Source organism: Paenibacillus sp. FSL R7-0198 (genome assembly GCF_038000415.1).
Taxonomy (GTDB): Bacteria; Bacillota; Bacilli; order Paenibacillales; family Paenibacillaceae; genus Paenibacillus.
The window spans coordinates 3,171,929-3,229,599 of sequence record NZ_JBBOCB010000001.1 but is presented as its reverse complement, the minus strand read 5'-3'; the positions used below and the strand labels follow the sequence as shown (position 1 = coordinate 3,229,599).

Annotated in this window: 52 protein-coding genes (2 of these 52 running past the window's edge); 28 read left to right on the top strand and 24 right to left on the bottom strand. The window is 47.0% G+C overall.

The features are described 5' to 3' along the window. Positions 1 to 1,449, top strand: partial view of an ABC transporter ATP-binding protein gene (locus tag MKY87_RS13875; RefSeq protein ID WP_340912110.1) — the 3' portion only. It extends 279 nt beyond the left edge of the window; the window shows 1,449 of its 1,728 coding nt (coding positions 280-1,728); its start codon lies off the left edge, out of view; the stop codon is at positions 1,447 to 1,449. Further along, positions 1,446 to 3,323, top strand: coding sequence for an ABC transporter ATP-binding protein (locus MKY87_RS13870; protein ID WP_339788167.1), 1,878 nt, complete (start codon positions 1,446 to 1,448; stop codon positions 3,321 to 3,323). The genes MKY87_RS13875 and MKY87_RS13870 overlap by 4 nt, the downstream gene beginning before the upstream one ends. Before the next feature lie 101 nt (positions 3,324 to 3,424). Here the strand turns inward: MKY87_RS13870 and MKY87_RS13865 are convergent, their stop codons facing one another. Further along, positions 3,425 to 4,018, bottom strand: a complete 594-nt coding sequence (locus MKY87_RS13865) for a hypothetical protein (protein WP_091035960.1) — start codon at positions 4,016 to 4,018, stop codon at positions 3,425 to 3,427. A gap of 549 nt (positions 4,019 to 4,567) precedes the next feature. Between MKY87_RS13865 and MKY87_RS13860 the strand changes: the two genes are divergently transcribed. Further along, the gene (locus MKY87_RS13860; protein WP_340964945.1) at positions 4,568 to 5,464 is read left to right on the top strand and encodes a diacylglycerol/lipid kinase family protein; all 897 of its coding nucleotides are present in this window, start codon (positions 4,568 to 4,570) and stop codon (positions 5,462 to 5,464) included. 40 nt (positions 5,465 to 5,504) lie between these two features. Here the strand turns inward: MKY87_RS13860 and MKY87_RS13855 are convergent, their stop codons facing one another. Beyond that, entirely contained in the window at positions 5,505 to 6,095 is a 591-nt protein-coding gene (locus MKY87_RS13855) for a GNAT family N-acetyltransferase (protein ID WP_340964943.1), read from the bottom strand. 329 nt (positions 6,096 to 6,424) lie between these two features. Here MKY87_RS13855 and MKY87_RS13850 point away from each other — a divergent pair, with 329 nt between their 5' ends. Continuing rightward, entirely contained in the window at positions 6,425 to 7,222 is a 798-nt protein-coding gene (locus MKY87_RS13850; RefSeq protein WP_340031366.1) for a hypothetical protein, read from the top strand. A gap of 156 nt (positions 7,223 to 7,378) precedes the next feature. On the opposite strand, the gene MKY87_RS13845 is transcribed toward MKY87_RS13850, so the two are convergent. Then, the gene (locus tag MKY87_RS13845) at positions 7,379 to 8,005 is read right to left on the bottom strand and encodes a TetR/AcrR family transcriptional regulator (RefSeq protein WP_340964941.1); all 627 of its coding nucleotides are present in this window, start codon (positions 8,003 to 8,005) and stop codon (positions 7,379 to 7,381) included. 178 nt (positions 8,006 to 8,183) lie between these two features. Between MKY87_RS13845 and MKY87_RS13840 the strand changes: the two genes are divergently transcribed. Further along, the gene (locus tag MKY87_RS13840; protein WP_340964940.1) at positions 8,184 to 10,415 is read left to right on the top strand and encodes an MMPL family transporter; all 2,232 of its coding nucleotides are present in this window, start codon (positions 8,184 to 8,186) and stop codon (positions 10,413 to 10,415) included. A 270-nt stretch (positions 10,416 to 10,685) separates the two neighbouring features. Further along, positions 10,686 to 11,639: a nucleoside hydrolase gene (locus tag MKY87_RS13835; RefSeq protein ID WP_017691781.1), complete on the top strand. Its 954-nt coding sequence runs from the start codon at positions 10,686 to 10,688 to the stop codon at positions 11,637 to 11,639. Between the two features lie 224 nt (positions 11,640 to 11,863). Here the strand turns inward: MKY87_RS13835 and MKY87_RS13830 are convergent, their stop codons facing one another. The 3 genes from MKY87_RS13830 to MKY87_RS13820 form a co-directional block, all read right to left on the bottom strand. Next, positions 11,864 to 13,582: a methyl-accepting chemotaxis protein gene (locus MKY87_RS13830; RefSeq protein ID WP_339788186.1), complete on the bottom strand. Its 1,719-nt coding sequence runs from the start codon at positions 13,580 to 13,582 to the stop codon at positions 11,864 to 11,866. Positions 13,583 to 13,855: 273 nt separating this feature from the next. Continuing rightward, a complete protein-coding gene (locus MKY87_RS13825; protein ID WP_340964938.1) occupies positions 13,856 to 14,587 on the bottom strand; it encodes a DUF3105 domain-containing protein in 732 nt (243 codons plus the stop codon). Between the two features lie 348 nt (positions 14,588 to 14,935). Beyond that, a complete protein-coding gene (locus tag MKY87_RS13820) occupies positions 14,936 to 15,853 on the bottom strand; it encodes a hypothetical protein (RefSeq protein WP_338588991.1) in 918 nt (305 codons plus the stop codon). Positions 15,854 to 16,229: 376 nt separating this feature from the next. Here MKY87_RS13820 and MKY87_RS13815 point away from each other — a divergent pair, with 376 nt between their 5' ends. From MKY87_RS13815 to MKY87_RS13785, 7 genes are all read left to right on the top strand, one after another. Further along, positions 16,230 to 16,574, top strand: a complete 345-nt coding sequence (locus tag MKY87_RS13815; RefSeq protein WP_017691786.1) for a Na-translocating system protein MpsC family protein — start codon at positions 16,230 to 16,232, stop codon at positions 16,572 to 16,574. A gap of 465 nt (positions 16,575 to 17,039) precedes the next feature. Beyond that, positions 17,040 to 18,110, top strand: a complete 1,071-nt coding sequence (locus tag MKY87_RS13810) for an ABC transporter substrate-binding protein (RefSeq protein ID WP_221820266.1) — start codon at positions 17,040 to 17,042, stop codon at positions 18,108 to 18,110. A 108-nt stretch (positions 18,111 to 18,218) separates the two neighbouring features. Continuing rightward, positions 18,219 to 19,145: a nucleoside hydrolase gene (locus MKY87_RS13805; RefSeq protein WP_340967444.1), complete on the top strand. Its 927-nt coding sequence runs from the start codon at positions 18,219 to 18,221 to the stop codon at positions 19,143 to 19,145. A 204-nt stretch (positions 19,146 to 19,349) separates the two neighbouring features. Beyond that, positions 19,350 to 20,171, top strand: coding sequence for an ABC transporter permease (locus tag MKY87_RS13800; protein ID WP_036612869.1), 822 nt, complete (start codon positions 19,350 to 19,352; stop codon positions 20,169 to 20,171). Positions 20,172 to 20,175: 4 nt separating this feature from the next. Next, the gene (locus MKY87_RS13795; RefSeq protein ID WP_017691790.1) at positions 20,176 to 20,967 is read left to right on the top strand and encodes an ABC transporter permease; all 792 of its coding nucleotides are present in this window, start codon (positions 20,176 to 20,178) and stop codon (positions 20,965 to 20,967) included. Between the two features lie 18 nt (positions 20,968 to 20,985). After that, a complete protein-coding gene (locus tag MKY87_RS13790; protein WP_340964936.1) occupies positions 20,986 to 22,044 on the top strand; it encodes an ABC transporter ATP-binding protein in 1,059 nt (352 codons plus the stop codon). A gap of 176 nt (positions 22,045 to 22,220) precedes the next feature. Continuing rightward, complete coding sequence (locus tag MKY87_RS13785; RefSeq protein ID WP_340964933.1) at positions 22,221 to 23,960, top strand: adenine deaminase; 1,740 nt, start codon at positions 22,221 to 22,223, stop codon at positions 23,958 to 23,960. Between the two features lie 178 nt (positions 23,961 to 24,138). Here the strand turns inward: MKY87_RS13785 and MKY87_RS13780 are convergent, their stop codons facing one another. Both MKY87_RS13780 and MKY87_RS13775 read right to left on the bottom strand, forming a co-directional pair. Beyond that, complete coding sequence (locus MKY87_RS13780) at positions 24,139 to 24,570, bottom strand: SMI1/KNR4 family protein (RefSeq protein WP_340964931.1); 432 nt, start codon at positions 24,568 to 24,570, stop codon at positions 24,139 to 24,141. A 162-nt stretch (positions 24,571 to 24,732) separates the two neighbouring features. Further along, complete coding sequence (locus tag MKY87_RS13775; protein ID WP_340964929.1) at positions 24,733 to 25,002, bottom strand: hypothetical protein; 270 nt, start codon at positions 25,000 to 25,002, stop codon at positions 24,733 to 24,735. A 274-nt stretch (positions 25,003 to 25,276) separates the two neighbouring features. Between MKY87_RS13775 and MKY87_RS13770 the strand changes: the two genes are divergently transcribed. Beyond that, positions 25,277 to 26,014, top strand: coding sequence for an HAD family hydrolase (locus MKY87_RS13770; RefSeq protein ID WP_340964927.1), 738 nt, complete (start codon positions 25,277 to 25,279; stop codon positions 26,012 to 26,014). 71 nt (positions 26,015 to 26,085) lie between these two features. Here MKY87_RS13770 and MKY87_RS13765 read toward each other — a convergent pair whose 3' ends face one another. Beyond that, complete coding sequence (locus MKY87_RS13765; RefSeq protein WP_338588978.1) at positions 26,086 to 26,436, bottom strand: cupin; 351 nt, start codon at positions 26,434 to 26,436, stop codon at positions 26,086 to 26,088. A gap of 360 nt (positions 26,437 to 26,796) precedes the next feature. Between MKY87_RS13765 and MKY87_RS13760 the strand changes: the two genes are divergently transcribed. The 3 genes from MKY87_RS13760 (at position 26,797) to MKY87_RS13750 (ending at position 29,238) form a co-directional block, all read left to right on the top strand. Continuing rightward, complete coding sequence (locus MKY87_RS13760) at positions 26,797 to 27,276, top strand: Dps family protein (RefSeq protein WP_340964925.1); 480 nt, start codon at positions 26,797 to 26,799, stop codon at positions 27,274 to 27,276. Between the two features lie 127 nt (positions 27,277 to 27,403). Then, positions 27,404 to 28,615 carry a nitric oxide synthase oxygenase gene (locus tag MKY87_RS13755; RefSeq protein WP_340967443.1) on the top strand — a complete coding sequence of 404 codons (1,212 nt, stop codon included), beginning with the start codon at positions 27,404 to 27,406 and terminating at the stop codon, positions 28,613 to 28,615. 155 nt (positions 28,616 to 28,770) lie between these two features. Continuing rightward, complete coding sequence (locus tag MKY87_RS13750; RefSeq protein ID WP_338588974.1) at positions 28,771 to 29,238, top strand: NUDIX hydrolase; 468 nt, start codon at positions 28,771 to 28,773, stop codon at positions 29,236 to 29,238. A gap of 308 nt (positions 29,239 to 29,546) precedes the next feature. On the opposite strand, the gene MKY87_RS13745 is transcribed toward MKY87_RS13750, so the two are convergent. Next, positions 29,547 to 30,902 (bottom strand): MFS transporter, encoded by a 1,356-nt coding sequence (locus MKY87_RS13745; RefSeq protein ID WP_340964923.1) that lies wholly within the window; start codon positions 30,900 to 30,902, stop codon positions 29,547 to 29,549. Positions 30,903 to 31,157: 255 nt separating this feature from the next. Between MKY87_RS13745 and MKY87_RS13740 the strand changes: the two genes are divergently transcribed. The 4 genes from MKY87_RS13740 to MKY87_RS13725 are packed head-to-tail and all read left to right on the top strand — an operon-like array spanning position 31,158 to position 34,944. Further along, complete coding sequence (locus MKY87_RS13740; protein ID WP_340964921.1) at positions 31,158 to 32,267, top strand: ABC transporter ATP-binding protein; 1,110 nt, start codon at positions 31,158 to 31,160, stop codon at positions 32,265 to 32,267. Continuing rightward, complete coding sequence (locus MKY87_RS13735; RefSeq protein WP_017691799.1) at positions 32,257 to 33,090, top strand: ABC transporter permease; 834 nt, start codon at positions 32,257 to 32,259, stop codon at positions 33,088 to 33,090. The genes MKY87_RS13740 and MKY87_RS13735 overlap by 11 nt, the downstream gene beginning before the upstream one ends. Further along, positions 33,065 to 33,874 (top strand): ABC transporter permease, encoded by an 810-nt coding sequence (locus MKY87_RS13730; protein ID WP_062836831.1) that lies wholly within the window; start codon positions 33,065 to 33,067, stop codon positions 33,872 to 33,874. Before MKY87_RS13735 ends, MKY87_RS13730 begins: the two co-directional genes overlap by 26 nt. Next, a complete protein-coding gene (locus MKY87_RS13725; RefSeq protein WP_074092622.1) occupies positions 33,871 to 34,944 on the top strand; it encodes an ABC transporter substrate-binding protein in 1,074 nt (357 codons plus the stop codon). Before MKY87_RS13730 ends, MKY87_RS13725 begins: the two co-directional genes overlap by 4 nt. 379 nt (positions 34,945 to 35,323) lie before the next feature. On the opposite strand, the gene MKY87_RS13720 is transcribed toward MKY87_RS13725, so the two are convergent. The 5 genes from MKY87_RS13720 to MKY87_RS13700 form a co-directional block, all read right to left on the bottom strand. After that, entirely contained in the window at positions 35,324 to 35,824 is a 501-nt protein-coding gene (locus MKY87_RS13720) for a hypothetical protein (RefSeq protein WP_017691802.1), read from the bottom strand. A 252-nt stretch (positions 35,825 to 36,076) separates the two neighbouring features. After that, positions 36,077 to 37,078, bottom strand: coding sequence for a cation diffusion facilitator family transporter (locus tag MKY87_RS13715; RefSeq protein WP_017691803.1), 1,002 nt, complete (start codon positions 37,076 to 37,078; stop codon positions 36,077 to 36,079). 193 nt (positions 37,079 to 37,271) lie between these two features. Then, positions 37,272 to 37,868 (bottom strand): SMI1/KNR4 family protein, encoded by a 597-nt coding sequence (locus tag MKY87_RS13710; protein WP_339788210.1) that lies wholly within the window; start codon positions 37,866 to 37,868, stop codon positions 37,272 to 37,274. Between the two features lie 260 nt (positions 37,869 to 38,128). Next, entirely contained in the window at positions 38,129 to 38,899 is a 771-nt protein-coding gene (locus MKY87_RS13705) for a dioxygenase family protein (RefSeq protein ID WP_340964916.1), read from the bottom strand. Next, the gene (locus MKY87_RS13700; RefSeq protein ID WP_340964913.1) at positions 38,899 to 39,573 is read right to left on the bottom strand and encodes an alpha/beta hydrolase; all 675 of its coding nucleotides are present in this window, start codon (positions 39,571 to 39,573) and stop codon (positions 38,899 to 38,901) included. Before MKY87_RS13700 ends, MKY87_RS13705 begins: the two co-directional genes overlap by 1 nt. 228 nt (positions 39,574 to 39,801) lie before the next feature. Here MKY87_RS13700 and MKY87_RS13695 point away from each other — a divergent pair, with 228 nt between their 5' ends. Together MKY87_RS13695 and MKY87_RS13690 are read left to right on the top strand one after the other, a co-directional pair. Continuing rightward, a complete protein-coding gene (locus MKY87_RS13695) occupies positions 39,802 to 40,167 on the top strand; it encodes a glyoxalase superfamily protein (RefSeq protein ID WP_340964911.1) in 366 nt (121 codons plus the stop codon). A 67-nt stretch (positions 40,168 to 40,234) separates the two neighbouring features. Next, a complete protein-coding gene (locus MKY87_RS13690; RefSeq protein ID WP_339788218.1) occupies positions 40,235 to 40,774 on the top strand; it encodes a helix-turn-helix domain-containing protein in 540 nt (179 codons plus the stop codon). A 244-nt stretch (positions 40,775 to 41,018) separates the two neighbouring features. On the opposite strand, the gene MKY87_RS13685 is transcribed toward MKY87_RS13690, so the two are convergent. From MKY87_RS13685 to MKY87_RS13665, 5 genes are all read right to left on the bottom strand, one after another. Continuing rightward, positions 41,019 to 41,738 carry a 3-ketoacyl-ACP reductase gene (locus MKY87_RS13685; protein ID WP_338588950.1) on the bottom strand — a complete coding sequence of 240 codons (720 nt, stop codon included), beginning with the start codon at positions 41,736 to 41,738 and terminating at the stop codon, positions 41,019 to 41,021. 77 nt (positions 41,739 to 41,815) lie between these two features. After that, entirely contained in the window at positions 41,816 to 42,715 is a 900-nt protein-coding gene (locus MKY87_RS13680; protein WP_339788222.1) for a DUF4097 family beta strand repeat-containing protein, read from the bottom strand. Further along, the gene (locus tag MKY87_RS13675; protein ID WP_339788224.1) at positions 42,712 to 43,305 is read right to left on the bottom strand and encodes an HAAS signaling domain-containing protein; all 594 of its coding nucleotides are present in this window, start codon (positions 43,303 to 43,305) and stop codon (positions 42,712 to 42,714) included. The genes MKY87_RS13680 and MKY87_RS13675 overlap by 4 nt, the downstream gene beginning before the upstream one ends. Beyond that, complete coding sequence (locus MKY87_RS13670) at positions 43,298 to 43,627, bottom strand: PadR family transcriptional regulator (protein ID WP_339788227.1); 330 nt, start codon at positions 43,625 to 43,627, stop codon at positions 43,298 to 43,300. Before MKY87_RS13670 ends, MKY87_RS13675 begins: the two co-directional genes overlap by 8 nt. Before the next feature lie 296 nt (positions 43,628 to 43,923). After that, the gene (locus MKY87_RS13665) at positions 43,924 to 45,468 is read right to left on the bottom strand and encodes an FAD-dependent oxidoreductase (protein WP_340964907.1); all 1,545 of its coding nucleotides are present in this window, start codon (positions 45,466 to 45,468) and stop codon (positions 43,924 to 43,926) included. A 369-nt stretch (positions 45,469 to 45,837) separates the two neighbouring features. On the opposite strand from MKY87_RS13665, the gene MKY87_RS13660 reads away from it, so the two are divergent. Continuing rightward, complete coding sequence (locus MKY87_RS13660; protein ID WP_340964905.1) at positions 45,838 to 48,660, top strand: glycoside hydrolase family 3 C-terminal domain-containing protein; 2,823 nt, start codon at positions 45,838 to 45,840, stop codon at positions 48,658 to 48,660. A 153-nt stretch (positions 48,661 to 48,813) separates the two neighbouring features. On the opposite strand, the gene MKY87_RS13655 is transcribed toward MKY87_RS13660, so the two are convergent. Next, positions 48,814 to 49,653 carry a methyl-accepting chemotaxis protein gene (locus MKY87_RS13655; protein WP_340964903.1) on the bottom strand — a complete coding sequence of 280 codons (840 nt, stop codon included), beginning with the start codon at positions 49,651 to 49,653 and terminating at the stop codon, positions 48,814 to 48,816. Between the two features lie 283 nt (positions 49,654 to 49,936). On the opposite strand from MKY87_RS13655, the gene MKY87_RS13650 reads away from it, so the two are divergent. After that, complete coding sequence (locus MKY87_RS13650) at positions 49,937 to 50,539, top strand: TetR/AcrR family transcriptional regulator (RefSeq protein ID WP_340964901.1); 603 nt, start codon at positions 49,937 to 49,939, stop codon at positions 50,537 to 50,539. A gap of 42 nt (positions 50,540 to 50,581) precedes the next feature. After that, complete coding sequence (locus MKY87_RS13645) at positions 50,582 to 51,028, top strand: DoxX family protein (protein ID WP_340964899.1); 447 nt, start codon at positions 50,582 to 50,584, stop codon at positions 51,026 to 51,028. Between the two features lie 9 nt (positions 51,029 to 51,037). Here the strand turns inward: MKY87_RS13645 and nrdG are convergent, their stop codons facing one another. Together nrdG and MKY87_RS13635 are read right to left on the bottom strand one after the other, a co-directional pair. Next, positions 51,038 to 51,541, bottom strand: coding sequence for an anaerobic ribonucleoside-triphosphate reductase activating protein (nrdG, locus tag MKY87_RS13640; protein ID WP_340964897.1), 504 nt, complete (start codon positions 51,539 to 51,541; stop codon positions 51,038 to 51,040). Further along, positions 51,538 to 53,499 (bottom strand): anaerobic ribonucleoside triphosphate reductase, encoded by a 1,962-nt coding sequence (locus tag MKY87_RS13635; protein WP_340964894.1) that lies wholly within the window; start codon positions 53,497 to 53,499, stop codon positions 51,538 to 51,540. The genes nrdG and MKY87_RS13635 overlap by 4 nt, the downstream gene beginning before the upstream one ends. 482 nt (positions 53,500 to 53,981) lie before the next feature. Between MKY87_RS13635 and MKY87_RS13630 the strand changes: the two genes are divergently transcribed. Both MKY87_RS13630 and MKY87_RS13625 read left to right on the top strand, forming a co-directional pair. Further along, a complete protein-coding gene (locus MKY87_RS13630; RefSeq protein WP_338588928.1) occupies positions 53,982 to 55,619 on the top strand; it encodes an ATP-binding response regulator in 1,638 nt (545 codons plus the stop codon). 159 nt (positions 55,620 to 55,778) lie between these two features. Then, positions 55,779 to 56,717 carry an aldo/keto reductase family protein gene (locus tag MKY87_RS13625; protein WP_100528312.1) on the top strand — a complete coding sequence of 313 codons (939 nt, stop codon included), beginning with the start codon at positions 55,779 to 55,781 and terminating at the stop codon, positions 56,715 to 56,717. A 140-nt stretch (positions 56,718 to 56,857) separates the two neighbouring features. Here the strand turns inward: MKY87_RS13625 and MKY87_RS13620 are convergent, their stop codons facing one another. After that, positions 56,858 to 57,671: the 3' portion of a GGDEF domain-containing protein gene (locus MKY87_RS13620; RefSeq protein WP_340964892.1), read on the bottom strand. Its footprint extends 299 nt past the window's final position; 814 of the gene's 1,113 nt are visible here — the last part of the coding sequence; its start codon lies beyond the right edge, outside the window — the gene reads right to left on this strand; it ends in the stop codon at positions 56,858 to 56,860.

Genomic DNA, 57,671 nt, shown 5'->3' with positions numbered 1-57,671 from the left:
CGCCATGTGGAGAACTTCTCGCTCCAGGAGTTCGATAAGATGGGTACTGCTTCACTGATTACGCGTACGACGAATGACATTACGCAGGTACAGAACGTACTTACGATGATGCTGCGCATGATGATTATGGCTCCCCTCATGTGTATCGGGGGGATCTTCATGGCGGTATCTCAGGACGCCAAATTATCTACGATTTTCCTGGTCGTGCTTCCGGTACTGGGTGGAGCCATTGCGCTAATTGGTGCCAAGGGTTTACCTTTGTTCAAAACCATTCAGAAAAAGCTGGACCGTCTCAACCTGGTGCTGCGTGAGCAGTTAACAGGGATTCGGGTTGTTCGTTCATTCAACCGTGGGGAGCATGAGAAAGTGCGCTTTAACGGGGCCAACACAGAACTGAGAGATTCATCGATCAAAGTTAATGTGCTCATGGCAACCATCATGCCTGTGATGATGCTGGTTATGAACTTTTCAATGATTGCCATCCTTTATTTTGGGGGAATGCGGATCGACAGTGGCAATATGAACATCGGTGCATTGATTGCCTTTATCCAATATGCAATGCAAATCATGTTCTCACTGATTATGGTTTCCATGATCTTTGTCATGATTCCAAGAGCTTCAGCATCGGCAGAACGGATCAACGAAGTGCTTGATATGCAGCCGGATCTTAGCAATCCCGAGCAGCCTCTTGGTATGAAATCCATGCAGGGTATGATTGAGTTTGACAATGTAACTTTCCGTTATCCGGGTGCAGAGAATCCAGCTTTGTCCAATATCTCCTTCACAGCTCGCTCAGGTGAGACAACAGCCATCATTGGCGGTACGGGTTCTGGGAAATCGACATTGCTCAGTCTTATCCCACGATTTTATGATGTGACCGAAGGCAGTGTTCGGGTAAATGGTACGGATGTGCGTGAACTTCGGCAGGAAGATCTGCGTGCCAAAATTGGCTTTGTACCACAAAAAGCAGTTCTCTTCACGGGTACGATTACGGAGAATATCCGTCACGGGAAAGACGATGCCACAATGGATGAAGTTGTTCATGCGGCCCGTACGGCTCAGGCTGAGAACTTCATTACCGAGATGAAAGAGGGATATGACAGCCTTATCGCGCAAGGTGGTAACAACGTATCTGGTGGACAAAAGCAACGTCTTTCCATCGCTCGGGCACTTGTTCGCCGTCCGGAAGTGTATATCTTTGATGACAGTTTCTCTGCTCTCGATTTCAAAACGGATGCTAAACTTCGTGCTGCGCTGAAGTCCGAAACGACAGAAGCGGCTGTGCTGATTGTCGCACAACGCGTAAGTACAGTAATGGATGCCGATCGCATTCTGGTTATGGATGAGGGCCGAATTGTCGGTTCAGGAACACATAAGGAGCTGCTGGAGCACAATGAAGTGTATCGCGAGATTGTATCCTCCCAGCTGACAGAGGAGGAGATCGCATGAGTGAACGTACAGAACGCAAGTCGCATCGTCCCCCTGGTGGACCGGGTCCAGGTCCCGGAATGGGCATGCGACCTCCCGCTGAGAAAGCAAAAGATTTCAAAGGCACACTGCGGCGTTTGATTCGTTATCTCCAGCCTCATAGTTCTCGTCTGTTAGGCGTTCTGGTTGCAGCCATTTTGAGTACCGTATTCAGCATCATCAGTCCAAAAGTTATGGCAGAAGGAACGGATATTCTCAGTAAAGGCGCCATTGCCATCCTTCAGGGTGTACAGGGAGCCGGGATTGATTTTCCTGCATTGATGAAAGTATTATATCTGCTTGGCGGACTCTATCTGTTCAGTGCTGCATTTATGTATGTTCAGCAATACCTGATGGCCGGTGTGGCCCAGCGTGTTGTGTATGACATGCGTGAGCAGATCAGTGCGAAGGTTGGACGTCTTCCTTTGAAATATTTTGACTCCCGCACAACTGGGGAGACACTTAGCCGTGCCACGAATGACGTGGACAATATCAGTAATACACTTCAGCAAAGTTTGGCACAGTTCATTACGTCTATCGTCACGATTGTCGGCGTAATTATCATGATGCTGACGATTAGTCCATGGATGACCTTGATCACGATTTTGACGTTGCCACTCAGTGTGGTTGTTGTCATGCTGGTCGCATCCCGTTCGCAAAAACACTTTGCGGGTCAACAGAAATCCCTTGGGGAACTGAATGGTCATGTCGAAGAGATGTACACGGGACACAAGGTTGTCAAAGCATTTGGACGCGAAGAACAATCGGTACAGCAATTCGAGAAGGTCAATGAAGAGCTGTACGAATCTGGCTGGAAAGCCCAGTTTATCTCCGGTATTATTATGCCGCTCATGAGTTTTGTCGGTAACCTGGGTTATGTGCTGATCTGTGTGGTTGGTGGGATTTTTGTTACACGCGGATCGATCTCTATCGGGGATATTCTGGCCTTCACACAGTACTCCCGTCAATTCACACAACCGATTAACCAGATTGCAAATATCTCCAATATCATTCAATCAACGATTGCTTCGGCAGAACGAGTATTCGAGTTGCTGGATGAAGAGGAAGAAGTTCCGGAGTCCAAACAACCCGTGCAATTACAGCAGCCTAAAGGTGCGGTTGCATTCCAAGGTGTTAATTTTGGATATAAAGAAAATGAACTGCTCATTCATAACATGAATATTGATGTAAAACCGGGACAGACGGTAGCCATTGTTGGACCAACGGGAGCCGGTAAAACAACTCTGATCAACCTGTTAATGCGTTTCTACGAAATTCAGGATGGTCGGATTACGATTGACGGTGCCGACATTAAGGACATGGAGCGTGGCAAGCTGCGCAGTCTGTTCGGCATGGTGCTTCAGGATACCTGGTTGTTCAACGGAACGATTCGGGACAACATCGCGTATGGTCGAGAAGGTTCTACGGAAGAGGATGTCATCAAGGCAGCCGTTGCGGCACATGCGGATCACTTTATCCGTACACTGCCTGATGGTTATGATACGGTGCTGAATGAAGAGGCGTCGAACATCTCTCAAGGGCAGAAACAGTTGCTGACCATTGCAAGAGCGATCCTTGCTAACCCGGCCATTCTCATTCTGGATGAAGCGACGAGTAGCGTGGATACACGGACTGAAGTATTTATCCAGAAAGCAATGAATGATCTGATGAAGGATCGCACAAGCTTTGTCATTGCACACCGTTTGTCTACCATTCGCGGTGCCGATCTGATCCTGGTTATGGATCATGGTAATGTGATTGAACAGGGCAATCATGATGAATTGATGGCAAGTCAGGGCTTCTACGCGGATCTGTACAATAGTCAGTTTGCGGAGCAACAACCGCAGGCGATCTGATTACAGATGTAATTAAAAAGAATAGCCGGGAGCACCCTAGTAGGGTTCCCGGCTATTTGTCGTATCTCCAGAGGATTGACGCTGAGATATGAAGTATTTATTTACTGATCTTTAGTCTCCTTTGCAGGTTCATCTGCTCCGTTGCTAGAGATCGAGTTCACTTCTACTTTTGCGTCGTCGCTGTTCACTTCCTCCAGTGCAGACGGAGCCGGCTCACCCGGAATTAATTCGCGCTGCTCAATCATACGTTTCACAACCTCATAACAGTCATCCACATGTTTGTTACCCACATAGCGCATGGCTGTGAAGCTGAGTGCAGCAGCCAATCCCTGTCCTGCAAAGGGGACAAATTTGGCGACTGATTTGGTGGCTACGCGTACGCCGACTCTTTTCAGAACCTGTACCACCAATTCCTTGGTGATCATACGACCGATGACTTTGCTTCCGATGGACATGACGAATCCATAGATCATGGATTTGGTCTCGGGGTCCATGCCGTCCAGCTGTTTTTGTGATAATCCAAATTTATTGTTAATGGCAGGCAACAGCTGCATCAGCATCCCCACATCAGCCAGTACGTCTGTACCGGGCAGCGGAACGAGTGTTGTACCGGCAGATGCGGTAGCTCTTTTGCGAACCATGGTACGGCATTCCTTGCGAACTTGCTCCAATTGTTCCAACGTTGCCGGAATCATAGGGAATCCCTCCATTCGTATATGGTATAGATATAACCGTTTTGACTCGATTTGAATGGGTTCTCACCAGCAAAATTTGCAGCCTTATGACATTAAGGTGCGGAGAAACCCTCTTTCTCATGCATACACCCGGTTAAACAAGGAAATGGTTTTATAAGATAAAGGATCATCTTTATAAGTTGAACCTTACATTTACACGAGAACGAAGAGGACAGAAATAACCTGAAGAAACGAAGTGTTCGCCTAAAAGCTTTCTGCAAGAAAGCTACATCGGAAGCATACGCTTATCACCAGATTTTCACCTTTGTAAAAGTAAATCAGAAAAATCTGGGGATAACAGCGATCGGAAGGTTATTCTGGCATCGGAGTGGCATGTGTGAATATTCTTAAGTTGAACTTATATAGCTATTACGAATGAATGAGGATTAGGATGCATATCCGGTTGGGGAACCTATTTGAAATCATGATGAGTACTTAGCGCAAGGCTTGTTTACGGCTTCGACCTTTGTGGGTAAAGGTTAACAAGCATTGGAATGGAGGAAGAGAAGGATGGAGTTTAACAAAGCGTTGTTAATTCATCATCATCATTCGGGCAAGGCTAATCGTGAGAATACAGTGGGCCTTGTGGCTGGTGTGCTGGCTCCAGCTGTGCATGAACTCGTCATTGTGCGTACGGATGAACCGGGTGAAGGGGAGAAGCTGTGTCGTGAGCGCGGGGAACAATTCGATGTGGTGTTTATCCTGGGTGGGGATGGCACGGTACATGAATGCGTGAATGGACTGGCTGATCTGCAACATCCTCCGTTGATTGGTGTATTGCCTGGAGGTACCTGTAATGATTTTGCACGTTCGCTCGGCATTTCACCGGATGCAGAGACTGCCGCACAAGAAATGCTTGCAGGTCGGGTGTTATCCATTGATGTTGGAAGAGCCAATGATCGGGTGTTCACGAACTTTTTCGGTATTGGCTTAATCAGTGATGCATCGCAGAATATTAACGAGAATCTGAAAGGCGCGCTGGGTAAGCTCAGTTATTTTATCAGCACGTTGCAGACGATTAGTCATACAGAGCCGTTTCGTTATCAACTGGAAGTAAATGGGGAAGAGATGGAAGGCGAAGCGGTGATGATCTATGCAGCTAATGGCCGTTTTCTGGGAACAAATGCCCTGCCCTTTGCAACGGATGCGTTGCAGGATGGCGAACTGGATGTGCTCATTATTCATGAGACAGGCATTCCGCTGCTGCGAGAGATTCTGTCACACAAGCCGGAGGGAGAATGGCAACCTCAGAGTGAGAGCATTTCATACTTCAAGGCATCTACGCTAAAAGTGAAGACCGATGCGCCGATGTCAGCCGATACGGACGGCGAATTGTATATGCAGACACCCGCCGAGCTGTCGGTGCTGACGGGTCATCTGAAGTTTCTAACCGGGGAGGGTTATTAAATCCCCCGGTTTTTTAGTTTGATTTTAGCTGATCGAAAAATCAAACATTCCCTACCTGATCTTTCATATGACGTTGTCTGAACTCATCCTCCAGCATGCTCATCTGAATGGCATCATGGTATTGATGATTGTAGAACAAGACATCCCGCTTCACACCCTCGCGCTGGAATCCGAGTTTCTCATACGTGCGAATGGCTCGCTCGTTAAAGGCGTACACCTCAAGCTCGATTCGATGCAGGTTACAGATGCCAAAACCGTAGTCCAGCATAAGCAGCAACGCCTCGCTACCGTAACCTTTTCCTTGATGCTCCGCCTGATCGATGGCAACCCGGATATGTGCACTGCGATTCTTGGCATGCATTTCCATCAGGACGACATCTCCGATGATCTGATCATTTTCCTGTAAAGCAATTAGTAACATGAGTCTGGAGTCATCCTGTGCTGCGTTTTCAACATAACGTTCAACCTGAGCACGTGTAAAACTGTTCTGTGTACCCGTCAGCCTGCGCATCTCGGAATCAAACAGGCTAGGGAAGTAAGCATCCACATCTGTAATCTCGAAAGGACGCAGGTATATGCGCTTTGTTTCTAGCAGACGGGGGATACGTGGGGAAGGTTTTGAATGTGACATTAGTTGTTCCTCCTATGGGTTCAAGGCTAGTGTTATTCATGTTATGTATCGTTTTAATCAACGGGAAATAGATAATTAACAACACTCTACCATATTTTCTCATGCTTGTAGCTATAATGGTCGATATAAGTATTGTCGTGCTTGCTAAGTCGAAGAGAAACCTAGTTTGAAGATTCGTATTACTCTGCTCGAATTACATATTTTGATTTGCTGTACTGTATACATAGCTGCGTTGTAGTAAACCAGACATTCATAGTCTTAAAGAGACGTATCAGTTTAACTTAGCAGGCCGATAGATTCTTTAAGAATAGAAATGGGGATTTAACGAAATGCGAAAGTTAGAGAATTGTTTGAAGTGGTTTACTGTTTTTTTAATTTTGGTTACACCGCTGTTTACTTCACCTGGACAGGTCTCAGCAGCGAAAAAAGAGATCTATATCACTCTTTCTGGAGAAAAACACAGATATGTAGGAGAAGTCAAAAATGGTGTTCCTAATGGTAAAGGAATATCCTACTTTCCAAATGGGAAGAAGAGCTTTGAAGGTAAGTTTGTAGCGGGGAGGCCTCATGAAGGAAAAAGGTATAACTCTGATGGGAAGCTGTACTCGGATATCTCTAATGGACAGGGAAAGATCTATTACCCAAATGGAAAGTTTAATTATGTTGGTAAGGTGGATAAGGAAACGTGGCTTCCCTCAGGTAAAGGTACCGAGTACGACATAAATGGAACGGTTAAATATAAGGGTGATTTTTTGAATGGTTCGTTTCATGGTCAAGGTAAGTGGTATACAGAATATGGTGAAATGTTCTATCAGGGTACGTTTAAGAATGGTTTGCCACAGGGACAAGGTAAAGCATATCAATATGGAGAAATTGCCTATGTTGGTGCATTTGATAAAGGAGTACCCACGTATTCTGGCAAAATTAAATTGTACGAAGATGGTGTAATCATCTATGATGGGCAGGCTAAAAATGGAGCTATTACCGGCAAAGGTAAAGGGTACTTAAACGGTAAGTTAGTCTATGTGGGCATGTTTAAAAACGGAAGACCAACGGGTGAAGGTAAATTCTATACGGAGAATAGTAGTGATGGCCCTAATATATCTATTTATATCACTGTCGATTAAGTACCAGGTAAGTAATTACAGGATCAATTCAAAACTTTCAGGAGCAGAGTCCTATAATCATGATTAGATTTTAACAAATAAACCATCGGTAGGTGTGTTCATTGCATCGCCCGATGGTTTTTTGGCATAACTGCTTTTGAGATACAGCTATATATTTTAGTTCCGCCTAACCGCTCCATCCAGAAATAGCCCCACCAGTTCCCGTGCAAGTTCCTCGATGCTGCCGTCATTCATGTTGCGTACATCTTCGCGGTTCGCGAGCATCAGCAGTGACGTAAACGCATGGGCAAGCAGCATGGGGTTCCCGACCCGCAAATAACCATTGTCCATCTCCTTCTGAAAATGGGTAGCTAGCACTTCAAAGATACGAACCTCCGCTTCTCGAATCTGAGCGAGCTGCTCCGGGTCCAGATGTTTCTCGGCTTCTCGCATCATGGTCTCCGTTTCAATATGGGAGTGTTGCATCTTCGCTTCAGCAACCTTAACCAGCCTTTCTTGCAATGAGCCAGGTTCTTCCAGACGGAGCGAAGTCTGCTGCATGCCCATCGCCATCATTCGGGTAATGGCAACAGTGAACAGATCAGCTTTGCTGGTGAAGTGATAATAGATCGATGCTTTGGTTACATTGCATAATGAAGCAATCTGCTGGAGAGAAACGGGTTCATACCCGTATTCCATAAACAGACGTGAAGCGGTCATCAATATGTTGGATTGCACAGATGCTTGATCCACACCTGTTTTGGGTCTACCCGGTGAACGGGGAATGTTTGTTTTTTTGCTCATAAGTACATACCTCTTTACGTATTTAATTGCTTGTTAGAAGTGTTCACAAAATTAGGCATTGCAAAATTAACCTTCCGGTATATATAATTAACTCGATTATACTATGACCCGTGGTTCATTACTACACCATCATATATATTAGGGCTTCATAGAAACAGAATAGGGAGATGAAGAGACAATGCAGGAAGGTTCGGGTTACGGCCGCTGGGTTGCCGGCAAACGAAGCAAATGGATTACACTGTTGGTATGGATCATTATCGCCGTTGTGCTTGGCATGGTATGGCCTGCTGTAGGTGATCGTGAAACTAATAACGCGCAGGATCTAAGTGAGTCCAAACCATCGGTTCAGGCAGCTGCACTTGCCGAGAAGGAATTCCCTGGTGGTGAAGGGCTGCCCGCGCTGATCGTATGGCGTCAAGCCGGCGGTCTGACGGATGAGCAGATTCAGAACATTCAGGCATTAACGGAGCGACTGGATCAAGATCCGGTAGAAAAACAACAGTCTGTTGTGCCACTCTATCAATTGCCTCCACAGGCATTGAAAGGCCAGCTTTCGGAAGACGGAAGCACCTTGGTTATGCCACTTTTCTTCAATGAAGGTGCCGATTCGGAACAATTGAAGGAAGGTATTGAAGCACTTGAGCAAAAAACACAAGATATCTTCGGGGCAAACCCGTTCGATGTAGCTATAGACGATACCAATACATTGGTTGCCCGTGTGACAGGGCCGGTAGGGATATCCATTGACGCAAGCGGACTGTTCTCTTCCGCCGATGTATCCTTGCTGATCGCTACGGTTGTACTGGTATTAGTCCTGCTGTTGTTGATCTATCGCTCGCCGGTACTGGCGATTATCCCGATCATTGCCGTTGGATTCGCGTATATGGTGACAAGCCCCATTCTCGGATTCATGGCGGATCAGGGCTGGATCACGGTGGACGCACAGTCGATCTCGATCATGACCGTATTGTTATTTGGAGCAGGAACGGATTACTGCCTGTTTATGATCTCCAGATACCGTCAAATTCTCTATCATGAGCCGGACAAAAAGAAAGCCATCTTCCAGGCAATCACCGGATCTTCCGGCGCCATTGCCATGAGTGGGTTCACGGTCGTTGCAGCACTACTGGTGCTGTTGCTGGCTGAATACGGTGCATATCATCGCTTTGCCGTACCATTCAGTCTGTCCATCTTTATCATGTTTATTGCAAGTCTGACGCTGGTTCCAGCGCTTCTCGCAATCTTCGGTCGGGGTTCATTCTACCCGTTCGTACCGCGTACACATGAGATGGAAGTCGAACGTGCGAAGAAAAAAGGCAAACCGGCTCCTGCCCCGCGTAAAGTGAAGGAAAGCTGGATTGGCCGTATTGTAGTAACAAAGCCATGGACCGTTCTTGCAATTACGTTGGTATTGCTGGGAGGACTGGCGGCGTTCTCTACTCAGGTTAAATTCACGTATGATCTGTTGTCATCTTTCCCGGAAGATGTGCCTTCCCGCGAAGGTTTCACCGTCATTGGCGAACAGTTCTCCCAAGGTGAGCTGGCTCCAGTGAAAGTGATCGTTGATGCCGAAGGCAAAGAAACTGATCTGAAGCAGCGTCTCGAATCGCTGGATTACATTAGCAAAGTAGGCGATGCTCAGCAGGGTGCCGAGAATGCCAACATTACCGCCTTTGATGTGGAATTTAATCTGAATCCATATTCCATGGAGGCTATGCAGCATATTCCTGATCTGCGGGCTACTGCGGAACAGGCACTTCAAGAAGCTGGTGTAGCTAATGTGGACAGTCAGGTCTGGATCGATGGTCAGACGGCTGAACAGTATGACATTGAAGTGGCTGGAGAACGGGATGCCAAGATCATTATTCCAGTGGTCATCGGCATGATTACATTGTTATTACTATTATATCTGCGTTCCGTTGTGGCCACGGCGTATCTGATTGCAACGGTTGTTCTGTCGTATTTCTCTGCATTGGGTCTGGGTTGGATCATCATTCACTACGGACTTGGCGCAGATGCCATTCAGGGAGCGATTCCGCTGTATTCCTTCGTATTCCTCGTGGCACTGGGTGAAGACTACAACATCTTCATGATCTCTAGCATCTGGCAGAAACGCAAAACGATGCCGCTTCGTCAAGCGATTAGAGAAGGTGTTGGCGAGACAAGCTCTGTTATTACATCTGCAGGTCTGATCTTGGCAGGAACGTTTGCGGTACTTGCTACATTGCCAATTCAGGTGTTGGTGCAGTTTGGTATTATCACAGCTGTTGGTGTGATGTTGGATACTTTCCTGGTTCGTCCGTTCATGGTACCGGCTATCACCGCATTGCTGGGTAAATGGGCCTTCTGGCCAGGCAAATATGTGCCGATTGCAGAGAAGAATGAAGAGAAACAGAACCAGTCCATGTAATGCATGGATTGGGTCAGATGGACGGCTGGGCTTCAAGCCTGCTGTCCATTTCTTTATTTTCCGAACGATAATGACCTCTACCAGTTGTCCTCCTGAGATGGAATGGTGGAACTGTAAAATATCCGCAGGATGAGACGTAATCCTGGCTATCTTTGTATGGGGAAGGTTTACGTAACCAAGTGTTTTGGGACATAATAGAGGAAGCGTCGGCCTTGGGCAGACGATAGAATTAACAACAATGGGACAACAAGGGGAAGGATGAAAGCAAGCATGACGAACCAACTTAATGTGTATTTCAACCATGACGGCGGCGTAGATGATCTCGTATCGCTGTTCATGCTTCTGCAAATGGACAATGTACATGTAACCGGCGTATCGGTTATTCCGGCAGACGGATATCTGGAGCCAGCAACAGATGCCAGCCGTAAAATTATCGATCGTTTCGGTACATATTCCGTAGAGGTATCCAAATCCAACTCCAGAGGGAAAAATCCATTTCCTGCGGCGTGGAGACTGCATTCCTTCTATGTAGATGCACTTCCTGTACTGAACGAATCCGGCAAAATGGAAGCACCACTTTCTGCCGTTCCGGCACACCAGCATCTGATCGAGAAAGTGCGCAATACCGAAGGCAAAACGTTGCTCCTGTTCACAGGCCCACTGACTGACCTTGCGCGTGCACTGGACGAAGCACCAGACATTGAAGAGAAAATCGACAAGCTGGTATGGATGGGTGGTACATTCGAGCGTGGTAACGTAGAAGAGCCTGAGCATGATGGTACAGCTGAATGGAACGTATTCTGGGACCCGGAAGCGGCTTACCGTGTATGGCAGAGTGGTATCCAGATCGATCTGGTTGCACTTGAAAGCACAAACAAAGTACCTCTGACACCAGCCGTTCGTAACCGCTGGGCAGCAGAACGTCGCTTCGAAGGCGTTGACTTCTTGGGTAACTGTTACGCAGGTTGTCCGCCACTGGTGTACAGTGAGACAAATTCCACATACTATCTGTGGGATGTGCTGACAACGGCTTCCGTTGGACGCGAGGACATCGTGAAGAAGAAAACCGTAAACTGCATTGTCATCCCGGATGGTCCTAGCCAGGGCCGCACGGTGGAGCAAGCAGACGGACGTCCAGTACAACTGGTGTATGATACCGATCCGGAAGCGTTCTTTACGTACATGACGGATTTGGGTAAAAAAGCTGCTCCGCAGCGCTACTAATTCAGGCAGCCTCTGGGCTTGCCATCCTTAAAGGTACAACAAAAATAAAGCCGCAGGCAGTGTCCGGAAATGGGGTTGACCCCATAATCCCGTCCCTGCCGTGCGGCTTTTTGCTTTGGGCTGATTTATATAGATTGATAACAGCGATTGGAAGTTTGTTCTGTCATCGAAGTGGCATGTGTGAATATTCTTAAGTTCAATCTGTATAACAATCTAGCTGCCCGCTATATTTTAAATCGACTAATCAATCCGTTCAGCTCACTGGACAATACCCGCAGAGATTCGGCAGATGCACGCATCTCATCCATGGATTGCAGCTGGCTTCCGGTAGCATGGGACACCTGTTGGATACTTGAAGAAGATTCGCGCGAGATATGTTCCATATCCTCCACGGAAGCGGACACTTCTTCCGCACTGGCAGACAGCTGCTCGGATGCTGCGGATACTTCGTGCAGACGTTCATTCATCGTTTCAATTCCGGTATGAATGGATGTGAACGAACGGCCTGCCTCCTGAACAACAGCGAGACCGGATTGGACTGCTGATGTGCTGGCAGACATATGTTCTGACAACAGGGCAGTCTGGCGTGTCATCTCGGCGATCAGTTCGGTTACATGCTGGGACGATTGCTCTGATTCCCCCGCAAGCTTGCGAACCTCTGAGGCAACCACCGCAAACCCGCTGCCATACTCTCCTGCACGAGCCGCTTCAATACTTGCATTAAGTGCGAGCAGATTGGTCTGTGAAGCGATGCCTTTCATCAGATGTGCCACCGATTCAATTTTACCTGAGTACTGCTCCAGCTGAGAGGTGGAGGCCACCATCTGCACATTTGCTTGATGAATTTTGTCCATACTGTCCATTGCCGTGTTGATGTTGGCTTGACCTTGCACCGCGTTATTGGTCGTTTCCTGTGAGACATCTGCGACCATAGAAGAAGAATTGGCAATATGCTGCATGCTACGCGTAATCTCTTCCATGGCTACTGTGACTTCGCCTGCACGTGCCACCTGTTCGGCAGCTCCATTGGCCGTATGATTGGTATGCTCGGCAATACGCTGACTGGCTTCGGCAGTCGCCTGTGAATGTTTCGATACACCTTCTGCAGCCTCTAGCAGAGAATCGGAGCTTTGACGGATGCCCGTCATGACATCCCGGGTACCTGTAACCAGATGTTTGAACTCGGAAGCGAGCTGTCCCACCTCGTCCTTGCGACTAAGTTCAACGTTGACGGTCAGGTCGCCTTTTCCTACCTGGGTAATTAACTTCTTCAACTTCACCAATGGTCGGGTCAAGTAATGGGCGAATCCATACACCAGCAAGACACTCAGCAGAACAATAGCCAAGGCTGTCCAGATCATGGTCATACGGTTGCGGGACATCAGTTCATAGACCGCAGTGGAGTCCAGATCCGCACCGACCAGCCCCAGTACTTTTCCGTCAGCCCCATGGATCGGCACATACGCAGTAATGGTAGCGCCATATTCATCCTGTGTGAGTTCACCCCGAATAGGTTCATTCTGTTCAAAAGCTTGCAGCATTCCTTCATAATGGGTCTCTTCTGCGGAACCGTAAGGGGAGAAGTCATCCTCTGCCACATCCGCAGCAGCCCCATCCACAACGTAGAAATATGTATTTGTTCCATTTTCTTCGCGAGTACCAAGTGTGTACAGATATTTGAGCCCATTGGCCTCGCGCAGTTGACTAAGCTGCTCACGCAATGTGCCATAATACGCAGTCTCGTCCTGTCCGGTACTGAGTGGTGCATACAGAGAGGTGTCAATTATTGCTACTGCCCGTTCAGCCACAGCCTGTGCCTGCATCCCCATGGATTGTTCGACCAGTTGAGCCGATGAACGGTACATGGTAATGCCGAGAACCGCACCCGCGGCTAGCATCAGACAGGAAAAAAATAAAAAGATCCTCATAAACAAACTGTTCATTGGTAAAAGTGTTCCCCCTTGATCTGTTGAATCAATCGTCTCTTTGTCTCTTTACTTCGTGTTTGTCGTTCTTCATTGGTTCGTATGTATTGTATATCCAATATACAGTTTTCTACTTGAAATATCGGCATCCGGTCCATAAAGAATTAGCCCCCGAGTCAATTTGATCCGGGAGCTAGTTTCGTTTCAATCCTATATTGACCATGCCCATCATTGGAAGAAACCTCATGGTTACTCCTTAGAGGGGCTTCATATAACTTAGTGATTACCTGATTACATTGTTCCGCCGCCCTGGCGAACAGAGGCAGGAATCTTTTCAGGTCCCTGATTAATATATTTATTGATAAAAGTACCTACTTTGGCATCGTCGAATTGGTCGAGCTTCATCGTTTTGGTCCATGCGGTCACCACGACTTCACTGCCTTCGGGAATATCCTTGTTGGGTACAGCCAGAATACCTGCTCCGGCTTCGCGGAATTTGGCGAGGTATTTCAGATGTTCCTTCAAATCCTCGCTTGCGTTCTCACGATAATAGATGATGATATCCCCGTGCTCCAGATTGTGTACCAGGTAATTGTAACCCGGGAAGTCGTTGTAAAATCCAAACTTGATATCATGCGGGTTATGCGGCCCTGAAGTCGGGATCTTCATCTCATACTGAATAGGGTCCTCCGTATGGTCAGCCCCGTAATATTTATCGTCCGTCACGTCGATTGTCGCGTTGGACTCCAGATCAGCTACATTATATGTTTTACCTGCCCCTTGCATGAAGAACAGACTAAACGTAATAATCGACACAGCCATCATTACGTGTGCAGCCAGCCGAAGGGAGCGACTTTTTTTGTGGATGTCCGCGCGTTCTTTCTTTTTCATGTGGCCCAGGATTTTGCCCTGTGTGCGTGATGCCCAGATATAGGCGGCGATGGAGAACAGCAACACGATTACACCTACGATGAGCCACAGGTAGGATGTACCTGCCTCGTGCTCCATTTGCATATGATTCATATGAGTCATGTCCATAGAGAGTTCCTCTGCTTTCTTTAAAGAATAATTGATCAATACACTACACTACATAACGTAGTGTTTATGGCAATGGTGAATTATTTAATTACGTAACAGGAGTTGCTGGACTCGTCTATTACGTAAATAAGAACATACCTATTGCACTACACATTATAGTGTATGAAACATGCTCAGCGCAATGCTGCCTTGGAAAACCAAAAAAAGGCGTTCCCCGCGTGAGCAGGGAACGCCTTAATATAAATCTAAAGAGTCAGTAAAATTTATATTTATTGAAATAACCAGTTACACGAAACGTAGAGGACAGAATAGCTTTATTCCAACTGAACTATTTTACAGACGTCCAAAAGGTGAAAGCATCAGACTGATGAGTCCAATAATAATCTCACCGAGCAATCGATACAGAATAAAGAATATGACCGCATTGGCGATGAGTACGCTGTACATGCTGTCGATGGCTGCTTTGGTGCGATTCAGTGGATATTGGAACAGCACCGAGTTCAGAGCGACAAAGACAATGATATATGAGACAGCAAGCAAGGAGATCGCGATGGAATAAGAGATGATAATAAACAGATTCGCCAGAACAAGGGATACTACAGCAGGAACAAGCAATGTACCGAACTGGGCAACCAGTGTTTTGGGACGGAAGGTTATTTTTTCAATCTTCAGAATAGCGTACATCAGTGCAATAGAGGCAATCAGAATAATGATGGTGAACAATAGCGGTCTTAAAAATCCACCAATGAACAAGCCGTCCATGCCTATGCGACTAAAGGTAATTAAGAAGTATGTAGAAGATAGAACTGCAATCAGCGCCATCGTTAGCCATCCGTTTAGGGAATGCTGGTCGCCAACAGTTTTCATCGTCTGATAAGGACGGGCCAATACACTGAGGAAATAGGATAGATACTGTTTGCTTACTTCTTTGGCTTGCTGAACTTTCTCATTCTGCACAATATTATTCCACTGATTGGAGCTATTGTCTCCTGCAGAAGCATGGTCATTGGTACCTGTTGATTCTCTCGCCTGTTCCTTGTGAATGGATACGGATGGTGTGTTGGATGGAGCGGATGCCTGGGAAGAGGTAGCCTGTGTGCTGGACCAACGGGTATATTCGGGTTCGGAAGCAGCAGCAGATTCCGGGTTCGGTACAGGAGTTGGTGATGAGGTTGTTTGCGTTAGATTAGAGCCGCACCTCTCGCAAAAATGGGCATCTCCATTTTCATGATTACATACTGGACATTTCATGGTATAAGCCTCCAATTTCTAGAAAATAAAAACATGTCAACATTGTGTCTCATTTTAACGGTTGATGACGAAGTTTGTCTATGTTTCGCAGGAATTAATACCCCTACAGAGAGAAAGTTGAAACGAAGACTCGAATGCTGTGTATTAAAACGTAGTTTAGAAGCAACAATAGTATAGGACTGACATGCAGGCATTTTAATGTAAATTCACTGTGGTTTAAGACAAATTGTTTTTGAGGGTAAATGTCTTATCGTTCGCTTCTGTGTGTGATTTACATGTTAAGTATATCTTTTGGGTTGCTCATTTCAGAAGATTTATGTATAATCAATCGTGTTAACACGTCGAATGTACGGTAGTAAGAGATGTGGGTGAGTTCATGGAACTACTGGACAGCAATGAGAGCAAGAAGAAGATGTGCCAGTATTATAACGAAATCTCGAAGGAACTGTTCGGATTTGGCACCACTCTCCTGAGAGTGACCATTGACCAGAATATTGTGACCTTCTACGCGAAGCACCGACGTTCACCGCGCTCTGATGCCCTGGAAGGGGAGGCCCCCGGCTTAAAGCTGGAAGTGGACTTCCGCATGTCTGTCTTATATAAGAAGAAATTCCGGGAGAAGCTCGAGCAACACATGGGTTTGCCAATTGAAGCTATATTGCGGGATTATGATGCGTCCACTCAGTGGGCAATCACAAATGTGATTCTGGAACAGGCCTAAGGATGGATCTTCAGGATTAATTCTTGTTGATGTATACAGAGGTTATGGCCGATTCATGATCAGGTTCCGTACAATTTCATATGATGGCGTCTGTCTTTGGATTGATTCTGAAGCAGAAACCGATGATGTACCGGCAGCGGGTGTCGCTTTCCTTTGTTTACGAAGAAAAGTGTTCTTGTTTATACAAGAATGCTTTTCTTTTTGTTTTTTAAGTCGAACTATACACACTCAACTAACGCAATTTACATGGGCACTCGATGACAGAACAACCTTCCGATCGCTGTTATCCCCAGATTTTTTGATCCTTTAATAAAGGTGAAATCCGGTGATAAAGGCGCAGGCTTCGCTTCTTTAGGTTATTTCTGTCCTCTCCGTTATGTGTAAATGCTTAGCAGAGCATGTAAGCTAGTTCAACTTAATGGTTGGGTTGTTAAAACACATATATCAGGGGGAATCAGGATCATGATGAAAAAGTGGATTAGCGGTTTGGCAGCAGTGGCAATGACATCAGTATTACTTGCAGGTTGTGGCAGCAGCACAGAGGATGCAACAGGCGGATCAGGCAGTGGGGGAACCGCAGCGAACAAATTGGTTATCTCCACTTGGGGCTTCTCGGAAGATTTCTTCAATGAAGAAGTATTTGGTCCCTTTGAAAAAGAACATAATGTAGACATCGTGCTCGAAGTCGGCAATAACGCTGAACGTCTGAATAAAATTCGTCAAGGTACATCAAATGTCGATGTTATCTACCTGTCTGATTATTATGCACAACAAGGTATCGATGAAGGTCTGTTTGAGAAAATCGACCGCTCCAAAATTCCAAATGTAAATGACATTTATGATATTGCCAAAGCACCACTTGGTGAAGATTATGGCCCGGCCTACACGGTTGGACAGCTCGGTATCGCTTATAACCCGGATCTCGTATCCAAAGAAGTGACTTCATGGAGTGACCTGTGGGACCCGGCGTTCGAAGGTAACCTGACCATCCCGAATATTACGGCAACAGCAGGCCCAATGGTTGTGGATGCAGCTTCCCGTGTAGCCGGAAACGATACGTTTAATGAAGATGCGGCATTTGCTGAACTGAAAAAACTAAGCGGCAATGTGGTGAAATTCTACAGCCAAACGTCCGAATTCGTGAACATGTTCTCCCAAGAAGAGATTGCTGGCGGACCGATCATGGAAATGTATTTCAAAGATCTGAAAGCAGCCGTGCCTAATGCAAAGTTTGTTACACCTAGCGAAGGTGCATATGCCGTTATGAACACGATCAATGTCGTGAAGGGCAGCAAAAACAAAGAGCTCGCTGAAGAGTTCATCAACTGGCAGCTGAGCCAGGATGTACAAGCGAAATCTGCCAAAGCTAAAGTTGATTCCCCGGTTAACACAAAGGTTGAACTGACTGCTGAAGAAGCAGAAGGTGTAACATATGGCGCTGAAGTTGTTGAGAAGCTGAACAAGCTGGATATGGAATTCGTGAATCAACAGGTTAAAGGCTGGACAGATCGCTGGAACCGTGAGATTGCACAATAAAACAAGTAACCGACTAAATAGTTATCTTTGATCCACATGTTGAAACTTATATCATTTGCAGCAAGCAACCAATCACCGTATAGGAGTTGAGAACGGATGAGTGAAGCGCTGAATCGCATCATTTTGGATGTGGACACGGGGATTGACGACGCACTGGCAATTTTGCTGGCGGTCAAAAGCCGGAAGCTGGACATTCTCGGTATCACCACAGTCTGTGGGAACGTATCACTCCAGCAGGCAACAGAGAATACGTGCAAAATTCTTGAACTCGCGGGTGCACCTGAAATTCCGGTCATTGCCGGAGCAGCTGGACCGCTCACTCGCAAGTCGCATTATGAACACAGGGTACATGGACAGGACGGATTGGGCGGTGCGCTGCCTGATCCGGCGGTGTCCAAGAAAGCCGAGGAAGGTTTTGCGCCGGACTTTATCGTGGAGCAGGCCAAGTTATATCCAGGCGAACTGACATTGATCATGACAGCTCCATTAACCAATCTGGCACTCGCGCTGATGAAGTGTCCTGAATTGCCTTCTTTATTGAAGGAAGTCATCTTCATGGGTGGTGTGGTTCGCGGACATGGCAACATTACACCAACAGCCGAATACAACACCTACGCTGATCCAGAGGCGGCACGCATCGTATTGCACGCAGGCATCGAGAAGCTTACTCAAGTCGGACTGGATGTAACGCGTCAAACGCTGCTGAATGAAGCAACGATTGAGCGTCTCACTGATCCTGCACTGCGCGCGTACGTTGCTCAGAGCACGGAGATTTACATCAACCGTTACGAACAAATGAACGGCGTCCGCGCTTGCGCGTTGCATGATCCACTAGCCGTTGGCGTAGCCCTTGCCCCGGAACTGGTAGGACGCAAATCGTATTACGTGGATGTCGAAACCGCCAGCCGCCTGTGCGATGGCCAGATGGTATGTGACTTCCAAAACCGTTTGGGCGAGCAGCCCAACACCCTCGTCTGCGAAACCGTAGACGCAGAAGCATTCCTTGAACTATTTATCAACGCGTTAAACGCGTAGCTGCTCTGCCCCAATTAGATATTTATACGATTGCGGAGAGTGCAGAACCGATCTGGAGAAGCGAAGCGTTCCCCTTTATACCCCGATTTTCACCTATGAAATTGAATCAATAAATCGGGGGATAACAGGGATCGAAGGACGGTACTGCAATCGGAGTATTTAAGTATCAATCTCGAATTAAATTTACAAGTCAGGAGTATCGCGATGAAGAAATCAGTAATCTACTGGCTATTGCTGCCGGGATTCGTGTTTTTGGCGGCATTTATGATCATTCCGATTGTCCTGACGATCGGGTCGACGTTTTTCCAAGAAAACTCCTTCACATTTGAAGGATACATGCATTTTTTCAGAGACCCATACTTTTTGAAAATATTGCTTACGACGCTGCAAGTCAGCGTGGTCACCACCATCGTCTGTGTGGTGCTCGGATTCCCGACAGCTTATTATATTTCGCAGAAAGCGCCGCGCCGCAAAGGTATTTTGCTGGCACTGGCGATCTTCCCACTGCTGACGAGCCCGGTCGTGCGCTCGTTCAGCTGGATGATCATTCTTGGACGCAAAGGGCTGATCAATAACACCCTTGTTGGCCTCGGTATCGTGGACAAGCCGCTGGATATTCTGTATACACCGGCAGCGATGATGATCGGTCTGACACACCTGTTCCTGCCATTGATGATTATCTCTCTGGTGGGCGTGCTTGAGAACATTGACGGTGACCTGCTCAAAGCAGCACAAAGTCTGGGCGCCTCGCGTATTACGGCATTCCGCCGGGTCGTGTTCCCACTGGCTGTGCCAGGACTTGTGATCGGAGCCGTGCTTGTCTTTGTCGGAAGCCTGACGGCGTATACCACACCTGCCCTCCTTGGAGGCAAGCAGCGTGTAATTGCTACGTTCCTGTATCAAAACGCCATGACCCTCAACGACTGGTATCTGGCCTCGGTTGTTGCCGCGATTATGATTGTGATTACATTTGTCGTGGTCGGTGTCATGAACAAAATGGCCAAAACTTTAAATCCGAAGGGGTAGACATATGCGGGAGAAACATATCGGGCTGGGCCTGTTCAGTCTGCTGGTCTTTATCTTTCTGCTGGGCCCGCTTCTGATCATATCGGTCACTTCGTTTGAACCGGGAACGGTACTCAAATTTCCGCCGGAAGGGTTCTCCTTCCGCTGGTATGAGAATATTTTCAACACAGGCGGTTTCCTCCGCACATTCCAAACGTCCATCATCATTTCCCTGCTGGGGAACCTGTTGGCGCTGGTGCTCGGAGTTCCGGCTGCGTATGCACTTAGTCGTTACGATTTCAAAGGCAAGTCCGTGCTGAACGCACTGTTCCTGTCCCCGGTACTGATCCCGGGAATCGTGCTTGGTTTTACATTGATGAAATACCTGATCGTAATCTACCATCTGCCGATGTATCTTGGACTGTTGATCGGTCATACGATTATCATGCTTCCATTTATCATTCGGGTTATCGCGTCGAGTCTGTCGAGCTTTGACTTTGCAGTGGAAGAAGCTGCGCTGAGTCTTGGTGCGGGACGGGTAAGAACGTTCTTCACGATCGTGCTGCCTAACATCCGCTCAGGAATTATCGCTGCCGTGCTGATTGCCTTCTTGGAGTCCTTCAACAACGTGGACATCTCGGTGTTCATGACCGGACCAGGGGTAAGCACATTACCGATCCAGATGCTGACGTATGTGGAGAATTATTTTGACCCAACGATTGCAGCGATTTCCGTGCTGTTGATGGTACTGACCGGACTCTTAATGTTCGTGATCGAACGGATCATGGGCGGATTTTCATACTTTACTAAACGTTAATTGGAGGCGCAGAACGCTATGGCATTGCTGACATTAGACCACGTATCCGTGGCATACGATAAGCAGACAATCCTGAAGGATTTTCAGTTGGAGCTGGAAAAAGGTAAACTGCTCTCCCTGCTCGGACCGAGCGGTTGCGGCAAAACAACTACGCTGCGCCTCATCGCCGGATTTCTGGAAGCATCACAGGGCAAGTTTATGTTCGGCGGCAAGGATTATACGAAGGTTCCAGCGAACAAGCGGAACTTCGGATTTGTATTTCAGAGTTATGCGTTATTCCCGCATCTGTCTGTCTATGACAACGTGGCCTTTGGCCTGCGGATGCGCAAGGTGAAAGACAAGGATATCTCTTCCCGTGTGATGCGAATCCTGGAAGTCGTTAACCTGAATGGATTTGAGAAACGTTTTCCACAAGAACTGTCTGGTGGACAGCGTCAGCGTGTGGCGATTGCCCGCGCATTGGTGATTGAGCCTGATCTGCTCTTGTTTGACGAACCACTCAGTAACCTGGATGCCAACCTGCGCCTCAACATGCGGGTGGAGATTCGCCGGATTCAGCAAGAGCTGGGCATTACAACGTTGTATGTCTCTCATGACCAGGAAGAGTGCTTCTCGATCTCGGATCAGGTAGCGATTATGAACAAAGGCTTGGTCGAGCAGCTCGACCGCCCGGAAACGATTTTTAAATATCCGGCAACGGAGTTTGTCGCACGATTTATCGGGTTCCATAATTTCATTGAATTTGCGGAGCGTACTGATGCAGGTGAATTAATCACACTGAGCGCAGGTGGACGCACATTTACAGCAACCGCACATCCTGGAACAGCACGTCCTGGTGCACGTAAAGGTGCGATTCGCCCGGATGATCTGATCGTTAGTGGAGATACTTCTGCGGATGTGGTGAACGCCTTGCCGGGCATTATCAAGGTCAGCACGTATCTGGGACGCAGTTATCAGTATGTAATCGAGACGGAACTGGGTGACTTTACAGCAAATCAGGAAATGGAAACACCATACCTTAGCGGGCAACGTGTTAGCCTGATTTTCCCACAGGACAAGCTTGTATTGGTAGAGTAGTCGTGAATGTAGCGAGTAGCTTTAAGAAATAAGAGCAGTAAAGAAGGCAATTCATGCGATGATTCAAGGACGATGGCAGTGGTGCGCAGTCATGTGCAGTACAGCAGATTAAAGTGCAGGTTCATTGTCTAGTCCGGATCGCGGTGAAATGTTTGTGAAGAAGGAGATTATGCCCCATGCGTGCAGATCAACTAATTATGAATGTACATGTGTATAACAGTTATTATAAACGGTTTGAAATGAACAACGTTGCTGTACTCGACGGCAGATTCCTATATGTTGGACCCGGTGGATCTGAGATGATTCAGGCAGACGAAGTCATTGATGCGCGGGGAAGATACATGATTCCTGGCTTGATCGATATCCATCTGCATATCGAAAGTACGATGGTGACACCGGAAACCTTCTCCCATGGTCTGATTGGCTGCGGGGTAACGTCCATTGTAGCTGAACCGCATGAGATGGCAAATGTGTTTGGGCTGGAAGGTGTGCAGGAGATGATGGCTGCGAGTCGGGAGACGACGGTGGACATGTTCTATGCGATCCCAAGTTCGGTTCCAGCGACCCCGATGGAGACAACAGGTGGTTCGATCGAGATTGAAGATATGGATGTGTTGCTCGCGACTGGCGAGATCATCTGTCTGGGCGAGATCATGAATTATGTCGATGTCATCCGTGATCCGGAATGCAAGACCAACCAGATTTTACAGCATATTCGCAAAAACTATCCGGATCTTGTGATCGAAGGACATACACCGAAACTGCTTGGACTCGATCTGCATCGACTGATCTACGCAGGTATTGATTCCGATCATACCCATCAGAGCATTGAGGGATTACAGGCGCGGATTGCAGCTGGCATGTTTATTGAAATCCAGGAGAAATCAATGACCCCGGAAGTTATGGAGTATCTGATTCAACATGATGTGGCGCAGCATTTCTGCTTCGTAACGGATGATGTGATGCCGGATTCACTGGTGGAGCATGGTCATCTGGATCACATCGTACGCAAAGCAATTCAGATGGGGATGCGTCCTGAAGATGCAATCTATGCAGCAACATCTACCCCTGCTTCGCGGATGAAAATGACCGATCGTGGCAGCGTGGCCCCGGGCAAGGTGGCCGATTATGTGTTGCTATCCAACCTGGAGGAGCTTTCGATTGATCAGGTGTACAAAAACGGCCGCAAAGCTTATGACAATTCCGAACCGTATAAGCAAGAACGAGTAACCGGGCAATTCCCACCTCACTTCTATAAGAGTGTGCAGTTGGAGGAGCTTGGCGTAGCAGATTTTGCAATTCAGTTGTCAGACCCGAAAGTCAGCGGAGCAGGTGTTGATCTCGCTGATGAAGGTGAGTACCAATGCCGTGTCATGATGGTGAAGGATGGTTCTACTTTTGTGGAAGAACATATTGCACCGATTCAGTCTGCGAATGGCGAATTGTTATGGGAAGAAAGCGGATATGCGCAGATCGCGACCTTCGAACGTTATGGTGTGAACGGCAATCGTGCACATGGTCTGATCGGTGGAGACACCATCAAACGCGGCGCCATTGCAACGACATATTCACACGACAATCACAACCTGTTGGTTGTAGGACGTAATCGTGAAGATATGATATTGGCAGCTAACACAGTAATTTCGAGCCAGGGTGGCTTCTGTGTGGTGGAAGACGGCAAGGTGCTGTCCCATCTGGAACTTCCCGTAGGTGGCATTTTGACGGAAGAACCACTTGCAGTGGTGTCCCATCAAGTGAGGGAACTGAGAGCAGCGATGTTGTCTCTTGGGTATGTGCATTACAACCCGATCATGTCGATCAGTACTCACTCTCTTGCGGTAAGTCCGGCACTGAAGATCACGGACCATGGCCTGATTGATGTGAATGCAGGTAAGGTTGTATCGTTAGTAATCTAATTAGAATACACACATTCTGTGATGTACCTTCAATTGGATTGTGTGATAGTGGAGTAAATTTAGTATAAAAAGTCTATACCCCGTTTCGCCATGGTAAGTGGTGTGACGGGGTATTCTTGTTCGAGCAAAGGATTGAAATAATGTTTCTGTATACTTAATCTTGCAAGCGAAACATGGACTAGATTTTAATCTTCCCTTGTAATGACCACTCCACGTATTTGGACACCGACGGTGCAACCCACTTTCGGCTATCATTCTCATGATTCCACACAAATACGTCGTCTCTACAGATTCCTTCTCCCGTCACTGGAAACGCGAATAAATCACCAATGCCACTTTCCCCGAAGAAAATCAGGTTATCAAATGGCATATAATATTCTTGGAAGTGGTCGTCACGATAGTGTTTGTTTTCATTCTTGATTCGATCTACTGACCAAATTAGTCCTAGATCATAAATGGCTCTTAACCCATTTGTTTCCAACAGCATTTCCTTTAGTTCATGAGGTAGAGTTACCTGAAATAAGCTCTCAACCTTTGCGATTTCATCTCCAGATGCAGGAGAACTGAATGCATACTCTTCTGAAATTCCCTTGAAATATTCTTTCCACATGAATTAGTCCTCCCGCAGTATGCAATGTAATCATATACTTCGTATGAGTTATCTCTTCTTATTGTTCAATGAAAAGAAGGTAGCCCGCCATAGATTTGCCCTATTACCAGCTACCAAATAACAATAGGTAGAATTATGCAGGCTACCTTTTCTAACTCTAGCTTACCAAGTAAGCCAACCACCCGTACGTCTATAATTGTGGAGGAGGTCATACTTCTCATGGTACATGAGACGTTTCATTTTGGTTCTATACTGACGATAATCGTGTTTTCGAGCCATTTTACTTTCTTTGTTATAGTGGACACTCTTGATTCCTTTACGAATCTCCTTGAGCTTCTCTTTTCTTGGATCAATGAACTTCTTACTGTTTTTCACTTCAAGCAATTGTTCATTTTCCCAGGTTGGAATCTCTTCGTGTGTAAACATCTTCATCCCCGTTGTGCCGGGTTAGATTTTGGCTTCGAGAGCCATGGCCTTAGACACAACTAATAGAAGAAGACTTTTGGATTGAACATAAGCACCACCTCTGATGTTATTCATCCTGATTTTAACATAATTACAACTTTCCGATGCCTTAATCTGATTGGAACCATAATCCCCACTTTGAAGATACACAGCCAGAAATCCTCCTTTGGACGGGACAATTGAATACATATATAGTAAGAAGAGAATGTTTGGACTCAAAGCAGGAGGATAGACAACGATTATGAATGAGATAAATAATGCTAAAACCATATTTTTCGACGTGGATGATACTTTATATGATCACTTGCAGCCGCTTCGTGGCGCGTTGCAGGAAGTTCTCGGCCTGCCGGATGAGTTCCCTTATGCTGAGGCCTACCACCGTTTTCGCTATTATAGTGACTGGTTGTCTGCACAAGAAGATCTGTCTGCTGTACCGGAGCCGGATGCGGTGGAGAGAATGCGCCGTCGAAGGTTTGAGTTGACGATGGAGGAGTTTGGACTTCCCCTACAATCGGGACAGGCTGAAGAATTGCAAGCTCAGTATCTGATCAGACAGTTCGAGATTGTACCTTTTCAAGGAGCATATGAGCTGATAAGAAGGCTTCAGGCAGAAGGTCATACCGTTGGTCTGATAACCAATGGAGAAGGAGAGCATCAGCGACGCAAGCTTGAAGCACTGGATGTGCTCAGTCTCGTGGACGAGCATCTGATTTTCATCTCCGGTATGACTGGTTATGCCAAGCCAGATCGCAGGTTGTTTGAATATGTGAGTAAGCAGTCTGGGACAGATCCCCGTTCCAGCTATTACATTGGAGACTCGTGGCGTAATGATGTGGTAGGCGCAATGGATGCGGGCTGGACAGTTATCTGGTTCAACCATCGGGAGGCGGCGCCGGAATCTGATCATCAACCCCATTTTGTAGCATCGAGCTATGAAGAGATCAGTCGTATTCTGACTTTTGAGTGTGTTCAAGCTTAAGGAGATTTATGTTTAAAGGAGCAGTCCTGTTACCGTCTTAGGAGCAGGTCTGCTTTTTTATATTATACCTTCTATAAAGGCAACAATAATGAGGCGTCTAACTGCTCGCTTTCAATTACAATTGCCATGAGTCCAGCTTCAGTTTTGGTTTCGTGCCATTCATCTTTATCCCAGAGTACGGCCTCGCCACAATGCACTTTGATGTATTCATTTGCTTCACCTCTAACCCAACCCTCTCCACTTACGATTAAAAGGAGTTGAGAAACCACAGCTTGGTGATAACCTACTATTCCACCCTCAGCCAAGTGCATACATCCGATATGAGCTGCTTTGTTAGTCTGCGTAATACGTGACATTACAAAATTAGATTCGAATTTGGTAATCTTTTTTCCTGACTCTTGTTTAAATTGAAATATCCTCATGTTTACCTCCGCAATAGTGACTAAGTTAACTTCCTATAATGGTAACTATCTTTATGATGGGTATCATCCTATTTGACTAATTTATGGTTAATCTGATCAGATGAGTCTATCATAGCTCCAATCGTTTAGGAACAGTTTGCTTACCTTCACCATTTTGTTAGTTGTGTGTGCCAACGTTTCTATGAAGCTGTACTTCATGGAATCTTCATTTACAAGACAGTGCAAAAGCCTTCCCAAACAGGATATGCAGTGTTATAATTAAAACAAGATTTAGATTAAGTCTAAATTAAAAGAAGCAAACCAAAGCAATCCATCATAAAATTCAAATTCTATTTTTATATTCGAGAGGGGATAAATTCCATGAGCACAATCCAAACTAGAAACAACACTTTTGCCAACAACGCCACAGCACTTCAAGAGGTTCTGAACCGTCAGATCGCAGGCTGGTCTGTACTGTACACGAAACTGCATAACTTCCACTGGTATGTTCAAGGACCTCATTTCTTCACACTACATGCCAAATTCGAAGAGCTGTACAACTTGGCTACGGCAAATATGGACGAAGTTGCAGAACGTTTGCTGGCTATTGGTGGAAGTCCGGTAGCTACGATGGGTGAACAGTTACGTCTGTCTCCAATTGAAGAGACACAAGGCCAGTTGTCTGCTGAGCGTATGGTAGAGTCGGTGGTTGCTGATCTGCGTACAATGGTGGAAGTGATTCATCAAGGCATTCACGAAGCGGGAGAAGCAGAGGATAACGCAACGGAAGATATGCTGATTGGTTTCACCGCTGCGCTGGATAAAGAGGTCTGGATGTTAAACGCATTTTTGGGCAAATAAGCAAAGTTACCCTTCATCCTGACAACGATATGTAGAGTCCGTGAACAAAGTGTCCGTTCGCTTACAAATCCAGTGCGCTTGCCGTATAATGATGGCATCCAAGATGTACAGAATGGTGGAATGAATGATGCGGTCAGACCTGGAACAATTGCAGGAAGAAGCTGAACGGTTTATATATACATGTTATGAAGAGCTGGGTCATGCGCGTGAAGACGCGCAGGCCCGGCTTGTTGCCGTTATGGGAGAGATCGAAGCAACGGGTACCTATGTGCATACCACAGAAGAATTGGAGCAGGGGTGCAAAATGGCCTGGCGGAACAGTAATCGCTGCATCGGACGGCTGTTCTGGGACAAACTTCGGATCGTGGATGCCCGTCATGCCGATACGGCAGGAACGGCAGCGGATGCGGTGATGAATCATATTCATATGGCATCCAACGGAGGCAAAGTAATTCCGATGATTACTATCCTTCCACCGGATGGGCCGAATGGAGCTCCGGTACGTGTCTGGAATCATCAGCTTATTCGTTATGCAGGATATGAGACAGAGCAAGGCATTATTGGAGATCCTGCTTCGGTGGAACTGACCAAGGCGGCGATGTCACTTGGCTGGCAAGGAACAGGTAGCTCATATGATGTGTTACCGCTCATTATTCAGGCACAAGGACAAGCGCCAGAGTGGTATGTTATACCCGAAGAAGAGATTGTGGAAGTGATGATTGAACACCCAGAGCGGGAAGAGATTGCGGAGCTTGGCATGCGCTGGTACGGTGTGCCGATGATCGCCGATATGCGTCTGGAGATTGGTGGTATATCCTACCCGGCAGCGCCGTTTAATGGTTGGTATATGGGTACCGAGATTGGCGCTCGTAATCTGGCGGACACGTTCCGGTATAACAAATTGCCTGCGGTGGCGGCAGCATTTGGGTTGAATACGTCGAGTGAAACGACATTGTGGAAGGACCGTGCGTTGGTGGAGCTGAATGTGGCTGTGCTGCATTCGTTTAAAAAAGCAGGCGTGAGCATTGTGGATCACCACACGGCGGCAGCGCAATTTGCTATGTTTGAACAGCGGGAAGAGAAGGCTGGGCGTGAGCTGACCGGGGATTGGGTGTGGCTGATTCCGCCGGTATCTCCGGCGACAACGCATATTTTCCACAGTTCCTATCGCAATGAGATCGTGAAGCCGAACTTTTTCCATCAGGATCAGGCGTATACGCTGAAAGATGGCGTGGCATCTGCTGCGGAGCAGCGAAGCAGCGAGCAGCAGAATGCACAGGTAGAGCATCCCCAGCCACAGGCCGGTGATGCACCAATGAAATGCCCGTTTGCACATTAAATTGTGCAGACGGGTTATTTTTTGTGATCCTTTTTTATCAAACGAAGGGTTTTAAAATAGGAAAAAAATGAAAAGATTCTTTCTCTATATGGAAATATATAACACATCTATAATGAAGCCATGACTTTGACTTCACATAGGGGAGGGAACAATCCATGGGTTATATTGAAACGTTGCGAGGAATGGTTGGCAATGCTCCTGTTATTTTGGTGAGACCGAGTATATTGATCTTGAATAAGACAGGTGAGATTCTATTAGTTCGACATCTGGATGATACGTGGGGAGTACCAGGTGGAAATATGGAGCTCGGCGAATCGGTGGAAGAGTCTGCAATGCGAGAGGTCAGAGAAGAGATTGGGATAGAGATCAAGAAACTTCATCTGTATGGTGTCTTCTCAGGAAAAGAGTTATATACGAAATTAAGAAATGGGCATGAATACTATAATGTGGTCATTGGTTATATTTGCACGGAGTATGAGGGAGAATTGAAGCCGGATGGGGTAGAAGTTCTTGAAGCAAGGTTTTATAAACCAACAGAATTACCTGACACGACCGACCCTTACTTAAAAAGAAAAATCCAAGAAAATGCAGAGAATATAGCAACATTATTAGGAAAAGCATAATCGAGAGGTTGCCACCGAAATGGTTTCTCTCACGAGTTGTAGAGCTAACGAACCGAGCGCGCCTTATAGGGCTGATTAATTGTGAAATTATAATTTAACGAACATCAGTGGCGTTATATCGGCATTAACCTGCCTGAAACCGATGCAGGAGCAATAAATCAAGGAAATAGCGCCTCTGTGATTCGTTAAAATACTGCCCTGTGGAAATTGAAGCGAATAACACTTGTGCGGTTCGTTAGAAAAAAATTATGCTAATGAAGGGATGTCCTCCGTCGTGTTTATGACTTGTGGACATCTCCCTTTTGCATTTACACCGGTTTTGTCTTGTACCGACTGCGCATCGCAGCCTGAACTACAATGGCAACAGCAATCAACACCAGATTGAACACAAACACGGAGTAAAGCGATCCAACTTCCATAAGTAGCGCTGCAACCAGTGGAGATACGATGGAGCCGATCTCGGCAGCTGAGACAATTTTGCCTATAACAGAGCTTCGACTCTCGTTCGGGATATGATCACCAATATGAGCAAAGAACGAATCCATGTAACATGCACCGCCAACCCCGCCAATGAGCATGCCAACGTAGACCCATAGATGGGAGGACGTGCTTAGAAATACAACAACTTCGATTCCAATCAGGAACATGCCGAGCATACAGAGTAACAGACGATCGCCTAACCGGTCAGAGAGATAACCAACAAAGGGAGCAGCGGCAAGCGTAGAAATCCCTGAGACGGTGAAGGCGAGACTGGTTGCAAACGGGTCCCAATGCATGATGTGAGCTGCATACAGTGCAAAATAGGTGAGGAATACCGCATAGGCGCTCATCTCCAAAAAATGTACTGTGCCGTAGCCGAGAAGCTGTTGCCGCTGTGTGAGCTTTGTAGACAAATCTTGAGTATGCTTTGCATCAGACGGTGATGAAGATAAAGGAGGCGCAGTCGATACAGTAGTATGAGGGTGGGAGTCACTTGTAGTGGAGTCTACAACTTTATCCGTGTGGAGTACTGAGTGTGCTGAGTTGACCAGAGGTTCTTGTGTCACCGTAGTAGAAGGATCTTCTAATGGATAATCACTTAACGTACTTCCGGATTCATGAGTAGCTCTAGCTTGTGCGGTCGTCTTCATCCCCATCGCAGCGACCACAGCCATCAGACAGCATAACGTAACAAGCAAAAAAGGAACCGACAAGGGCCAGTGCAGCGCGAGCCAGCCACTTATGACCGGACCGAGCACCATTCCGCCGCCTTCACTGCTGCTGATATACCCATTGTACAGGCCGCGGTTGTCTACATTACCCCCATCGCCGATTATAGAACGCACGACCACGGTAAGGCCCGTGGAAGCGAGCCCCTGTAGAAGTCGGAGCAGGCCGAATAACACCGCAGCAGTAGACACCGCGAAGCCGCCCATGCAGACAGCCAGCAGGATCAGCATCAGGATGAGCGCCTTTTTCCCTCCAAGCCTTCTATAAATTGCCGCAGCAGGAATACCACCAATCACTTTCCCCACATAAAAGAGTGCAAAAATAACCCCCATCATCCAGCCGGACAGGCCGAATTCCTCAATAAACAAAGGAAACAGGGGCAGGATCATGAATCCGCCCATCTGACTTAGGAAACAAATGGTCATCAGCAAAGGCAGGTTACGACGAATATCCAAGAGCCAAGACTCCTCTCACACATAAAATGGAATCCTAAAAATTCTTCATTTACTCCATATGGGTACGTATTATCGACATTACCCGTAATGTATGCAGAATTTTTGAAAATAAGAAGAAATGACACGCGGCGTTTACATCAAAACCATTGCGGATATACCTGAATCATATATAATAGATGGGTTATCTATAAGGATGCATGAACGAAAGTGTACAGAATTAAGAGGTACCTCAAGTATAAGGGGGCGATGTGAAGCATGTCAGAACAACAACCGATTATCCGCTTCGAAGCGGTGACTCAGCAATACGATCAGGATGAAGCCGTATTGAAGGCAGTCAGCTTTGAGATTGAGCGGGGTAAATTTTATACGCTTCTTGGCCCATCGGGCTGCGGGAAAACAACGATATTGCGGCTGATTGCCGGTTTTGCGGAGCCGACACAGGGCAGTATTTATTTTAACGGTGCGCTCATCAACCGGGTGCCTGCCCATCAGCGGCAGGTGAATACCGTATTTCAGGATTATGCGTTATTTCCACATTTGAATGTATTTGAGAACGTAGCTTTTGGTTTGCGGATCAAAAAGATGAAAACGGCTGAAATTCGCAGCAAAGTGTTGGAAGCCCTCAAGTTCGTCAATCTATCCGGTTATGAGAACCGTGGAATTGGTGAAATGTCCGGTGGACAACGACAACGGGTTGCGATTGCACGCGCAATTGTGAACGAACCTGAAATTCTGCTGCTGGACGAGCCGCTCTCAGCACTCGATCTGAAGCTGCGGACCGAAATGCAGTATGAATTACGGGAGCTGCAACAGCGACTGGGCATCACGTTTATCTTTGTTACACATGATCAGGAAGAGGCCTTGGCGATGTCCGACGAGATCTTTGTCCTGAATGGCGGCGTGATCCAACAGAGCGGTACACCGAATGATATCTATGATGAGCCGATTAACCGTTTTGTGGCGGACTTTATCGGGGAATCGAACATTGTATCGGGCAAAATGAAGCAGGACTTTGTGGTGGAATTCGCTGGCGCACAGCACGAGTGTGTCGACCAGGGTCTCCAGCCGGACGAGCCGGTAGAGATTGTCATTCGTCCAGAGGATCTGGAGATTACAAGCGAAGACCAAGGCAAGCTGAAGGTTAATGTGGACTCCCAGTTATTCCGCGGGGTGCATTACGAGATATCCACGTACGACGATGCGGGCAATGAGTGGCTTGTTCACTCTACCAAGAAAGCCGTTGTCGGCGAGCGGATAGGACTCTATTTTGACCCGGAAGCTGTACACGTCATGCGCTTTAACGAGACCGAGGAAGAGTTCGACAAGCGACTTGAAGCTTATCAAGAGGCCGCTCATGCAGACTAAGGCCAGCACACGCAATGCGTATCTGATTCCATATGTATTATGGATGGTGTTGTTTGTTGTGGCGCCGGTTCTGCTGGTCATCTATTATTCATTCTTCGATGTGGAGGGTAACTTCACGTTTGGCAACTACGCCCGGTTCTTTACACCGGTGTACTTGCAGATGACGCTCAGTTCGTTCTGGTATGCATTTCTGATTACGGCGTTCTCGCTGCTGATCTCGTATCCAACGGCGTATATGCTGACCCGGACGAAGCACAAGCAGCTGTGGTTGCTGCTGATCATTCTGCCAAGCTGGATCAATCTTTTGTTAAAAGCGTACGCCTTCATCGGTCTGTTTGGAACGTACGGTCTGACCAACTCCCTGCTTGAAGTTGTGGGGATTGGCACACAGCAGATTTTGTTCACCGATTTCAGCTTTATCTTTGTCTCGGTGTATATCTTCATTCCATTCATGATCCTGCCGATCTTCAATGCGCTGGAAGAGATGAATCCATCGTTGATCTACGCGGCGCGGGATCTGGGAGCCTCATCTTGGCTGACCTTCCGCCGGGTTATCTTTCCACTGACGATTAGCGGGGTGAAATCAGGCTGTCAGGCTGTGTTTATTCCTGCGCTGTCCCTGTTCATGATTACCCGCCTCATTGCGGGAAACCGTGTAATTACGCTGGGAACAGCGATTGAACAGCATTTTCTCGTCACCCAAGACTGGGGGATGGGTTCAACGATTGCCGTCTTTTTGATTATTGCGATGGCGATCATTATGTTCCTGACTGGATCAGGTAAGAAGGAGGTGCGTAATGGGAAGAAACGGAAAGCTGTCTAACGTCTATCTAGCCGTTGTATTCGCCATATTGTACGCACCGATTGCGTATCTGATCTTCTACTCCTTCAACAGCGGCGGTCACATGCGCAGCTTCGAAGGATTCACGCTTGAATGGTACAGAGAGGTGTTTGCCGATACACGGCTACTCATCATTGTGCTCAATACATTTATCATTGCGCTCCTGTCATCAGCGATCTCAACGATTCTCGGTGTAGCAGGAGCACTGGCGATCTACCATGTGCGTCGCAAACGGACCAAAAACACGTTGCTGTCACTCAATAACGTGCTGATCGTTAGTCCGGATGTCATCATTGGTGCGTCATTCCTGATTCTGTTCACCATGATTGGTATCAAACTGGGCTTCACTTCGGTTCTGCTGTCTCATATTGCATTCAGCGTGCCAATTGTCGTGATCATGGTGCTGCCAAAGCTGCAAGAGATGAGTCCAACACTGATGGATGCGGCGCGCGATCTGGGCGCTGGTTCATGGCAGATTCTGACGCGTGTGGTGCTGCCATACGTGAAACCGGGTATTTTTGCCGGATTCTTCATGGCCTTGACGTACTCGCTGGACGACTTCGCGGTAACATTCTTTGTCACGGGTAATGGTTACTCTACACTCTCTGTAGAGATATACTCGAGAGCAAGGCAGGGCGTTTCGTTGTCCATCAATGCTTTGTCTACCCTGTTATTCCTGCTCACGGTGCTGCTGGTAGTCGGATATTACTTCATTAACCGCCGTGCAACACGGATTCCACCCGGAGGAAAGGGGCTGCGTCCATGAAGCAACTGGTACGGACATTTGCGCTTGTATTCGTGGCCGCCTTTGCCCTGATGATCCTGGCTTCGTATCTGAACAAGAGTCAGGGGTATTCTGGCGGCAACACGCTGACCATCTATAACTGGGGAGATTATATCGACCCGGATCTGCTCAAGGAATTTGAGGACGAGACAGGCATTAAGGTCATCTATCAGACGTTTGATTCGAATGAAGCGATGCTGACCAAGATTGAGCAGGGCGGTACTACGTTTGATGTGGCGATTCCTTCTGAATATGCGATTAGCAAAATGAAAGAAGAAGACCTGCTCGTTCCACTTGATCATAGCAAATTAACCCATCTGGACAACATTGATCCACGGTTTATGGACTTGTCCTTTGATGAAGGTAACAAGTACTCCATCCCTTATTTCTGGGGAACGGTGGGGGTTGTGTACAATCCTGAGCTGGTGGATGGATTGACGTTTGATAGCTGGAACGACCTGTGGGACCCGCGTTTGAAAAATCAAATCCTGCTCCTTGACGGTGCACGCGAAGTCATTGGTATGGGATTAAACAGTCTCGGGTATTCCCTGAACGATACCAACGAAGACCACTTGCAAGAAGCGCTGAAGAAGCTGTCTACATTGACACCAAACGTCAGAGCAATTGTGGGTGACGAGATCAAAATGTTACTCGCCAATGAGGAAGCAGCCGTTGGGCTCGTGTGGTCCGGGGATGCATCCGAGATTATGGATGAGAACGACAAGCTGGATTACATGGTGCCGGAAGAAGGCTCGAACCTTTGGTTCGATAACATGGTTATTCCAAAGACGGCGAGTAATATTGAAGGGGCACACCAGTTTATCAACTTCATGCTGGACCCAGACCATGCGGCTCGCAATGCCGAGTATGTGGGATATTCCACACCAAACGCTGAGGCCCTTAAGCTGCTGCCAGAGGACATCTCGGAGGATGAACGTTTCTATCCAGACGAGACACTGACAGGCAAGCTTGAAGTGTACGATAATCTGGGTAAAAAAATGCTCTCGCATTATAACGACCTGTTCCTGGAGTTTAAAATGCACAGTAAATAAGAGGTAATAGCATCTGATAACGATTCACCGTGGCTTATTAAGTAGAGTCAATAGCGTGTGAACAGTTCGTTAGATTCTGAAAAAAAACAAAAAGGGATGCTGCTCGTCATTTCAATTGAATGACGAGCAGCATCCCTTTTTTATTACCTACTTCAGAGCAATAGCGCTTGAAGTGCCATATAAGATGAACATTAAAGATCAAACGTTAACGGAGCGGGCAGAAATAAGCTATAGAAGCGGAGCGTTCGCCTTTATCACCGGATTTTCCCATTGTAAAAGGGAATCAAAAAAATCCGGGGATAACAGCGATCGAAAGATTATTCTGCACGCGGAGTGGCTCAGTGTGACCCCGCATCCTATTCATCTTATATAATTGCCACTACATGCGCTTTTTGCGACCTACCATGATCCATGCCCCACCCATAATCAGCACAATCGCCACGAACGGTTGGATAAAGCTTAAACTGCTCAGCATCGTACCAATCGACATCACGGCAAAGAACAGCAGGGAGATAACCGTCAGAATGTTGATGGGGATCAGCAACCATTTGTTCCGACCACCAAACCAGTACAATTCGAACAAACCAACAGCTACAGCCAGAATGAAGCCCGGCCACATCGTACCCCAGTTGTTAAACAGCATAGCGATCTGACAGACGATACCAACCGTGAGCAGCAATCCACCAGGAACCAGAAGTCCAACCCCTCTGCCAATCATGGAGAAGTAGAGCCAGTGGAAGAACAGTCCTAGTGGAATCACGAATAACGTGGGCCAGAAGGTCGCAAAGATCGTACCCGGACCGAGTGAACCTCCCTGGTTCAGAATCAGGTACACGCCCAGCAAAATGAGAACAGGCGCAAGGATCGTACGTTTAGCCATAATATCTCTCCTTCTTAATACAAGATCAATTTCCGAACGGTTGTATGTAGAGCAATACTTTCGTTATTCACAGCATACCATGAACTGGAAAAGTCTATCCTCCGTCTTTGGAGTTAAAGTGAACCTAGACCAAAGTCTAGGTAAGTATTTGGGCAACTACCTCTTTGTAGATGAGTGTGTAGTTGAACATACTAAAAACCCACTCTGTTGAAGAGTGGGTTCTGTCATTCTTTTTATCCAAAACGAAGCTTGTTATTTCACCACATCTGAATGTTTCTTGCCCCAGCTGTTCACACCGTCATCCTCAATAATGGAGATGGCAGCGTCGGCGATATCGGGGTTCGTCATCAGTTTCTCCTGAATACGGAACTTGATGTCATCCGCATCAGCCAGGCTGAGTCCTTTGGTCAGTTCAATCAGACCTTCCACATGATAATAACGGCCTTCCTGAATAATACGCATCATCTGAATGTCAGCAACATGTGTGTCTGCCAGAATGGTTTGGGACACTTTGTCCTCAATATCCTGTGGAGCCGCTACACCAATCAATCCGATCATATTATCGTAACCGACACGGAAGGCTACAGCGATCATCAGACATCCAATAATCGTTGTCACAATGCCATCGAGCAATGCAAAATTGGTTAATGCAATGACTACAACGGAGATCAAGGCGAGTGTCGCACCGAGTACTGCTACAACATCTTCGTAGAATACGAGACGGGTTGGTGGCGCAGCACGGCCTACATTTTTGATGGCAGCAGGGACCAAGGCCAATCCGGCGGCTTTGGGTGCGCGTGCTTCTTTTAGAATTTCCTTCATGGCTTTGATCAGGATGGCCCCGTCAATGACAATGTTCAGAACAAGCACTCCGATGTTAATCCAGAGACCGCCGGTATGACCAACAGGATGCTGGAGCAGGTGAATCCCCTCATGAATGGTCTCATAGGCCATAATCGTCACGACAATAACGGCGATCATACAGAAAATGTTGATGACCCGTCCGAATCCGGTCGGGAAGCGGCGTGTAGGTTTTTTCTCGGACAACACACTTCCGACAAAGACAAACCCTTGGTTAATGGCATCAGCAAGTGAATGCATCGCCGAAGCGAACATGGCACCACTGCCACTGAATAGGAAGGCTCCCCCTTTGCACACCGCAAGAACAGCATTACCTGCCATCGCTACGGCGGAGGATGTGTTTCCTTTTTTGACGAGAGACATAAAGCTCTCAGACTTCGGTTGTTCAGCCACTTCGTGTGTTCCTCCCAGATCAATGTATTAGGTGTAGAAAAGGCATTTTATCTTATAGCATGTGCATTTCCACTAAATGTTATTATAACCGCTTTGACATATCCCAGCATTATGCAAAAAAGGTCATATCATCATGCTGATCATGTGATCCATAGGGAGTAGGCTGATGCCAGTTTGGATACGTTATACTTTCTCAGTACTCAATGGCCTCCAAGGCACGTAAATTCCGGTTAGACTGTTCCAACAGTTCCGTAAACGTCCCAGCGACATAATATACAAAATCCGGGTCATGTACGTACATAATAATTTGCCCAACCATTCCTTGCTCTGTCGGATCAAAATCGAACATCAGATACAGTGAGCCACCTCCAAGCATGCCAAACGTGATCCATTTCTTTTGAAAAAGGTAAGGTTTGATTCGGGGATCAAGCTCACGGATCTCTTCTTCGGTAAAATAATCATCCATGCGGTTCTCCACCAGCGTGGACTGCTCCTTTTGAATCTTTTCCAGGGATAACAGATAAAATGGTTCGGATTCCTGTCCATCCGCAAGGCTTGGATACAAGACGTGAAAGGCATAACCGCTCCCATTTTTACGTTTATAAAACGCACGAAAATCAGCAGGCAATCGAATACCATGTTCACGCTCGAATGCGTCGAGCTGCTCATCCGTCACGCCTTCAAACTCGCGATAAGCCTCCAAGAGCTCCCGGTTTTCCTCATCCTGTACCTTCTCCTCCAGCAACATATCCAGTTCATCCATCAATTCATATATACGCTGTTCTGGCATGCAATTCCCTCCGTATGAGCTATTCAGATAATATGGTGAGTGATATGCGAGCAAACTGATCCTAATTTCACCTCATATTATAGTTATAATCCGGAAAAGCACACAAGAAACCGGAGTCCTTGCTTTACATACTACAATGGTCTCATTAATTCAAAGGCGGTAACAACAAATAAAGCGTGAGCAACAGGGGACCCCCCTGTAGCTCACGCTAATTATTTATCTACTATATAAAATGAAACTAACCTTTTATATAGTCCGCTTTAATCAAATTTCCAACAGGACAAGCTCAGGTTGCCATACTGATAGGCTTTGAACAGGAGTGAGGCTCGCTTGTTCTGATCTCCCGCACCCATGGCGAGTAACAGCGGTACAAAATGCTCCGGCGTAGGCACGGCGGCTTGTGCTGAGGGTGCCAGTTTATCATAGGAGAAGAGAGACGCCGTATCCCAACTCACCAGCTTGTCATGCAGCCAGTTGTCGAACTCTGATGCCCACGAGTCAACGCCGTTACTTTCCCAGTTCAATCGACGCAGATTGTGAACGGTCCCGCCGCTACCAATGACGAGGATGTCTTGCTCACGCAAGGAAGCGAGCGCCTGTCCGACCTGATATTGCTGCTCACCTGTCAGATAGCGATTCACGGACAAGGCAATTACGGGAATATCGGCATCCGGGTAGAGCAGGCGCAGAACAACCCAAGCCCCGTGATCCAGGCCACGAACATCATCCGTTTGTACCGGAATCCCGGCTTCTGCGAATAGGCGCTCCACCTCGGTTGTGGTCTCTGAATCCCCTTGAGCCGGGTACTTGATCTGATACAACTCGGGTTGGAAACCGCCGAAATCATAGATGGTTTCGTAATTGGCTACCGAGGATACAAGCTGAGTTGTGGATTCCCAGTGAGCAGAGAACAATACAATTGCTTTGGGTTTTGGCAGTTCCTGTCCAAGTTTCTGCAAAAATTCGGTGTACGCATTCTCCTCCAGTGCCAGTGATGGGGCACCGTGAGCAATAAACAGGGATGGCATCATTATGAATTCAGTCCTTTCGGGTCTCCGGAAGTCAGATTTGCATCTGTCCGAAGCCATTGTTGGAATTGTTGATATAGATCGGGGGTCACCTGATGCCCACCGTTGTAAGGAACGTATGTGACGTGATTGGTATGTTGACGGAAGAACTCGGCGTTATCTTCGCCCAGTTGCAGCGGGAATAGATGATCCTGATCTCCATGCGAAATGAACACAGACAGCTCCGAATCAGGTTGCAGTTTGTACTCGTCTTTCACAAATTGCGGGATGTACCCACTCATGGCGACTATGCCTTTAATAGCATCTCCCATGATCAGCGATAAAGTCATGGCCATAATGGCGCCCTGGCTGAATCCGGCGATATAACGCCGCGTGGGATCAATCTTATATTTGGCGGACAGATCAACAATCAACTGTTGCAGTCCCAGCACGGAGGCATCATACAATTCACGGATGGGGTTGCCTATACTTTTGATCTGAAAATAAGCATAACCACTACCCTGAACGATCGGCCCACGGATGGCGACAATAATAAAATCAGACTGCAGGGGCTCCATTAAACGAAGCATATCCTGTTCATCTGATCCCATGCCATGTAAGGCGAAAATCACAGGGTAACGTTGATCTGCATTGTAATGGGACGGTAAACGTACTTCATGTATATAAGGAGAATTCATTGAAAACACCACCTGATGAGGATTGAGTTACATATATCGTTTCGACAATAAAGTTCACCAATATGAAATAAATATTCTTATTTATGAACAAAATTTATCATGGTTTCATTGTAGGGTCAATACTTTTTTTGTATGATGAATATATGTTGTTTATAAGAAACCCTGAATAGTTTTAAAAGAAGTGACGCTGTGCGTGGTTCATATCTTATTCCCGAGGACGTGATCAGGATGTTAAAGAGTATCGTGCCTATTTTGAGAATATTTGATGAAAATAAAGCTAGAGAGTTTTACCTTGAATACCTGGGTTTCCAATTGGATTGGGAACATCGATTTGAGCAAGAAATGCCCTTATATATGCAGGTTTCGCTCGATTCCATCGTGATTCATCTCTCCGAACATCATGGAGATTGTACACCTGGAGCTGCCTTGCGCGTGGAAACAGATAACTTGGATACATTTCATGGTGCACTTCGTCAGAAAGAGTACAAACATGCGAGACCCGGTATAGAGGAGACCCCTTGGCAATCAAGAGAAATGACCGTGACAGATCCGTTTGGTAATCGGATTATATTTGTTGAGGCAAGCGCCGAATAGATAACCTGTAGTAGCTAAGCTTACGTCTGGTGTCTTATATAGATGAATAGAAGGGGAGGGACGCAATATGGATATTGGCTTGGCTATTCGTACGATCCGCAAACAGAAACAGATTACGATCATGCAGATGTGCGAGGGAACGGGGTTGTCCAAAGGTTTTATCAGCAACGTGGAAAATAACAAAACGTCACCTTCCATTGCTACACTTGAAAGTATTGCGGATTATCTGGAAGTTCCACTTCCCTATTTGTTGCTGACACCGGAGCAACGGATGAACGTGGTACGCAAGAACGAGCGTAAGGAAACGACAGCCGGAAGTGGACAGATTAAAGTGCAGCAGCTTACCGCCAAAGGTGCGATGCGTATGTCCATTGTAGAATTGCCTCCAGGTGCATCGACCGGGGTTAGCAAACATGCCGGGGAGGAAAGTCATCTGGTGTTGCAGGGCAAGATTCGTGCGGAGCAATGCGAAGATGTGGAAGTTTTAGAAGCGGGTGATTCGTTTACCTGGAATGCAGTTGTGCCCCATGAAGTGACCAACATCGGTGAGGAACATGCGGTGGTGCTCATCGCAGTGTCCAAAGAATTGGGTTTGGATCATTTGTAGAATAAAAAAAGGACGTCGCCCCAGTACATGAACATGCGAACATGCATACATGTACAATGGGAAACGTCCTTTTATATTTCTAACGAACTGAGCGAACCCTATTAGATGATTCTAAGTAGATCTCGAGATGTAACGAATCTCAGACGCTTTATTTCACTCTTGTGCGTGTAATTTGGCTACATTCCACAGACTTCTGGCGAAATAACGTCGCAGAGATTCGTTAGAAAAATCAGAAGCACACTGTCTATTGCGGATTCGTCGTCCAGATGCCTGCTGCTTTAACGAAGACACGGTCGGACAGCTTGAGCGTTGCGAGTGCAAGTTCAGCTACATCTTCCGCTTGCATCATGCGATCTTCGTCGCCAATTTTCAGTCCGGCATTGGTCGCAAGCTCCGTATTCACTGTGCTTGGTGTCAGTGCCGTTACACGAATGTTGGATTTGCGCACTTCCTGCATCAGAGATTCGGTCATGCCGAGTAGCGCAAACTTGGATGCACAGTATGCCGAACCTGTAGCGAATCCGCGCTCACCTGCAGTGGAAGCAATATTGATAATGCTGCCGCTACTTTCCTTGATCATGCTTGGGAGGACAGCACGTGTGACGTAATATGTACCCATAACGTTAACATGCAGGATGCGTTCCCACTCTTCCGGGTCCATATCCAGCAATGTGCCAAAGCTTGCAATACCTGCATTGTTGATCAGGATATCCACTGCGCCGAGTTCCATCTCAATGGCTGCTACAGCGGCTTCCGCCTGTGTGCGATCCGAGATATCTGCCGCAGCACTGGTTACTTTCACACCGTATTCTTGACTAAGTGACTGTTGCAGAGCCTGAAGATCGGAAGCGGTACGTGCAATAAGGCCGAGGTGCACACCTTCTTTGGCAAGTGCTTCAGCGATGGCACGACCGATACCTTTTCCGGCACCTGTGATGACAGCTGTTTTATTTTTAAGTTCCATGTGGATAATTCCTCCTTAGAATTGGACTGGCATTTGATTATACTATATTACCCACAGTTCGGAAATTTGCTTCATCACTATTTGGTAATCTCGATGCTGCCAGAAGAGGTGCGGGCTTTAATCACTTCCCGGCTTACCATTGGGGATTCAGGTACACCCACACTTCCCGAAGTAGCCTTAGCATCGTAGATCCCGTCAAAATCAGTTGCAGCTTGAATGAAAATATCTCCTGATGTTCCAGACGCATTAATTGGGGCCGAATGGGACTGCTCAATATGAATGCTACCCGAAGTGAATTGAACATCGGCTGCGCCGTTTAATTCAGTGATTTCAATATCTCCTGATTTAATCTTACTGTTTACTTGACCAACTACCTGATCAGCAGTGAAGCTTCCAGATGTCTGTTTCACGGTCATGTCTCCATTAATCATGGAAGCGGTAATGTCCCCCGAAGTCAGAGCCAACTCAATATTGGGTACCTTGATGTTTGCCAGACGTATGGAACCGGAGGTGTTATTCAGCTCAAGCTTATTGGCACTCAGATCCGTTAGATCCCAGTCACTTGAAGAGGAGTCCAGCTTAACCTCATTTAACTGATGTCCTTCAGGCAGAGCAATCGTTATTGTGGAATCTTGATCATTCCAGTACAGGGTGAAAAATTGCAATCGTTCACGCTCTGTCTGTGACAGTTGGAATGTGTCGTTGGATAAGGTGGCTTGTTCGAAGCTTCTGACTACGGCAGGGTCCCATTTACCATCCACTTCGATATAACCATTCGAATCCGGGCTTACAACAAATTCAATATCTGCACTGAAATTAGCATTCATAATAATGTTCTGCAATTCATCCGCTTTGAAATCCCATCGTTTGGAATAATGCTCCCGTTCATCCCCGAACTGTACGCCATAGATGGATGTCCCAAGTAAACCTATTCCGATACATATCACGGCAAGCGCAAGCCATTTTTTGGTGCTCATGCGGAAACATCTCCTTTCATCGTGTTTTTATTCCATCTAATATATTGAAGAGTGACGATTTTGAAGGTTCTAAAGACATACTTCGATGCGATGGCAAACAAAATGCCGACACCGAAAGCGCCAATCGCAACGAAGATCTCTGCTTTATCGAGTTGGCTAAGGAATAGAAAGTCCACAACCGCTGCCACAGGAGCCAATACCAGCAAGGACAGGCTGGCAATAACAAGCCATACCGACCACATCATGAGACCAAGAGGAATGCCAAGAATCAGATTCAGGAATAACAGGCCGATGGCTGTGAAAAAGTTGCGAGTGGCTCTGGTGCTGTTTTTGGCTGACCGCATTTCGCGATACGTCGGTGCATAAAACGCATCTGAACCCGGTGTATGAATGTCATAACGATCACCAAGTGCTTCCTTGGCGATCTCTTCCGGCTGTCCCAGCTCCCGAGCGATCTCTTCTTCCATTCTGCCTTCTCGTAGTCCAAGCTCGAAATGTTGATCATAATCTGCGAGCAATTCTGCCCGTTCCTGCGGTTCCATCGGCCGTAGATGAATTTCCATGGCCTGCATAAATTGTTGTCTATTCATTATGAGTTCCTTCCTCAATCAGATTTGCGACATTGCGTACAAAATCATTCCACTCTGTCGTCAGTGCCGACATGTATACGCGACCTGTCTCGGACAGTCGGTAATACTTGCGCGGCGGTCCTTCAGTTGATTCTTGCAGGTAGGTGGTGCAGTAACCGTCATTCACAAGCCGGCGAAGCAAGGGATACAGTGCACCTTCAGCAACTTCGATATGTTTGGAGACCGCCTGAGCCAGTTCGTAGCCATACCGATCCTGGCGGTTAATTAATACCAGGACGCACAGCTCCAATACTCCTTTTTTGAACTGGATGTTCACATTCACACAGGTTCCTCCTTAGTAGCTTCATTTATCGCTAGTGTATATTGTTCAGTAGTAGTGAAGTCATCATAGCATTCAGTACTATTCAATGCAAGGTAGTGACTTTAAAATAGTTCCGTATCACGATTTATCGATAAGAAGTTCGTTTAATACTGACGCTTAGCTGAAGCTGTCTGTTTAGCTATAATTCAGCATACGCAAAAACCGGATCGGTTACTTCCGTCTGGAGGCGGATTCCGATCCGGTCTGTGAGATGAACTTTTGTTTCTTTGGTTTACAGGTTAATCGCTAGATGTGGGTTATTCTTGTGCATCCAGAACTTTAAGGTCTTCCACAGCAGGGCCCTCAATGACATGGCCTGCATAATCGAATCGTGAACCATGGCATGGGCAATCCCACGAACGCTCGCCCTCGTTCCATTCGACTTCGCACCCGAGATGGGTGCAGGTGGTATCCACCAGAAACAGCTTGCCACTGGTGTCCTTATAGGCGCCAGCACGTTTGCCGTTATGACGAACGACAGCTCCTTCGTCTTCGCCAATATCACTAACGTTTTTGTGCACAATGCCTACTTTACCGGAGATTAATTCCTTGGCTACATTCACATTTTCCACAATAAAATGTTTCATGCCAGGATCGGCCTTGAATCTTGCTGGATCGAATATAGCGGCATGAGGATTGTCACGTCCACTGATACGATCCGCAAGAATGTGTCCTGCCATCGTGCCCGTTGTCATTCCCCATTTGGCAAACCCGGTCGCCACATAGACACGTTCATGTCTTCCGGTAATCGGTCCAATGTAAGGCACCTTGTCAATGGAGATCAGATCCTGAGCTGACCAGCGAAAAGGAATGTTGCGGATACCAAATGTCTCCGCTGCGAATTGCTCCAGGCGTTCATAATGACCGAAGGTGCAGATGCCTTGTCCGGTTTTGTGATTTTCGCCGCCGAAGAGGATAAGTTCCTTACCGTCATGCAAGACGGTACGCAAGGAACGGTACGGTGTATCGTCCGAGATATACATGCCACCAGCATACGGTTTTTCCGGTTCGACTAATACGGCGTACGATCGCTCGGCGTGTAATCGTGTGAAATAAAATCCGGGATCATAGACGGGAAAATGAGAAGCCACGACAATATGTTCCGCTGTTACGGATGGACCATCTCCATAAGTTCTGACATGTAGTGAAGCATCTTCCTCTACATCGGTTACGGTGGTGTGCTCATAGATACGTACCCCTTGTTTCACAGCGGAATCGAGCATGTAGTGCAGGTAGGCCAGTGGATCAAAGCGTGCCTGACCCGGCATGCGAATACCTGCCCTTGAGGGAACTGGAATAGGGAGTGGATCTACCCACTCACCAGGGATATTGAGTGTGCCGTAGGCGGTCAGCTCGATCTCCAGTTTTTTGATGTTTTCCTCGGATTGAATGTAGACGTAGGCATCTTCCTCTGCCCACTGGCAATCAATCTGTTTTTCCTTCACCAGATTGCGCATCCACTTGGCGGCATCGGCATTACCTTCATAGTACATCCGAGCCTGCTCTTGTCCGAAGTGATGCATAATTTCATCAAATATGACGCCGTGTTGTGCAGATACCTTGGCGGTGGTATGACCGGTCGTGCCATCCAATACTTTTCCAGCCTCCAACACGACCACACGCATACCCGTCTGTGCCAGCAGATAAGCGGTAGTAATGCCTGCAATACCGGCACCAATAATTGCTACATCCGCGGTGATATCTTCAGTCAGTTTAGGATAGGCGTCGAATTCATGCGTAGCACGCCACAGTGATTCGGGGACCGGGGGCAGACCCGTTTTGGGCTGCTGATTGTCGCTCATTTGTCTTCCTCCTCAATCATCTTCATTCGGTTGATGCGGTTGTCGTTCAGCGCACATCGTTGTACTCTTATTCATGATTGCCAGACTATGCCAGGAAAAAACGGTGTTGTTCAGATTTTGCCGAGGGGATGTTCACAATTTCCTGCGCAGAACCTCTGTTTTTTTTGTTAAACATGCTATATGATAGGATTACCGAAACCGTTTTAGGTTTTGAAAATGAGATCAAGTTTTACACCTGTAAACGTTGATTATAAAAGGAATAATCTATCCATCGGAAGTAAGATTTTATCCGAATTAATCCCCGTTTTTTCATAAGATATGTATTCGCTATCATTTTAATTAACTACCGATAACCAAAGGAGATTCCATATGACGACCAACCAAACGAAATATCCGTTTCAAGATACAGCACTAGAGTTAGACACCCGGGTGAAGGACCTTGTATCCCGCTTGACGGAAGATGAAAAAATTGAATCCATGCTGCAATATCAGCCAGCAGTAGATCGCTTGGGTGTACCTGCATACAAACACGGAACAGAAGCGGCACACGGCTTAGCATGGCTTGGCGAAGCAACATCTTTCCCACAACCGGTAGGATTGGCATGCACATGGGACGCGGATCTGATGAAGGAGATCGGTTCCGTACTCGGAGACGAGGCACGTGTATTTTATAAACGTAATCCGGCAGTGAACGGTCTTACGCTGTGGGCACCTACAGTGGATATGGAGCGTGACCCGCGCTGGGGACGGAATGAAGAGGCGTATGGTGAAGATCCGGAACTGACAGCCGAGCTGACGACAGCATTGGTCAAAGGAATTCAGGGCGACCATCCGAAGTATTACAAAGCAGTCGCTACCTTGAAGCATTTCCTTGCGAATAATAATGAAGTGGATCGCGGAAGCGGTTCGTCCAGCATCGATCCGCGCAACATGCGTGAATATTATCTGAAAGCGTTTGAGAAGCCGTTCAAAGAAGGCGGCGCACAGTCCATGATGACGGCGTACAACTCCATCAATGGTACGCCAGCGTTGTTGCATCCTTTTGTGAACGAGATTGTCAAAGGCGAATGGGGCATGGATGGTTTCGTTGTCAGTGATGCAGGCGACGTTATGGGCATCAAGAATGATCATAAATACTATGATTCCCACACACCAGGTACGGTAGAGTCTGTTAAAGCCGGAATTGATAGCATCACCGATGATGCCGAACTGTCCAAACAGGCACTACGTGAAGGATTGGAACAAGGTACACTCACGATGGATGACATCGATAAGGCGTTGTTCAATACGTTCCGTGTGCGTTTCCGTCTGGGCGAGTTTGATCCGGAAGAAGGCAACCCGTACGCTGCTATTGGTGAAGAGTCCATGATGACAGAGAAAGCAAAAGAACTGTCGCTCAGAGCCGCAAGAGAACAAGTCGTATTGCTCAAAAACGACAAAGGCACACTGCCGCTGGACAAAACAAAAGCTGGTAAAGTGGCTGTGATTGGTCAATTGGGCGGAACCGTCTATCGTGACTGGTATGCAGGCACCATGCCGTATAACGTATCCCCACTTGAAGCGATCCGTGGCAAAGTAGGCAGTGATAAAGTATCGTTCAAGGATGGTAATGACCGTATTACGTTAACTTCTGTAGCCAATGGGAAGAAGATTGGACTGGCAGATGGTGAAAAATCACCTGTCATTGCTTCGGGAGAAGCGGAGACGTTCATGGTGTCCGACTGGGGCTTCGGAAGTTATACCTTGCAGGCGGAAAGCAACGGCAAATATCTGACCACAGATGAAGAGACCGTAACGGCTTCCGCAGATGAAGTGTACGGCTGGTTCGTGAAGGAAGTATTCCACCTGTTGCCACAACAGGACGGAAGTGTAGGTCTGACGACTTGGAATGGCAAAACGGTGACTGCACCTAATGGTGGAAACGATGCATTCGCAGTGTCCGAAGAACTGAAGTCTTTCGGTGCTACGGAGACATTCAAGCAGGATGTAATTGTAAATGGACTTGAGGAAGCGGTAGCAGCTGCCAAGGCTGCGGAAACGGCGATTGTCTTTGTCGGTAACAATCCGCTTGTAAATGGTAAAGAAGAGATTGACCGTCCAAGTCTGGATCTCGCCGAATCCCAGCAACGTCTGGTTGAGGCGGTCTATGCCGCGAACCCGAACACGGTAGTTGTTATCGTGGGTAGTTATCCGTTCACATCCAACTGGGTTCAGGAGAATATCCCGGCGGTGTTGTATACTTCACACGCAGGACAGGAACTGGGTACCGCAGTAGCTGACGTATTGTATGGCGACTATGCGCCAGCAGGCCGTTTGAACATGACATGGGTACAATCGGCAGATCAACTGACCGATATCAAAGATTACGATATTATTCAATCTGGTCGTACGTATCAATATTTTGAAGGCAATGTACTGTATCCGTTTGGACATGGTCTGACGTATGCAACGTTTAAATACAGCAATCTGGAGTTGAGTCCTGCACAAGCAGGTACAGATGGCACCATCACGGTAACTGTGGATGTGACTAATACCGGTTCAATCGCTAGCGATGAGGTTGTACAGTTGTATGTTCGTGCAGGCAAATCGCGGGTGAAACGTCCACTCAAAACGTTAAAAGGATTCCGTCGTCTTCATATCGAAGCCGGAGTTACAGTGAAAGTCAGCTTCACCTTGCCTGTTCAGGAACTGGCAATCTGGGATGTAACTCGTGATCGGTATGTCGTGGAAAACGGAACATACTCCATCATGGTTGCCAAGTCATCCTCCGATGTTCAGCTGGTTGCAGACCTGACGATAGAAGGAGAAACGATCCCTGCTCGTAATCTGGGCGTAGCTACCCGTGCTGAGAATTATGATGCTTACCTGGGTGTTGACCTCGATGAGAGCAAAGAAGGCGGAAGTGCTGTCCGCGTAATTGGAGAGCAAGGATGGATTGCCTTTAAGGATGCTGATCTGGGTAGTGAGGCAGCAACAATTGAAGCTCGTGTATCCGCAGAACAAGCAGGTGCTGTGTTGGAAGTGCGACTCGGTTCACCGGAGGGTACGCTCGCAGGACGTGTGGAACTGGCACAAGGCGAAGCCCAGCAGTGGTCTACCGTGAAGGCTGAACTCACAGGTGCATCAGGTGCGCAGGATGTATACATTGTGTTGTCTGCAGGTGTGCGCATCAGTCACTTCGAGATTCGTTAAGTCAAATAACTCATGAAAAAGCCTCCGAACTTATTCGGAGGCTTTTGTTTATTGTTTAATGACCATTTTGCATAAATCCCCTGAGCGGTAGGAATCGAATTATGCAAATTTCTATGATATGAACCGTGCTTGTATTGTCCCTTAAACGTATTTTTATTTTCCGTCAAACGAAATCATTTTTTGCACAAATTGCTTCAATTGTTTGTTGGTTTCATTCAATTGTTCAATCGTGCTCATAAAATTGTTTACGAGTTCGGCCTGCTCTTGGGAGCTTGCAGTGATCTCACCAAGTTCATTCTCCATGCCCTGAATGGATTGCCGAACCGACAGAAGAGAATCTTCAATACGGGCCGTCGCTTCCTTGGTATCGACAGACAGTTTGCGAATTTCTTTGGCAACAACGCCGAAACCTGCACCTGCTTCGCCTACACGAGCAGCTTCAATAGCTGCATTTAAGCCGAGCAGATTGGTTTGTTCGGAGATTTCACGAATGAAGCTGGCGACCTGAGTTACATTGCCTGATTTCTGCACAGCTTGTTTGGAGTTGTTCCGGATCTCTTCGGTTGTGGCACTGAGTTCCTCGGAGTGTGCGGCTACATGCTGTACACTGTCAATTAACTGGTTGGTCAGATTTTCGGTAGCATCCATGAGCTGTTGTAGCTGATCCTGGTCATCCATACTGTAGAGCAGATTAAACAGGGCGATGACTTCACCTTGTTCATTTTTAATGGGAATAAAAGCTACGTCAAAAGGAACACCGAATATATCCTTCGAGTAGTGATCGAATCTTTTGACTGTACCGCCGTTCAGATCTGCAAAATTTCGATTTCCATCCAACAGAGGGTCTCCGGGTTGATAATTCAGTTGTTTTAACGATTCCCCTGCTGAGAAATATAGGAATTTCTCATGATCAATAACGGAGAGGGTTACATCCTGACGAATCGTATCTCGAAAGAAAGGCATACATGTAATTAATGCTTGAACAATATCCATATAAAAGATGATTCCTCCCTGGCCACCTTATGTAAACGGTTAAATTTTAAATGCTAAATTACTAACTACCTATATAATATATCGTCATGCAATAGAGAAGAAAGTAGAGAGAATGGATAAAACCTATTTCTTTAAGGCAGGTCTCTACGAATGCTTCAATTATGCGGGAAATGGTCCGAGAACCAGTTAAAGATTGTTTAATTACTATTCTTATTTACAAACCGATAGTCGGTTTGTATAATTCTTATAAAGAGTAGAGGAGTAAACAAGGGAGGAAACGTACTTGAAAAATGAAGACAGACGGAAACATACAACGGCTCAGTTATTGGGAGCTACCAAGGAACTGTTACAAGAGAAAGCCTGCCATGCGATTACTTTAAAAGAGATTATGGAACGCTCGGGATTGTCCAAAGGGGCGATTTTTCATTACGTTAGAAGCAAGGACGAAATATATATCTGGGTTCTGATGGAGCATCTGGAGACGGTGCACTCTGCCGTTCTGTCTACCATTGCGGAAGCAGATATCAAGACGTTTGAAGGTCCGATGCAGATTATCGCTGCGAATTTAGTCGGTCTGGAGGAGCAGGGATCAATGACCAATAAGGTCTTGCTTTATTTGCTGGGCAAAGAGGACGAACCTCAGGTGTCCGAAGCACTACAGCAATTTCACGATAGGTCGGTCAACTATTCGATGCAGTGGATTGAGTTGGGAATCAAACATGGTGTGATAGATAGCTCGATTAATGCAGAGCAGATGGGAGAACTTTTTGTACTGCTCTCCATGGGACTGCGGGTACGCACCTCAATGCATACAAGCGGAAGGTCACACTTGAACTCTACAGATATAGCTAACTTCATGTCTACCATGCTTAAGCAACAAGACTGATACGGATCTTTTTATAGTAAAGATGATGAAGGAGGATAAGAAATGGCACCACTTATTGCATTATGCACAACTTTTATGATACTTCGCGGGATCGGCTGGCTTGGAGTTCCGATGTTTAATCATTGGCATCCTGCGTTGCAAGGTGCGGTTGTCGTCATGTTTTTGTTGAGCGCATCCGCACACTGGGGCAAACGCAGATCCGATTTGGTTCAGATGGTTCCTCGTGGATTAGTTCACAAGGAGAAAATCGTCACGTGGACTGGAATCCTGGAGATCGTAGGCGCAGTTGGTTTACTTATACCTGGTGTTGCATGGATTGCCTCTACAGGGTTGCTGCTCATGCTCATTGTCATGTTCCCGGCTAATGTCCATGCGGCCCGTGAGAAGTTAACAATAGGCGGCAAAGCTGTGTGGCCAGTTTTCCCACGTCTGATGCTTCAATTGCTGTTCATTACAGCGGTTGTACTCGCTTCGCCATGGTTTGGATAATATACTGCCTCATATGAGTTTGTGCGTCACAATGGTGTGACTTGCCATTGTGCTAGGCACATCAATCAAACGTTGATTCCGGCTGCCGCGGAAGGGCAGGGAGACATCACGCTCTGCTTCAACGTATCGCCCGTCGATAATCACATCGCACAATCGGGCAAGCTCCGCTCTCACAGGGTCGGTGACCAGCTCCTCATATTCGAATCCCGTGTATGCCCATACCGTCAGATCAGGACGTGCAGCGCGGAGCTGCTGAACCCAGGACGTACATTCTGCTGCCGAGAAAAAGGGATCACCACCACATAACGTAACGCCATCCAGCAACGGATGAGTCGTCACTTCATGCAGAATCTGCTGCTGCCGCTCCTCTGTAAAAGGCTCACCCGCTCGAAAGCTCCATGAATCCGGACTGAAGCAGCCCGGACAGGCGTGTCGACATCCGCTGATGAACAACACGGCACGCAGGCCTGTCCCTTCATTTACCGATTCCGGGATGTAACCATATAGATTCACCGGTGTTTCACCCGATCCCGTACTTCGGCCTGCTTCGCAGCATTGAAGCGTACTTTGTAATCTCCAGTCAGATAACCGGTTACGCGGCGTAACCGCTGGAAGTGCACATGGTTCTCGTGGGCTTCACAGCCTGGGCATACATCCCCGATGACGCCTTCATAACCACATGCAGGGCAGCGATCAATCGGATGATTAATGGAGAAATAACCGATATCCTGCGCCAGTGCATACTGTACAATTCGCAGGAAAGCTGCGGTGTTGGCTCGAACGTTCCCGTCAAGCTCCACATAGGAGATTGCTCCTGCGTTACATAAAGTGTGGAATGGGGCCTCCAGTTCAATCTTCCGATAAGCTGGAAGAGTGTGGTATACCGGGATATGGAATGAGTTCGTATAATACTCACGATCATTAACTCCGGCAATGAGGCCGTATCGTTCTCTATCGACCTTCGTGAATTTGCCGGACAACCCTTCAGCAGGTGTGGCAAACAGTGTGATATTCAAGTTATGCTGCTCGCTCATCCGATCACAGAACTCTCTCATGGTCCGAATAATGTTGAGCGCTTCGCGGTGTACATGAGGGTCCTGCCCATGATGACGCCCATAGAGAGCTGTCATACATTCTGCGAGACCGATAAAACCAAGAGATAACGTTCCATGCTTTAATAGATCGGCAACTGGCTCGTTCGGGTCAAGCTGTTCTCCACCTTCCCATACACCCTCCCGCATCATGAAGTCCGATGCCTTGGCAGGCTGTGCTGTCTGAATTCGGTAGCGGTGCAGCAGGCCGGAAGCGGCATTATGCATAACCGACTCCAAAGCAGTATAGAATCCGGCCCGGTCAGCGACAGCTCTGGCACCTTGGCAGATGCCAAACCGGATGCCGAGCTTGACAAGGTTAATGGTGTTGAAGGACAGATTACCTTTACCACTTTGACGATTGCGACCAAACCGGTCAGCCAGTGTACGTGTGCGGCATCCCATAGTTGCGATGATCGTATCCGGATCTTCCGGATGATAGTAAGGCAGATTGAACGAAGCATCAACATTGACAAAGTTGGGATACATCCGCCGGGATGAACAGGTGACTGCGAGCCGGAACAAATCATAGTTCGGCTCTCCTTGAGCCTGATTGATCCCTTGTTTACATTGGAAAATATGTTGAGGGAACACGGGAGTCTCCCCGTTGCCCAGGCCACGAATGGTTGCTTCCAGCAACGAGCGTGATACCAACCGTCCTTCTGCTGATGTACATAATCCATAGTTCAGTGAAGTGAATGGAATCTGACCACCTGCCCGGCTGCTCATTGTGTTCAAGTTATGAATCAGTGATTCAGCAGCTTGTCCTGTCTCCAGTTCAGTCTCTTCATAGGCGAAGGCATATGCGTGCGGGCACTGATTCTTTGCTTCGATACTGTCCAGATAAAGCTGTTCATCCTCAAGCAGGGCATGCTCACCAAAGAGGCGTTGCCCTTTGCGGTAATGTTTGCGGAACGATCGTTGTACATAAGGGGCCAAATCCCAGTCAATCTTATTGGCCGATACACCGCCATATTGACTGTTCTGCTGGGATTGGAAGATGATCGCAACCAAGGCCATTGCAGACATGATCGTCTGAGGTGTGCGAACCGATCCGTTGCCTGTATTGAAACCCGCAGCAAGAAGACGGTCAAACGGGATAAAGATGCAGTTGGTTGTTCCAAGCGCATACTGATCCAGATCGTGTACATACAGATCCCCGTTCTCCACAGCTTGGGCAAGCTCTTCCGGCAACACATGACGCAGAGCATGCCACTTGGCTGTCTCCGAACCGAGCCTGCTCATCTTGCCGCTGAAGGAGTCTCCGTTCAGATTCGCATTTTCCCTCAGCGTATCGGCGTCTTCTGCGCCAATAATTCGTCTTCCCAGGTCGGATAATAGATCGGATGCCGGTGGAGTGGCATACTCAAGCATGTTCATGTAAGGTTCCTCCTAAAATGATTTTGGGTATCATTCAATTCATGTTAAATACTATATGTAGATTCATATTATCCATTTATAAACTATATGTGGTTTTTTGGGTGTGATAATGGTCACACAACGTAGTGGGCAACGTGGACTTTCCTTTAATTGCTGTGGATAAAGGTTCCCAAAGTCTGAGTAGAAGCGTATAATTTCTAGTTATCCTGCAAGGATAATATTCGAAGTGAGACAAGATGGACTTTCATCCATCTGAAAAGGCGATTTGCAAACCATTTTTGGTTGTTAAACCATCAACTCAAGACCTGCTTTTGTCCAAAAACAGGCTATCGGCAGGGAGTATGATTCTCTTTTACTTCTACGGTGTTAATCATATAAGTATAGATTGTGACAGTTATTCGGATTCTTGATGAACCCCTGTACGTGATTAAACATTCTGATATACAGATTTGAAAGTGCAGCTAAGACAAAAGGGGTGGATCATGGGGACGGCGGAAGGCATTACGAGAGGCTTCTATGAAGATATTAAGGAAGCTGCGGCCCATATCGTAGACGTATTAAGCGGTATATTGAAGGTTAATACCATCTTCGTTGCCACCAATGACGGGGTGACCAATGTCATTTTGGAGGCTTTTAATCGTACGGAAGAGTTAGTTGTTAAAGGCAGTGCACTTCCATTTACGGATTCATATTGCAGCCTGGTATTAAGAGACAACGGGAGTGTTCTTACGATCCCGGATACATGTGAACATCCGATGACACGATCCATGGGCGTTACGAGCGGACTTGGCAATCGTTTCTTCGTGGGCGTGCCTATTATGAGAAGATCGGGCGAAACATTTGGCACCATCTGTCTGATGGATGATCCTGGGTATGTGATCAGCGAAACCGATATGAAGACACTGAAGGCGATGGCTGTATTCCTGGGTTATGTTGTCGATCTGGAAAGTACGCTGCATGTTCAGGAGCGGAAATTGAGTGATTCGGAACAAATGCAAGAACAGCTCCAGGCAGAGAAAGAACGAGCCGAATCTGAGGCGATGACCAAAACACAGATGTTGAAGTTGATGAGTCACGAGATTCGCAATCCCTTAAACGGTATTTTGGGACTGACAGATCTGATGCGCACACCGGATATGCCCGAGGAGCAGTCCGAATATGTGAACATGATTGAGACAAGCGGCAATATTCTGCTTTCCTTGCTGAATAATATGATGAATTTCAACATTAATGAAGCAGGTAAAACGGTTATACATGATGATCCGTTTGATCTGGTAGGTACCATTGAGAATACGGTGTATCTCTATGCCGGTATTGCGACAGGCAAGAACATTGAGCTGGGATTAAATCTTGAACTGAATGTATCTCAAGTGTTCGTTGGTGATGAAGTCAAGATTGGACAGTTGCTTGCACACGTCATTCAGTATGCTCTCGATTCAACGCGTGAAGGTTCCGTTCTGATCACAGCAGTAGTGAATGGAGAAGAATTGGAAGAGAACGGTACACTTCTGCTCAAGGTGAAGTACACGGGTCAGATGTTATCGGACAAGAAGACACAAACCTTTAACAGCCAAGATGAAAATTTGAATATTCAAAAACTGATTGGAAGTAATCTGGGTTTAGCTGTAAGCCAGAATCTTGCCATTCTCATGCATGGCCGTATTCAGGTGAGCAGTGTGCAGGAAAATGAGACGGAATTCAACATTTCCCTTCCGCTACGCAGATACTGGGAGTTACCTCAACTCGCAAGTGTTCAGCAGCGGTTAAAAGGGAAAAAGGTGTTGCTTGCCAAGGACCCTGACATTCTGCAAGGCGTCTCTTCCCTGATGCGTAGGTGGGAGATGGATGTACACATGACCTCGGGTTTGACATTAGCGCATGATTGGATCAAGGAAGGATTCATGCCGGATGTAGCCGTTGTGGATATGGGATTACTGGAAGGCGGCGCAGTCGACTTTGTACATGAACTGAAACAGCGACTGGAGAATCTGCCCGTCATTGTTCTTGTTCCTTATGGTATGCACATTGAATTGCATGAAGCAGAAGCCTTTGATGCTGTTCTGACAAAGCCAGTCAGACAGGCTGATCTGTTGAATGCATTGAGTATTACGCTGCCTTAAACGAGCAGACAGATGAAGGAATATACTAATTGGCGCACCTGTTATAGGTGCGCTTCATTGCATTTTCCATTTTCTGAGCCAAAGCCCTTTTATTCCGAGCTGGTTACGTTACAATAGAAGATGAACTTCATCTTTATACCCAACAGAGGAGGATGTACATTGGATTATCGCAGATTAGGTGGAAGCGGACTGAAAGTGAGCGAGATCAGCCTGGGAAGCTGGCTGACGTACGGAGGGTATGTGGAACGTGAGAATGCGGTGAAATCAATTGAAACTGCATTTGATGAAGGCATTAACTTTTTTGATACTGCCAATGTATACGAACGGGGTGCAGCAGAAGAACTGCTGGGGCAGACGCTCAAAGCATATTCCCGTGACTCTTATGTACTTGCAACCAAAGTATTTGGCAAAATGGGCGATGGTCCGAATGACCAGGGGTTGTCTCGCAAACATATCAAGGAGCAATGTGAAGCCAGCTTGAAGCGCCTGGGCGTTGAATATGTCGACATCTATTACTGCCATCGTTATCATACTGAAACACCAATTGAAGAAACACTCCGCGCTCTTGATGATCTGGTACGCCAAGGCAAAGTCTTATATGTTGGCGTCAGCCAGTGGACTGCGGCTCAGATGGAAGATGCATTAGGTACAGCAGATCGTCTGCTCCTCGATCGTATCGTGGTCAATCAGCCGGTGTACAACATGTTTGACCGTTATATTGAAAATGAGATTATCCCGCTCGGCGAGCGTAAAGGCATCGGACAAGTCGTATACTCCCCGCTTGCTCAAGGTCTATTGACGGGGAAATATACGTCCGTTTCCGATATCCCAGAGAATAGCCGTGCGGCTAAGCTAGGATGGGACGAAGGAAAGATCAATGCGGATCGCATCGGGAAAGTTCGTCAACTGATTGAAGTGGCGGACAAGCTGGATCTGAAGGTTGGCCAATTGGCCCTTGCCTGGATTCTGCGCCAGAACAATGTATCCAGTGCACTTGTAGGGGCGAGTCGTCCCGAGCAGGTAAAAGAGAACGCGGCTGCATCTGGCGTGAAGCTGGATGCTGCCATTATCGAAGAGATTGAGAGCATTCTTGCTTGATTTCCTGTCAGCACACAAGCTGAGATGATATGTAATGATCCATAAAAAGAGGGATGTCCTGTGCGCCTGAATAGGCGAGCGAGACATCCCTTTTTTGAGAAGGTTGGAAAGGTTAGTTTATTGAAAGGTTAGATCTTACTTTAAAGCGTAAGAGGCAAGGAACGAAAAGATAAGGCACACACACGGTTACGCCCTGTATTCTTCGCTTCATATAAAGCACGGTCGGCCTGTTCGAAAAAATCGTCATCGTCATGATCATCACAATGATCGGGATACACGGCTACACCGATGGAAATGGTTAGACGTGTCGTGTGCCCGTCGGGCAGAGCAAAATGGTATTTCTCTACAGCCTGCCGTATAGATTCGGCGGTCGCTACGGCCTGACGGTGTCCACAGTCGAGCAAAAGAATGGCGAATTCTTCCCCACCGTTTCGTGACACAATATCAGCAGAACGTGCATGCTCAACGAGCAGTTGTCCAAGTTGCTTCAGGACCGCATCGCCGGCGGAATGACCATAGGTGTCGTTTACCTTTTTGAATCGGTCAATATCAATGGCAAGCAAGGAAAGCTTCTGTTGGTAATCCCTCGCACGCTGAAGTTCCAGTTGAAGTGATTTTTCGAACTGTCGTCGATTGCTCAGGTTGGTAAGATGATCGGTAGATGCTCTTCTCTCCAATAGAAATAACATTTCATTGGATTTATTAATGAATTCTGCGATGAAATAGATAAATAATCCACCGACAAAGGAAATGGTCATTTGTAAAGGATATACCTTCATCAATGAATTCATGCTGTCCGTGTTCAACATAAGGATGATAAAGATTAATGTTATGCCAAGCAGATTCATTGTAATTATTTTGGTCAGTCTGGACCAGGGAGCATAGGCGAAGTATACACCGGACAGTCCGATCAGTGTCATGACAAATCCTGCATCTATGGCAGAGGAAGATAAG

Bases quoted from the DNA above. Each gene is read 5' to 3' on its own strand.
- MKY87_RS13680 (WP_339788222.1), bottom strand. From the start codon at position 42,715: ATGAGCACCAAAAAATGGCTTGCGCTTGCCGTGATATGTATCGGAATA.
- MKY87_RS13795 (WP_017691790.1), top strand. From the start codon at position 20,176: ATGCGGGAGAAACATATCGGGCTGGGCCTGTTCAGTCTGCTGGTCTTT.
- MKY87_RS13675 (WP_339788224.1), bottom strand. From the start codon at position 43,305: ATGAATAGACAACAATTTATGCAGGCCATGGAAATTCATCTACGGCCG.
- MKY87_RS13740 (WP_340964921.1), top strand. From the start codon at position 31,158: ATGTCAGAACAACAACCGATTATCCGCTTCGAAGCGGTGACTCAGCAA.
- MKY87_RS13730 (WP_062836831.1), top strand. From the start codon at position 33,065: ATGGGAAGAAACGGAAAGCTGTCTAACGTCTATCTAGCCGTTGTATTC.
- MKY87_RS13845 (WP_340964941.1), bottom strand. From the start codon at position 8,005: ATGAGCAAAAAAACAAACATTCCCCGTTCACCGGGTAGACCCAAAACA.
- MKY87_RS13815 (WP_017691786.1), top strand. From the start codon at position 16,230: ATGGAACTACTGGACAGCAATGAGAGCAAGAAGAAGATGTGCCAGTAT.
- MKY87_RS13755 (WP_340967443.1), top strand. From the start codon at position 27,404: ATGCGGTCAGACCTGGAACAATTGCAGGAAGAAGCTGAACGGTTTATA.
- MKY87_RS13685 (WP_338588950.1), bottom strand. From the start codon at position 41,738: ATGGAACTTAAAAATAAAACAGCTGTCATCACAGGTGCCGGAAAAGGT.
- MKY87_RS13710 (WP_339788210.1), bottom strand. From the start codon at position 37,868: ATGCCAGAACAGCGTATATATGAATTGATGGATGAACTGGATATGTTG.
- MKY87_RS13775 (WP_340964929.1), bottom strand. From the start codon at position 25,002: ATGAAGATGTTTACACACGAAGAGATTCCAACCTGGGAAAATGAACAA.
- MKY87_RS13825 (WP_340964938.1), bottom strand. From the start codon at position 14,587: ATGAATCATATGCAAATGGAGCACGAGGCAGGTACATCCTACCTGTGG.
- MKY87_RS13865 (WP_091035960.1), bottom strand. From the start codon at position 4,018: ATGATTCCGGCAACGTTGGAACAATTGGAGCAAGTTCGCAAGGAATGC.
- MKY87_RS13790 (WP_340964936.1), top strand. From the start codon at position 20,986: ATGGCATTGCTGACATTAGACCACGTATCCGTGGCATACGATAAGCAG.
- MKY87_RS13630 (WP_338588928.1), top strand. From the start codon at position 53,982: ATGGGGACGGCGGAAGGCATTACGAGAGGCTTCTATGAAGATATTAAG.
- MKY87_RS13735 (WP_017691799.1), top strand. From the start codon at position 32,257: ATGCAGACTAAGGCCAGCACACGCAATGCGTATCTGATTCCATATGTA.
- MKY87_RS13820 (WP_338588991.1), bottom strand. From the start codon at position 15,853: ATGAAATGTCCAGTATGTAATCATGAAAATGGAGATGCCCATTTTTGC.
- MKY87_RS13855 (WP_340964943.1), bottom strand. From the start codon at position 6,095: ATGTCACATTCAAAACCTTCCCCACGTATCCCCCGTCTGCTAGAAACA.
- MKY87_RS13655 (WP_340964903.1), bottom strand. From the start codon at position 49,653: ATGGATATTGTTCAAGCATTAATTACATGTATGCCTTTCTTTCGAGAT.
- MKY87_RS13780 (WP_340964931.1), bottom strand. From the start codon at position 24,570: ATGTGGAAAGAATATTTCAAGGGAATTTCAGAAGAGTATGCATTCAGT.
- MKY87_RS13760 (WP_340964925.1), top strand. From the start codon at position 26,797: ATGAGCACAATCCAAACTAGAAACAACACTTTTGCCAACAACGCCACA.
- MKY87_RS13660 (WP_340964905.1), top strand. From the start codon at position 45,838: ATGACGACCAACCAAACGAAATATCCGTTTCAAGATACAGCACTAGAG.
- MKY87_RS13700 (WP_340964913.1), bottom strand. From the start codon at position 39,573: ATGAATTCTCCTTATATACATGAAGTACGTTTACCGTCCCATTACAAT.
- MKY87_RS13830 (WP_339788186.1), bottom strand. From the start codon at position 13,582: ATGAACAGTTTGTTTATGAGGATCTTTTTATTTTTTTCCTGTCTGATG.
- MKY87_RS13750 (WP_338588974.1), top strand. From the start codon at position 28,771: ATGGGTTATATTGAAACGTTGCGAGGAATGGTTGGCAATGCTCCTGTT.
- MKY87_RS13840 (WP_340964940.1), top strand. From the start codon at position 8,184: ATGCAGGAAGGTTCGGGTTACGGCCGCTGGGTTGCCGGCAAACGAAGC.
- MKY87_RS13695 (WP_340964911.1), top strand. From the start codon at position 39,802: ATGTTAAAGAGTATCGTGCCTATTTTGAGAATATTTGATGAAAATAAA.
- MKY87_RS13850 (WP_340031366.1), top strand. From the start codon at position 6,425: ATGCGAAAGTTAGAGAATTGTTTGAAGTGGTTTACTGTTTTTTTAATT.
- MKY87_RS13835 (WP_017691781.1), top strand. From the start codon at position 10,686: ATGACGAACCAACTTAATGTGTATTTCAACCATGACGGCGGCGTAGAT.
- MKY87_RS13690 (WP_339788218.1), top strand. From the start codon at position 40,235: ATGGATATTGGCTTGGCTATTCGTACGATCCGCAAACAGAAACAGATT.
- MKY87_RS13665 (WP_340964907.1), bottom strand. From the start codon at position 45,468: ATGAGCGACAATCAGCAGCCCAAAACGGGTCTGCCCCCGGTCCCCGAA.
- MKY87_RS13720 (WP_017691802.1), bottom strand. From the start codon at position 35,824: ATGGCTAAACGTACGATCCTTGCGCCTGTTCTCATTTTGCTGGGCGTG.
- MKY87_RS13870 (WP_339788167.1), top strand. From the start codon at position 1,446: ATGAGTGAACGTACAGAACGCAAGTCGCATCGTCCCCCTGGTGGACCG.
- MKY87_RS13725 (WP_074092622.1), top strand. From the start codon at position 33,871: ATGAAGCAACTGGTACGGACATTTGCGCTTGTATTCGTGGCCGCCTTT.
- MKY87_RS13785 (WP_340964933.1), top strand. From the start codon at position 22,221: ATGCGTGCAGATCAACTAATTATGAATGTACATGTGTATAACAGTTAT.
- MKY87_RS13770 (WP_340964927.1), top strand. From the start codon at position 25,277: ATGAATGAGATAAATAATGCTAAAACCATATTTTTCGACGTGGATGAT.
- MKY87_RS13705 (WP_340964916.1), bottom strand. From the start codon at position 38,899: ATGATGCCATCCCTGTTTATTGCTCACGGTGCCCCATCACTGGCACTG.
- MKY87_RS13860 (WP_340964945.1), top strand. From the start codon at position 4,568: ATGGAGTTTAACAAAGCGTTGTTAATTCATCATCATCATTCGGGCAAG.
- MKY87_RS13810 (WP_221820266.1), top strand. From the start codon at position 17,040: ATGAAAAAGTGGATTAGCGGTTTGGCAGCAGTGGCAATGACATCAGTA.
- MKY87_RS13635 (WP_340964894.1), bottom strand. From the start codon at position 53,499: ATGAACATGCTTGAGTATGCCACTCCACCGGCATCCGATCTATTATCC.
- MKY87_RS13765 (WP_338588978.1), bottom strand. From the start codon at position 26,436: ATGAGGATATTTCAATTTAAACAAGAGTCAGGAAAAAAGATTACCAAA.
- MKY87_RS13800 (WP_036612869.1), top strand. From the start codon at position 19,350: ATGAAGAAATCAGTAATCTACTGGCTATTGCTGCCGGGATTCGTGTTT.
- MKY87_RS13645 (WP_340964899.1), top strand. From the start codon at position 50,582: ATGGCACCACTTATTGCATTATGCACAACTTTTATGATACTTCGCGGG.